Here is a 57,671-nt window from a genome sequence, read left to right as displayed (position 1 = left end):
CAACCGTTTGAGTAAATCGTGATTGGGAAGTGGGTTTTGTTGCTCGAAGGGATCACTGAGGATCTGAATGGCCAACGAGGTGCTATCGACTTGCGTTCCGTGTCCAAAAGCGGATTCCGTCTCGGCTCCTTCATACGCGGTTAACTCGATCCGCAATCCGCTATCGACTGCGTCTGTCATCTCGCTAAGCAGCAGATCAAGTCCATACCCATCGGCGGTCTTCCCACGAGTTAGCGGCAACTCTTCCCCCCAAGCAACATGCGAACCGACTTCGCCGCTTTCGCGAACGACGTTGTCAGGCCAAAGTACAGGGGAATAAAGGGAAAGATCATCGAGCGAATCAGGTTCGAGCATAGCCCACAACCGATATTTGGTGGACGGACGCGCGGCTTCATCAAACGCGGTTGCGAAGATCGATATGGTCTCGCCAGGACGATAAAACTGCTTGTCGGCGCTGGCAACCAAACGACGACGACCAGTCGAAGAACCCTCCGTCGCCCAATACACCAGGTTGCGCCATAACTTCGAAGCAACTCGCTCTGGCTGAGGACCCCAGCGGTCGGCTAGGTCGATCAGCGAACCTCCACCTAAGCTGGCCGTGGAAACGATCACTCGTCCGCGGCCCGCTCGGTGTGCCATTAACACGGCCGCTCCCGATTCGGATTCTTCCGCGAGCACATCCGCGGTCGACTTGACGCGGTAGCCCATTCCTTGAATGGACAAGGTTGGCAGCAGACCTAACAGTTGATCGTTGAGGGCCTTCTCAAGCCGCAATCGCCACACAGGATGATTGGGCCGCGTCGCGGTGACCGCGGCTGCCCGAAGGCCGATCGGACGAGCTTCTTCCAGCAGCACAGGTAACAGTGGAAGTAAGGGAGACTCGTTCCAAAGCTGTGGGTTGAGGGCCCCCCCACCGGTGACGATCAAACCGCCGCCTCGTCCTTCGATCCACTGCGCCATCCATTGATTCTGCTCTTCGGTCAGCATGTTCGGGCCAACATTGCTGAAGATCACGCAGTCGTAGGCGAACAGCTCCGCCCTTGTGCGGGGGAACACAACGTCTTGCGGATTGCTGCCCACAGCAACCGTTCGTGGGGTGCTGCCACCGCTGGAACTGAACGCGACGCACTCGATGTCAACATCTTCTTGCAGAGCAGCGCGAACATTCAACGCACTGGAGGTTGTCGAATTGGATTGAAAGAATCCGCCGAACAGATTATTCAAACTAGCCGATTGTTCCCCTTCGACGTAAAGCACGCGGACCTTTGTACGATCAATCTCGACGCGCGTCTTTACTTTATTGTTGCGATCGGTCAATTCTCCATCAATCGGGTCGATGACCACCTCCAGATCTTCGGGGCGGTCGTTCATGCGGAAGGTAATCGTCGCGGCTTGGGCTCCTCCGCTGAGAGTGATCGGTACAGTCGCCAGTGTTTTTGCTGCCGTACCGTTAAGAGTATCACGACTCAGCACACGCACCATCGTTCGTTCGCCCGTAAAGCCGTAGCTCCGGAGGAATACCTGAACCTGATTTTCGGTGAACTTGTTGACGCGCGGCGGAACCACCAACGAGACAATCGCAATATCGCCAGCCCCAGAAGAATGACCGATCGGTACCACATGAATCGGCACCTTGGCTTCGCCACAGATTTCTGCCAGCCTTTCGACCGCTTCCGATCCACGAACGCGACCATCGGAACAAAGGACGATCCCTGCGGCCGAGCGAGCTTGAACTTGAGGGAGTAATTGCCGCAGGGCATCTCCCAATCGGGAATCGCTCGCGGAAGGAGGAGCGATTCGATTGCCACCACCGTTTCCTTCGGGCAACGAAGCACGATCGATCAACGAAAGTGAGCTGTCCGCCGTTCTTACTGAATTATCGACCAGCGGCTGGAGACGATGCCCGAAGCGGAACGCTTGGAGATTACTCCGATTCGACTGGCCGGCGGCCGATTCCGCTTCGTCGAGAAATCGCAAACTCTCTTCCCAGCGAGTTTGCTCGTTGCCAAGCTGCATGCTTTGTGATCCATCGAGAAGATAGATCATGTTCGGCCGACTCACCTCGCCGGGCTCTTCATCGACGACCGTCGGCCCCATTAGAATCAAGAATATGATCGCCAGGGCGCAACCTCGCAGAATAAAAAGGCCAACCTGATCACGAACCTGGGAAGGACCTGAAACGAGTCGAAGCACAAGCCACATCGCTACACAAACGAGTACAATCGCCAATATGCCATAGCCCGACACAGCCGGCATCCAAGACAGGTATGTTTCGCCGACAAGTAGGAAGCGATCACATATCATGGTTGCCCTCCTTCGCTTTCCACAGCGCTCGCTTCCCCTGCCAAGACACGCAAATAGTTATCGACGGCTTGCTGATACTCTGGCGGAACGGAGATGTCGCGATCGGGAACGATGTCTTGCAGGATCATTTCCTGAATGCGTGCTTGAATCTCTTGTATCACCAGCAAAACCCGTCCCCGGGCATGTTGCGCTCTGGCAGGGTCAAATTGACTGGCCATCATCCCGCCCCCAGGTGCATCCCCTTCGCCGGAGCTGCCTTGTTGCTGTAACATCTCAGCCAGTTCCTGCAGGCCCTCGTCTTGTAACTGACGCTGCAGTTGAGCGACGCCCGCTTTGGCTTCTGGTGTCAACTCACTCTCCTGTTGTGCGTCTTCATTTTGTTGACCACCACCTTTTCCCTTCCCCATTTGCTGGGCCAAGGAAGATGCGTTTTGTTCCAGCTGGCGTAGCCGAGCCAAACGCGGTTCGACCATCTGACGGAACAACTGATCGAGTTGAATTGCCACTTCGGCGTATTGAACCGCCCGGTCGTAGGCCTCCTTAGAGCGTGGCTCTCTTTCATCAGCAGTAACTTCCTCGTCGAGTAGGTCACCACTTGCCTTTTGGCTGTCGGTCAACAATTGCGAAAATTCGTTCTCCTCAGCAAAACGTTGGAGCTGATCGTTCACTTCGCCTGTTTCGGCATCTCCAAGTTCGGCGGGCGCATTGAGGACATCCTCGATCGTTTCTACGCGACGTTGCAGTTGGCGGGCACGACTCGATACCTCATCACTCGGCTGACTGCCGTTCTGTGACTCACCATCCTCCGAATTACGTTGTTGCGGCGTGGGTTGAAGCTGATCGGAGAGGCCGTTCTCGAGATTGGCCAAAGAGGTCGTTAAATCGCGTATCGAGGCAATTCGGTTCACCGCCTCGTCTGCCGACAGGGCCTTCAGTTGCACGCCTATCTCAGCCAATTGCTGGCTCGCCTGTTCGGCTTCGCCTGGGTAGGAATCTAACTCAGCATCACGTGCTTGCGTTGCCAGACTATTCATACCGGATTGGGCTTCCTTCATGCGATCGGAAAACAACTTCGAGCTGTTCAACCGCTCAGAGAGCTCCTGTTCGATGGCCTTGACGCGTTCTAATAGGTCGATTTGGTCGGCGTAGAGTGACTCCAGCTGCTCTTCGCGTGTCGGTTCGGCGTCGGTTGAGGTACTCTTGGTTGCTTCCGTCGCGTCGGCGGTGCCACCGCCTGCTTGTTGAGTGGGTTGATTCAACTGCTTGGCACGGGTTGCCAATTGTGCTTGTTGTTGAGCTATCTTTTCCAACGTATCGGCGATTTCTCGTTCCGTTGTTGGGCGATCCCGACGCAGCTTCTGTCTTAGTTGTCGTGCGAACTGTTGCATGGCGGCCTGTTGGCTACGGGAGCGATTCTTCATGATAAGCAGCTCGACTGTACGTCGTGCTTCGGCGAGCGATCGCAGCGCGTCCTCCTGCTGAACCAAGGCCAAATCGAAATTGGCGGCAGCTAGGGAGTCGGAGGCTTGCAGCATAGTCGCTTCCGCTTGATTAAGAGCCTCGACGTCGTCGTTACCACGCGAAACAAGAAATTCGACGAGAAAGCGAGTTAAGCCAGCTAGTTCGCTTTGATTCTCTACCAAACGGTCAATTGTCCGCAGTTCGCTGGCCAGCTCTTGCCCCGTTGCTTTCGTCAGCCGCCGGGTTCGATTAATCATGAACCGCTGGCGCCGGATGATTTCATCCAGCTGAACGATTAGGCTACCACCGCCATTCTGCGCGGCGGGGTCTAGTTCGATCTCCGAGTAGAACTGTCGCAGAGGACGAATATCGATATAGCGAACATCGCTCTCAATCCGCATCGGATTCGGTTGTCGGTTGTCGATCGCGTAAGCATAGTAACTGATGTAGTCTCGTTCGGTCAGCCCAAGTGTTTCGAGGGGTAAGATCTCTTCCAGGCGTTGACGAGTGGTCGGAGGTGAACCCGCCTCTTCCGATTCGGACGACCAAAAAGCGAACTCGTATTCTTCTTCTCCACCAAGCTGGAACAGGATACCTGCCTCTCTGATTCCATAGTCATCGGACACCAGTAAATGCATGGGAACCTCCGCTAAGGTCGACACGCGGAGTTCTTGAGTTGGCTCACGCCAGACGAGCGTCGGGGGCTGATCGGCTCGTACGCGAAGTCGCCCTGAGACTGGCTTCATTGGCGTCTCGTCACTTCCGCTGCCCGAGAACTGCCAGGTCAGCGTTTTGCTACTGGGCAAAGTGAATGTCCATTGACGTCGATCGCCTGACACGCTAGTGGCATCGATAGATGGAGTCTCTTCGCTATTAATCAACAGCTTAGTAATCTGTAGCGGATGATTGGTTTCGATGACGACGTCAACTTGCGATTGTTCCAGTACGGTGGCGTCGCTGGCGGCGAATGTCCGAGACTCTAGCTGCGTATAAGCGGGAGGCTGAACGGTGGTTGTCACCCGAACGGCTTCAATTCGGGGGCGAACTTCGATCTGAAACACATCGGTCGCGCCGACGCTGGTGACGAACTGATATTCTGTCGGGCGGGATGCGGAACCGACATGCACGCTGAACAGAGCCGGGTCGTCTTCGGTGGGTGATAACTCCAATTCCGTCCAGGGTTGATCACCACTCTCCGCGGACGATTCGCCTGCGGCCTCGAAGGGGAGCGTGCGATAACGCAAAGCGACGTCACGATCGATACGACCTTTCAATCGAAGCGCGACCTCAAGCGGTAAACCTTCTAAGATGCTGTCGTTGCCAGGTATTACCTGGAACGTGGTGTAAGGGACATCCTTGCCAGCAGCGCGCAGCATGGCCGTATGCCACTGGTCACCGGCCACATACAAAAACGATGCAGCGACTGCCATCATAATGCAAAGGGCCAGGCTCAAGAGCAGTTTACGAATGGGAAGAATTCGATCTGGCGTCGAAGTCTCCCAGCGGCCAAGCGTCTGATGGCCAAGGGCGGCAAGCATTACCGACGGTCCGTCTACGCGTCCTTCAACCGTATCGAGCACAGTACGGATTCGTTGACCAAATTCTTCAAAAGATGTTTCCAGAAGCGTGGCGAATGTTCGCTTTCTCGTCTCACGTAGGACGCGATAGGTTTGCCAGACGAAGCCCAGCAAGACCATCGCAAGCGCTACTCCACCCACAATCTGCCGCGTTTGTAGCGACAGCTCCCACAGGTAGTCGCACCCCCCAAGCACCATCCAAGTCGCCAATAACACAGCGACCGTCACCAACAAGACGATGCCTAATCGCACCGACATATGGCGTCGACGGAGCGTATGAAAACGCTGCGATAACTTCATCAACACGGCAGGTGCGTTCATCGGATTAACATCCTATACCCAGAAACTGGCATCACGCGGAGGTTCGATTCGCTAAGGCAAACTCAAAGACCATCAGCACCAAACAAGCCGCAGCAAACCACGGCCACAATTCTTTTCGACTTTGTCCTTCCACTGCGGCATCCGCTTGGTCGTCGCTTTCATTCGCCAATACGAGACCGAAGTGCTTCGCAAATGTTTCTCGATCGATACGAGCCGGATCGGATTCTTTCGCAGTTGAATTAATGACGTACAACGCTTCGCCGCGCGACTCGAAGCCCGGCCGGGTGAACGAGGTAAGCAGCCGTTCACTCCCTTCCTGAGCGGTGCCGTTAGCCGGAACCGTAGGATCGTCGTCCCCAACTTGTCGTTCTCGGATGGTTCCTTCTCCGGTCAAATGGACCAGGTCCGCAGCCATTTGCTGAACGAGCGGAAGGTAAAGCGGACTGGTTGTCCAATTTCCCCAGCTCGAATCGGCACTCGAAAGAAACCAGGCGACCTCACCTTGCTCAAGCTGCTGTTTCGTGACGGCTGGATGACGACTATCAAATGAGGCAAGCACTTGAGTCTTTTCGTCGGCTTTGACCGACAGGAACTTTTCAAAGCGTAAGCGGCTTAGGTCGCTTCGCTGCGGGTCTTCAAACGGCTTGAGCATTGTCCCCGTACTTACCGAGGTGATTCGATACGGCATCGCGCCGCTGCGTTTCACGCTCTGGAACTTACCCGGAGCAAGGCCCTCATTTTCCCACGAGGCCCAGACCGGTCTTCCCCCGTCATCTCCGGCGAAGACTAGTAGTTGACCTCCGATGCGGACATAGGTTGCTAGTCGATTGATCGTGTCGCGCGAAACTTGCCCTGCATCGGCAACCACAATCAACGGATACTTCTCCGGATTGAAGCTTGGCGTGCCGCTATCTTCCAAATAGTGCACCTGGGTGCGAAAGCGTCCTTCGCTGATGTGGGGCTGGTCGGATTCGTCACTACTTACGTTTAGATTCTTTCCATCTTGCTCGAGCGCCGTCGCCAAGTAGTAGCTTTCTGCACCGGTACCGACTTTGTGCGTCCCGGAATCGAGAATTAATACGTTAACTCGATCGGCGACCTCGACGGCGGCAAATCGGCGGTTGTCAGCTGCCAGGTCGTCTTCGATATCCAACGAAAAAGTCCCACGCCAAACACCGGGATCGAGCTTGCCGAAAGAAAATGCGATCTCAGCTGCTTGTCCCGCTGGGACGCTGATTGATTTCCTGATCCGTGCGGTTCGTTCGCCGTTAGTAATCGCGGCCGTCAAAGGAACTTCCTCGAAGGGGAGGGCACCGTAGTTGAATAAGGTGACCACCATTTCAAGATCGCTCTCCGTGCCGATCCGATCGGATGGAGTTCGAATCGCATTAATTGCCAGGTTGTTTGCCGCGGGACGCCCGACGTCGATCAGATGAAACGGTACCGTTGCAGGCAGTACGTTCCCATCTAACGGGAAGCCCTCACTGACAAGCCCGCTCTGTTGGAGATCGGTTACTAGTAAAACTTCCGCTAAGGCATCCCGATCAAGACTGAGTCGGTCACGTGCCCAGTTCAATGCGGCCGCATAGTCGGTATCGCCGCTGAGAACCTGAGGGGAAGAAGGACGTGTCTCGCCTGGCTCCAGTGGCTCTACCTGGGAATCGAACCATGCCCACTCGACGGTTGCTTCAGCTTGGCGGTTGGCGGTCCATTGACTTGCCGCGCTGACTCCATCGTCGATTAACCTCCCGGCGTTCCCTTTCATCGCCATGCTCGCCGAGCGATCGACCAACACCAGTCGCAAACGTTCCCCTTGTTGTTGGCGGTTCTCCAAAAGGAATGGGCGAGCGAACAGAAATGCCAGCAACGCGACAAGTGCGCATCGCGTTAATAAAAGCAACCAACGTCGAATCTTGCGGCGTTGAGCCCCTTCACGAATGACTTCCTCCAGGAATCGCATGGTTCCTAGTTCGATTTGCCGAGCTTGCCAACGATTCAACAAGTGCAACAGCACGGGAATCGCGACGGCAGCCGTAGCAATCAGGAATGTGGTTTGGAAGAAGCTCATGTTTAAGTCGATCTTCGTACCAGGTAATCAAACAGGATCGCCGCAGGGGGCTGATCCGTCGTCAATTCGATTCGGTCGACCCCTTGCTGTACGCAAATATCGGCCAGTTCCGCGCACCATGTGTCGACGCGGCGGAGGTAAGCAGTGCGAATTCCTTCGACATCGGTAGTCAGCTGACCAGCACCTTCCATGTCGACCACTCGTAAGCGTCCTTTTTGCGTTAAACGACGCTCACACGGATCAAGCGTGTGAAACAGGACAACCTCGTGCCCACGATGCCGCAGTTGAACGAGTCCGCGTTCAACGGCAGACGTATCATCGACCAAATCGCTAAAGATCGCGACAATACCACGGTGTCGAGCCAAAGCGGACGCTTGTTCGAGTGACTTACCGAGGGCCGTCACCGGCTGTGCATTGGTTTGGGCGAGAAGTTTCAAGCATTCCTCCCACCGTCCCGGCTTGGCAGACGGGTCGAGGTAGTCGGTGATTCCGTCGTCCATCAGGCCGAGCGCCACGGCGTCGCGTTGCTTCATCGCCATCCAAGCCAGAGCAGCGGCCAAAGTCGAAGCGTACTCGTGCTTCGTCATCGCCCCGTCGACGCGACATTGCATCGATCGGCTCGCATCGACAAAAAGATACAAGTTTAAATTGGTCTCCGCATCGAATTCTTTCACGTACAACTTCCGTTGCCGCGCGAATACCTTCCAATTCACGTGCCGTAGGTCGTCACCAGGTCCATATCGCCGATGCGATGAGAACTCCACGCTGTATCCCACGAATGGACTTTGATGGAGACCTTGAAGGAAACCTTCAACCACTCCGCGAGCGCGTAGCTCCAACGAATTCAAGCGAGCCAGTTCTTCAGGCTGCAGCCAGCTTGCTTGCGGTTTCTCTTCTTGTGTTGTCGAGCGACGACTACTGATCATTCGTCTTCTTCCCGCACAGTGGCCAAGAGCTTGTCGATCACATCGTCCGAATCGACGTTGTCAGCGCGACCATGAAAGTTCAATACCAGACGATGACGTAATACGGGATGAGCGAGCGATTTCACATCCGCGAAATCAACGTGGTAGCGACCTTCGAGCACCGCTTTCGCCTTGCCGGCTAGTATGAGGGCCTGACCAGCACGCGGGCTGGCTCCATAAGTGACGTACTTCTCAATGGCCTCGATTGGTGCGCGATCGCCCTTGTCGGTTCGCAGCGGTCGAGTGGCGTTGACCAATCGAGCAGCGTAGTGCACGACATCGTCAGAAACTGGAACGCTCCGCACGATCTCTTGCAAACGCAACAAATCGTCCGACGACAGGACCGAATGAGGCTCGACGGTTTGGCTACCAGTTGTGCCCCGGATAATTGCCGCTTCCTCCGCCACGGTTGGGTAGCGGACACGAATGTTGAACATGAAGCGGTCGACCTGAGCTTCCGGCAACGGATAAGTCCCCTCCATTTCGATCGGGTTCTGGGTGGCCACAACAAAGAATGGGAGTTCGATCGGATACGTTGTGTTGCCAATCGAGACCTCGTGTTCCTGCATGGCTTGCAAGAGCGCGGCCTGTGTTTTCGGGGGAGTTCGGTTGACTTCGTCGGCAAGTAGAAAGTTGGTAAAGATTGGCCCAGGGACAAACTTCAAGCGATGCCCGCCGCCTCCTTCCTGTTCTTCAATTACATCTGTCCCGGTAATGTCCGACGGCATCAGATCCGGTGTGAACTGGACTCGTTTGAACTGTAGATCAAGCGTTTTGGCCAATGTCCGGGCCATCAACGTTTTGCCTAAGCCAGGCACCCCGTGTAGAAGAACATGTCCGCGACATAACAGGCCAAGCAGTAACAAGTCGACCACGTCTTGCTGACCGACAATGACTTTGCCGATCTCTACCCGCAGTTGCTCACGAGCCTCGCGGAGTCGCTCTACCTGTTCGAGCAGTTTGCCGTCGTGATTCATGGTTGATTCGATGGTATTGCTCATAGGGTCTTCTCGCTCGCTTGTTTCGCTTCCGCCGGATCGAGTAGACCGTCCCGGTCGGAATCTAATTGTTCAAATACTTCTCGTGGTCCTAAAAATTCATCCCAGGTCAAGTCGCCGTCTCCGTTGCGATCCATACGTTGAAACCAGATTGGGCCGCCGTTGCTTCGCAGGGGAACCGTGGGGGTCGCAGCATCCGTGCGATCAACTCGACCGAATAAGCTGACGCCACCGCGCTCGAACTCAATCCGAAACGATTTCGCCAACTGGGATGGATTGATCGCGTTATCTTGACTGGCATCGACCAATCGCTGCTCGCACCGTCGAAGCTCGCGAATCGAAATCCGCCCGTCGTCGTTGGCATCGAGCATCTGGAAGAAGCCGTTCCCAGCGTCGACCAAAGTTGCTTGGCACGAAGTCGAAGCGGCTTCCGCATAGTTGACGACGTACTTCATCATCTCGGCGGCGAAGACACGTTCGTCGTCGTCTTCATCCATGGCATCGAACAGGTAACGCTCAAAACGTTGGTGTTCGGCTATCTCTTCTCGATCAAGGTATCCGTTGGCATCGATATCGATCGCATTGAAGGCAGCTTCGGCATTTCGGCGTGCTTCCTCCACCGGATCACGATAACGGTAGCCAACGCTGAGCATGACATTACCGCGATTGAAACGGAGGGAAGCCGCGGACGCTTCGCCATCCTTCTGGTGTTGGTCGACAAGCTGCATTGCTTCGCTGGAAGCTTTTGCCAGGTCTACGGCCAGCTGAATATCTGGCTCGGCATTGGAAATCGAGCCTAGCTCTTGCATGCTCAGTCGGCCATCGTGGTCTGTGTCCAATTTGGCGATACGCTCTGGCCTCCAGCTGAGTTCCTGCTGCGACAAATGGGCATCGCGATCTTGATCGTACAAACGTACCATACGTGCCGCGAGAATCGGCTCGCTGGCGTCGCGTAACAATTCGGAATGAAGCGAGGTCGGAGGGGAATCGTTTACGGTCGTGATCACCACATCCGCCATCATCAACGCCGGCTGCTCGAGAAACTCGTTGAACGTGATGCACTGGTCAAAGTCGCTATCTCGTTCAGCGATCCGTGCCGGGGCCAGCCGCATTTCGGCGCGATCGATCAGGCCTGATTCATTCTGATCGAGCACTCGGAAGACGCTCAGGTCTTGTTCCGCAAACGCATTGTTTTGCCGAAATGCGACTGGTTGTCCGGCAACCCGATCGACCGCGAGTTCAATCTCACGGTCGGTATAGGGTCGGTTGCTGCGGAGCGAGTTTAGGAATTTATTGTTTTCGTACCGACGGCCGCTGACGAACAACGGATGCTTCATCGTTTCGTTGCGTCCCAGTTTGCCGTCGCGATCGGTATCGAGGGACGAGACTAGATCGTCGATATAGTTCCGACGAACTTGCTCGAGCGGTTGTCCGTTGTCGGTAATCCACGCCCGAACATGGATCGGTCCATCTGGCAACAGAAGCAGCATATCGTGCTGGCCTGGTCGTAAATCTTCGGCAGCTAGTTGGGGCGTGAAGTGCGCGACATACGACACGCTTCCCAACCAAGCTGCCCAAAGAATCCATGGAGCGACTTGTTTCGACCTTCGATCGAACTTCATCCCAGCAGCTCCTTAATTGGCTTGCCGCCATCGACGATGGGAATAGGACGATCCCCCATGTAGTTATCCGAGTCAGACGATACGCCGATCCCTTCTAGCACGGTTGCGAATAGATCCGCGGCACTGACAGGACGGTCATCGACACTCATTCCGTCGACCGTTGTCGAGCCAATGACACTGCCCCCTTGAATGCCGCCTCCCGACAAGGCAACGCTCCAAGCATCAGGAAAGTGATCGCGACCTGAGTTTTGATTGATGCGCGGTGTCCTACCGAATTCCCCCATCCAGACCACCAAGGTCGAGTCGAGCAATCCTCGTTGCTTCAAATCGTTAATCAGCGTCGACCAAGCCGGATCAAGTGTTTCGCACATAGTTTTTACTGTGCGGAAATTATTGAGATGCGAATCCCAGGTTGCGTCGGTGGAAGTATCTAACGTCACTTCCACAAATGGAACGTTGCGTTCCACTAAGCGACGGGCCAGCAAACAGCCTTGCCCGAAACGATTGCGACCATAGGCATCACGTAGTTCGGCAGGTTCCTGTTCGAGATCGAAAGCCCCCTCGCCGCGTGTTTCGACCATCCGCATTGCTTGATCGTAAACGGCCGCATGCTTCTTGGCCGCCGACGCATCCCCTGGCATACCAGTTCGCAGGACATCAAGCAGGAACTTGCGCTCGCTCAATTCGGAACGTTCGATGCCGGATGGGTCGAGGTTTTCGACTGTCAAATCAGCACGGGTATTTGGGTTGTTGCTGACGCCAGAGACCATCAACGGAGCATATCGAGGACCTAAGAAACCGGCGCCCAAATTGCCCGGTCGGAACGGGGAGATCGCCACGAAGCCGGGCAATTGGGCAGCGGTTGGTTTGAGTCGCTCTGCCACAAGCGAACCAAGGACCGGATACTCGATGTTGCCTCCCATCGGACGGTATCCGGTCATCATCAATTGCGTCGCCCGACCATGATCTCCTTCGCGGGTCTTCATGGAACGAACGAGCGCAACATGCTCCATTTGTTTTGCCAGCAACGGCAAATTCTCGCTAAGCTCGATGCCAGGGACCGAGGTCGAAATAGCTCGGGTCGGGCCACCGTTGGCGTGCTTTGGTTTTGGATCGAGCGTATCAATCTGGCTCGGTCCACCCGCCATCCAAAGCAGAATGCATGCTTTGGGAGGGCGTTGGCCTTCGGTAGCTTGGGCCAGTTTGGGCAACCAGCCGGAACAGCTCACGCCACCGAGCGAGGCAGCTGCGATCCGCATCAGATCACGGCGGGTAAACTTTTGGAACGAGCGATTTATCGACATAGCACAAACTCCGGACTGTTGAGCAGGGCCCACAAGATCTCTCCGTAGGCTTGCTTTTGGGATTTTTCCGCAGGCTTGTCGGCCACGAATTGAACGAGCGCCGTTCTCTCAGCTTCGGTCGGTTCACGCGTAAGTACGGCGAGAAACAGTGTTTCGATTCGGTCCCGATCGTTAAAGAACGGAGACTCCACGACCGCACGCAGCAGGCGGCTTCGATCGAGGTCGATTGCTTCGCTAGTAAGCTGCCCATTCATCAGCATTAATGCTTGCGGGATACCGGATGCATAATCTTCCGGTGTGGCTCCCACCGTTTCGCTGAGTCGATTCACGAGCTGCGATCGTTCGCCTGTCCAGCGGGCTGCTCCCGGATCGACGCGACCAACCGGCAGCAGCAAGGCTTGCTCCAAGGAATCAAAGACTTGCTCAGGGCTGAGTACCTTCAAGCGTCGTTGGAAATCCACTTCTTCCGTGGTCGCTTCAAGGCTTTCGGCCTGATACCAATCCGATTTGCAAATTGCTGCGATCAATCCTTGGACATCAAAACCATCGTGAGCAAACCGATGGCCGAGTTCGTCCAGAAACTTGCGATCTTCAGGGGAAGCCTGATCCAGATTGTCGACATCGGCGTAAAGTCCGCGACCGACGAGATATTGCCAGATACGGTTCGCAGCCGTGGCTGAGAACTGCGGATTTTCGCTGGATGTCAGCCATGCTGCCAAGCGAGCACGAGGTGAACTCGCCGTGTCGCGAAGTGGCTGATCGGTCCACAGGAACTTGGCAGGGTAGGTTTTACCTTCGTAGGTAATCGAACCTTCGCTGGACGTCGACGCTGCGGCATCATTCGGACCTCGCATGTTCCCATAGAACGCAGCGAGCCCCCAGAAGTCTTCCTGTTTCCAATCGACGAAGGGATGGTCGTGACACTGGGCACATTCAATTCGCACTCCCAGCGTGCTACGGGTAAGTTGGCTGGCGTAGTTTTCCGGTTGGGCACCTAGCAGTTGATAGTAACCACCAGCTTCCCCGGCCGAGCGAATCGCGGCTAAGTCCCGCATCATTTCGTCGTAGGGAGTACGCTCAGCGAAAGCATCTTTCAGCCACGCTTCCAGCGTAAGTGGAGAACCAACAACCGTTGTGCCGGGCGGGATTAACACGCGTCGCCAATGTCGGGCCAGATTCTCAGCACTCAACCGTTGGTAAGCTGACGCCCGTGGCCCCTCGCCGAAGATCAAACGTTCGACCAAAACATCTCGGCGATTCTCTCCTAAGTCTTGAAAGTCACGTAACTCTGAGACGCTTGGCGTACGGCCGACGATATCAAGGTACACACGCCGTGCAAAAGTCAGATCGTCGCACTTCGCTGGCGGCTCGCCCCAGGCGACACGACCTCGCTCGTTAATCCACTTGGAAAGGGATTCCCCGCGTGAGTCAGCCCACGAAATGCTTGATCCGCAAGGTGCATGCACAAGTAGCATCAGGAGAAGAGCTGTCAGCAATCGCATGTTCGGCTTCCCAGAAAGTGGTTCGGCCAACAGCGGTCAGGACACATTCCTAACCGCGACAAAAGAGAATATAGACATTGCGTCTATTTTGAGCAAGCATTTTTCAGAAAAAACGTGAATTGATTCCCTACACGTAAAAAGGTGGGGACTTAACTCAATCGAAAACCGCGTTTAGATACGCCTAGTCGGACGTCGCTTTACTCTCCGGGAATTACTTTGTAGGGCGTACTGTAGCTTTGATGAGCCCAGTCAACTTTCCAGACCGATTGATCTTTGTGTAGGACTTCCATCGGGACCATGCTCATGCGTGCGAGACCATAACGCCACGAAGTTTCTCCGTCGCTATCCGCCACTGCTTCAATCAAAAGCAACACCTCCGGATCGGTCCCTTGCACAAAGGTAAAGATCGTTCCGTCGATGATTTTAGGAGAGCGATCCGATGCGTACCGATACAAAGGGGATGGCAACATGCGGAGCGGAATTGTTTTGCCTGGCGGAATCAGTTGGGCCGTGAACTCGCGAGCCAGGTTTCGCATCTGACGTAGCCGTGCTGGTTTGCTCGACACCGGGGGCGCATCGGATTTAAGCGATTTCATCTCAACGCCTGGTTCTTTAGGGTTCCAAACGCTTAGTCCTTCTACGCGTGCTTGTAAGGAATGGAGTGAGAGGGATTGAAACTCTTGGTCGATCACGGCATTGTTTGGATACAGGGACATCGCGACTTCCGGTCGTCCATATAAAGTCCAAATGTAGACCGCACCGGCTGGCGTGCGTCGTTCTGGGTTCGACCAATTGAGCAGGGGCTGATCCACCAATTCCAAATTCTCGTCCCCGTTTGCTCCCCCCTTAAACGCAAATTTCAAAGGTGCGGCATCGAATGCCTCTTGCAGTTGCTCGGCGGTTCTTGTGGGTTCTTGGGTACTCGCATCATCAACGACAAACAGGGTTACCAAGATGGCGCCGACCCAGCGCAGAGCGAGTGAATTCATCGATGAGCCTTCCTCGAGAACAAGCGTTCATAGGGTGAATAGTCGAATCCAATGCGTTAACCTACGAGGACACTCACACGCAGGCAACCATCACGATGAGCGATTATCGACAAATATAGCGTGCTTGTCTATATTTTTTACACCCATCCATACGAATGCATCGATCGTGCTTAGAACTTGCGATAGATTTCGTGGCCGGCGTCCGACCCCAAGGCGACACCGTTGTAGAAAGTGAAGTCCCCCGACATGTCACTGAAAGAGATCCGGACTTTGTCGCCAGATTTTGACCAGCTACCGGAGCGGATTCCGCCAGAGGCGGTTCTGGCACTGATCGAACCGCCGGAGGTTAATTCCAAGACTTGCAGCTCAGGTTTCAAGCGAACCCAAGTCCCAGCAACGCCAGGCGTTTTGTCGAGAAACGCGAAAGCGTTGGAGTCCGCTTCCGTAGCGGCAGCGGTCACTCCGCGTGCGATCACGATCTCGCCACTGGGTGTTTTCGCGAAGACTCGAAATTGAATCAAGCTGTCGCCATCGAGTTTCCGGCCGAGTCGAGCCGCTTCGATGATCTTGTGCATGGCCTGATACGAACCTGGCATGGTCCGCGTCTTGGCGCGGATGGTCGACTGGCACTTGTTGATGAAGCCCTGCATTTGGATAAGGGCACGCGACTTCGCCCCATATTCGTCGTTATTCCGCGGAGTCGTCGCTTGTAGCTTCTTCATGTTCGCCAAGTGATTCGGCAAACTGGCATAGGCGGAAGCCAAATCTCTCGCATCGTCCGAAAGCAACCGTTGCAAGCGATTCAATTGGCTGACGAGCTTGTCATCAGTTAACTCAGAGAGTCGCCCGTCATCCGTTTGCCGGTACTTTGGGAGCACGGTAACTTCCAATTCACCATTTGAGTTACGTTTCGTGACCACACGAATCTCGCCCTGAACAACGTCGTCGGAATCTCCCAGGGTGAGAATTACATTGTCGCCCACGGGCGTGGTTTGATCGACAGGCTTTGCAACCATGGTCACGGGGATGGATTGCTTGAAGTTGACCGCCACGTGTAACGTTTCCTCCAAAGGAGGCGCCGTCAGAGAAACGGTGGAAATCAGGCTCTTACCGTCCAGATTCATTGCGATTGCGGGAAGCGTTTCCGGCACACGCAGGGCCATCGCGTGCTGATGACTTTCAAAAGCGCACACCAGCATCGTGTTCTGCAATTGCTCCGCTTCGGCCGGCAGGGTGTTGGCATTCCAATGGAACTTCAGCGTCCCTGATTCGTCCGTATGTAAATGGCCAACTGGTTTGCTCTGCTCCGGTTGATCGGCACCATTGGTTACCACATTGACATCCCAGTTCCGCGTGCCAGATCCGGTTGTGGAGTTCGAAGTCACATCGAAGCGTTTTCCACTTAAGTCAACCGCGGCGCTTTCAATCGCTATTTCCATCTCAGCCGCAACGTCCGCCACGAGGCTTCCGATGGCGGTCGCTCCTTCTAGCGTCGAGAACTCTGGTTTCAATTCAGGTAGCCCGACGAATGGTTCCAGTTGCGAAAACGGCCTCGGTTTGGACGGCGTCGGGACAACCTTTTCAATTTGATCCGCCAAGCTCGGGCCGGACGGCGTCGCGATCGACCCAAACGGATCAGAAGAGGGTGGCAGCGGCGTCGACGATGCTACCGACGTCGCACTCGAATTCGGTGTCTTTGGAGGAGTTGTCGGCTGCGGTGAAGAGGGAGTATTAAGTGATGGGGCGGTTGGTTTCGGCGTTGTCGCGACGACTTCGTTCTTTTCAGAACGATTAGGAACACCCGTGTTGTTCGCTTGAGCTTCTCTCTCCAGCGTCGTGGTGGGTGTCGTCGACGGACGATTCATGTAGTCGTACGCGTACCAGTAAATCGCGCCGTGGGCAGCGACAAACATGGCAGTGATCAAGACGCGCGCCCATATCGGAACGTAAACGCGCGAACGTTTCAGCCCTGGGTGCTTCTTTCTAGGTCGAGCCGTCGCGGTCGGAGCCTGCATCGCAGGTCCCGTCCTGGCAACGGCTGGCGGCGCATAGTTACCCGCTGGCGGAGGTGGAGAAGGGGCAGGAGGGGCCGGCGGAGCTGGCCGCAGGCGATAGTCATCGGCCGCTGCTGCTGGTGCTGCGGCAGACGGATTCATTGTTTGTTGTAGAAGGATGCCGTCGTACGATTCCTTGAGATGCGGAGTCAGTAGCAGATTTCCGACCTCGCGTAGATGGCGGATCATCTCATCCCCCATCGCTCCGCGCTGGGCCTGCTGAACCAAACCTACTCGCGAGTTGATGGCCTGTTGGATGATCGCAGGATCGCGCTCGAAGTTGTTGAGCCCCAACAACCGGTAATGACTCGGTGGGCACTCGTGGCGTGGGATGCCGAGGATTTCCGTGTAAAGGAGATCTTTAGAAATGGGAACAGCCATTTTCGGCTTTCACAATCTGGCTAATGGAACGCTGGCTGAAGAACCACCGTAGCCGGAAGCAACATCACACCACCTTGCCTGGTTTTTCGTGATGCATCGGTGTGCGCTATCGAGCCGCCGAACCGAACGATTCGATGGCTATTATTGAAGTCTGCAACAGCAATCTAATAGGGGCGACCAACGGAAGCCCCGGATTCGTGGCCAATCGGCCCATTGCCACGTTGGATTACGGGCGCAGACATCAATAATCGCCCGAGCAAACGACACACACCACTCCAGCGAGCGGTATCCTATGAACTAAAAATGTAATCAACATCCACCTATGGGTGCAAGCTGCATTGCCAATAAAAGGGTCAATCGAAGTTAGTATGGCATGCCCAGTCTGAAATCTGATCTGGCTTCCGAGATATTCATCGTGTGATTTGGAACGACCGATCCAAAACGCTTATCCTTGCGAGGCAAACGCTTCCAAACCATCTCAGGCTTCAGAAAAATCGATTTCCAAGTCAGAAGATGGACAAAAGAGGCGACGTCCAATGGTCCGAACATGATGATGTCTGTTCACGCTCGCTTTACACCATGAAAACCCGGAGTCATACGGCATGTTCCTTGAAAAACTGGAAAGGGCACAAGCACTTCCGAGATCACTCAGTCAAGACAGTCTGAAACCACGCGGACAGGCAAAGGCAAGGTGGGCTGATTTTTTCGAGAGACTTCGAAAACCGAGAAGACTCGATAACCACTTCTTTCTGATCGTTGAGATCGACTCGCAGATCATCTACTTGGATCAAGTTAGTTGGTTCGATTCTAAAATCGCCGGACGTGACGCGCTGGAGCCAGTGTATCGTTCCTTTCCCGAGGAATATGTTAGAGAGAACGTTATCTATTTCGGGTACCTCGAGAATGGCTTAGTCGAGGAAAGCCATTGGCTCACGGCCGTCTATTTTTCGAAGTACGATCCGGACGACATTTGTGACGATTTCGTATTGCCGGCTCAGTTGGAGCTTTCGTCCGAACTCTACAAACATTACTTGGCCATAGCGCAGCACGACAATTCTGCAATCGAACGAATGGCAGAGTTTTCACTCGACGAAATACAAAGTGTGCCGTTTAAAATGACCCATTACTATCTGGACGAGTTTTGTCCTTTGGGATATGCCGTGGCTTGTGAGAACATTGCCTACGTTAATGCGGCGCATGGCCAGGTTCAATTTTCAGACTGCAAATCGTACCTCGAATTCGGCCAGGGACACCTCGCTACGATTTATGGTAGCTGTGCGATGCTGCAGTCTGTGCTTGCCGCCGGGGGGATGATCAATGACCTGAACGAAGACGGATACACACCTCTTGAATTGGCCGTGGGGCACCAAAAGCTTGGGCATGTGGACTGCTTGCTTTCACATGGCGCAGATCCAAATTTTGGAATCGTCCCCTCTGTAATTGAAGTAAATCATGCCCTAACGCTTACCGAGATGACACCGGTCTTTTATCAACGCCTAAGGGATGCAGGAGCACGATTTGATCTTCGCAAAAGCCACTATCTTTGGACACCTTTGCACTACAATGCCAGGCGGTTTCGGCGGGATACTTTCATTGAAATGGTGAAGGATGGCCTGAATCCGCACGCCGAAGATTATGAAGGCAAGACGCCGCTCGACGACTTGAGGAAGGATCTTCCCGAGGAAATCTTCCAAGAGGTTTACAGCAGTTGCATGGGCAAATGACCCTTTACGTTAAGACCACCGCAAAGCGCTGTGGTCGAACTTGTCATGAACAACATTTTTGTGTGCGAGATTTACTCGTGCAACTTTTTTTCAATTTACGGACGAAGTTGGCGACATGAGTTTGAATTGGATGGAAGTGTGGGCCGACCTCAGCCTATCACCCCCGTACGTTCTCATCGTTAAATCAACGCCCCACATGCAGGGCCGATGTATCGTCTTGGACCCACACGAGGACGGAAAGCAGGTCTCCAATGCGGAATCCTACGAAGCCGCGAAACTTTGGCTACTAGAAGATGAATACGAGCGACTAGGTACTCGCGTGGATGAATAGAAGTACCGAGGTCAATAAGCAGCGCCAGCAAGGTCCACGATGGCCTAGGACTTGTCCCTAAAAGATGGACAACGAGCAGCTGACAGCCCACCCTACATTATCGCCTGCCCAAAACGATGCCTGGCAACTTGACTCGCACACCCCGGAGCCCATCTCATCCGATGGATAATTCACGACAATCGTCGTCAAACCACGACAACATCAAAGCACCCCGAGGAGACACATTTCACTCTATCATTTTCCGTCGAAAATGCTTCTGGCGCGTTTAGTTTACTGTTCGATTGCTTTCATGGGGAACTTGGCAGCCCGTGGATGGTCGCCGGTGCTAATATCTTGAGCTGTACCATCATCCCGAACTAAGCGTTGATTATTCAGTTGATGAAAACCAATTGAACTCACCGACCCATTGTGGCCCGGTTGACTTCCCAGCGGACAGGACACCCGTCAAGTCTAGGCGTCAGGTCATCTATTTATTGTTTCCAGTTGCATGAACAAATTGACGACGTCCAGGAAACTTTCACCTTCGTCATGTTGGCCAATAGGCGTCATATGTGTGGGAATCTTCGCACAGTATTGGGCGCAAAGATGGAGACGCGCCGCAACTTTGACCTTCTAACAGCAGACCATCTCGCTCAATAAATAGGCACAACAGATATCCGACAGGGGTTATCTCTACCGCCATAGGCAGTACGATTTCGCACAATTCTTCAAGTCCTACTTGGCCGTCGGCGTAAGCATCCACTCTCGGCAGGTCGGGCGTGCTCTTCGCCGAAGCACATCGTAAACAACTACTGGGCTTAAGGTTACGCGACCTGAAAGCCGGCCTGGATTCTGTGTCAGATCGGGTATGACGACCGGGCAGGCATAACAGCTGGTACAGACGTTGCTGAGATATTTCTTGACTCCAGGATCCACCGTACAAACCAAACGCGAAGATCAATCATTCTGCCTTCCATTATGTCACGACCAGATAAGCAATCTCGCGCCATTCACGTCCAAGAGATTACGCAGCGTACGGAAAACCACACCACGGTCGAATCCAAGCCGGACAGTGCTTCAGTCACAATAGAAGTTTGAAAGACAGGCCGGAACCACGGCAGGTTTCCATTTATGAGGAACTGTTTCCGTGACAGCGCGGGAAGCCTGGAGAAGATTTGATGTGAGGAGATACCAAGTTATTCATAACTTCCGCAACTTTCATGACGTCGGTGGTCAACACGAATCAGAAGCGTTTCTGCATGATCGCCTCCGATCCGATCTCCACCCTGTTCCGAAATCTCTTCCCTTGATTTGAAACGCGAAAAACTGATAGGGCCCCGTATGGCAGACACTTTCGACACACTGCAGAGAGCCGAAGTAACCAACTACATTGAACAAGTCCGGCAGCGGATCGGTACTGTAGTCGTCGGACAAGACATTGTTGTAGAGCGATTGCTGATCGCCTTGCTTTCGTCCGGCCACATCCTATTGCAGGGGGTACCTGGGCTGGCGAAAACATTACTTGTTTCCGTTCTCGCAAAATCAATCTCGTTACATTTTTCGCGCGTCCAGTTCACAATCGATTTACTCCCCTCCGATATTCTCGGATCCGAAGTACTCGATCCGCACACTCAAAAGTTTGTCGTCAACAAAGGATCGATCTTTACCAACTTAATGTTGGCCGATGAGATCAATCGGGCTGCCCCCAAAGTGCAATCGGCGTTACTAGAGGCGATGCAGGAACGGAAGGTCACTTTGGGAGGGACGACGTTTCCTTTGCATGCGCCATTTCTCGTTATCGCAACGCAAAATCCGGTCGAACAAGCTGGGACATTCGAACTTCCGGAGGCTCAGCTAGATCGGTTTATGCTTTGCCATCGGCTTCGTTATCCCACGCAAGAGGAAGAAATCACCGTGCTACGCCGAAACGCGAGTCTCGGTATCCAAAGAGAAGGATCTGGCGCGATCGCGAAGACGGAGTTTGACGTTCTGGATAACGAACCGGTGGGAGACCTGGAAGACTTAGTCAACGCAATGCGAGCCGTTCACGAAGTGCACGTCAGCGATGCGTTCGTAGAACATGTGGCGATAATCCTGGGAAAGACACGTCGCCATCCCGCATTGGAACTGGGAGCAAGCCCTCGCGCCGGCATCTCAATGATTAAGGCTTCTCGCGCCCGGGCATTGATCCATGGTCGAGATTACGTCGTGCCGGAGGATTTGTATTCGCTAGCCGAGGACGTCCTCTTGCATCGGATTCGGTTAACGTACGAAGCATTGGCGGAAGGGTTTACCGGGAAGATGGTTCTGGAAGAGATCTTGTCGGAAGTCGCCAGTCCGAACGTGAGTCAATCGAGTCCCGTCGCCGTCTAACCTCACCTTGGCGAGCAACAGTCTTTCCAAGCGAAAGAGGCCGTGCCGATCAGGATCCAATGAGCTTCCATTCTCAACTACCCGACCAAGAGTTTCTCGATTCGAGCCGCTTTCTCATCGCAGCGAAGCGACTGGCAAATGATCTTGCGTACGGCACGATGCCATCCTCATTTCTTGGGACTGGGATTGATTACGTTCAGTCGCGCCCCTACCAGCCAGGCGACCCCGTACGTTCGATTGACTGGAGAGTCACCGCTCGAACAGGCAAGCCGTATGTCAAGGAATTTGAGTCCACAAAGTCGTTGCCCTGCTATTTGTTGGTTGATACTTCCGCGTCGATGACCGTGAGTTCGCTTCCACGTAGCAAGTACGGGCATGCCGTTTTGGTTGCCACGGGGCTGGCCCTGGCCAGCCTGGACCATGTCAGTCCCGTGGGGCTTTTGACCGTTGGTAGTCGTGACCTTCGAGTTCGCCCTTCATTGTCACGCGATCAAGTCCTGACATGGGCGTATGAATTGCGGAAGTACAGGTACGACGAGAAGACAAGTCTCTCAACTAAAATCAAACAGCTTGCTCCGATGCTTGTATCAACTTCGCTCGTAATTGTACTGAGCGATCTTCATGATGTTGACTGCGTTGGCGCGATCCGCCTGCTGGCCCAAAAACACGATGTTTGTGTTCTTCAGTTTCACGATACAGCGGAGCTAGGCGTCACCAAGGCTGGCTTCTTACGAGCTCGAGAAGCAGAGACTGGAAGCACCTACTTCTCGAAAGGGAAACATGTTTCCCAGCGTCAGATTGATATCGAACAAAGCTTCAAGAGATCAGGGATCGACTTCTTCGTAATAAATACGGAAAGGCCATACGAGCACGACCTGATCCATTTCTTCTCCTCGCGGAATATTCTGGGACGGAGAATGAAATGAAGATGTTTTCCTTTGCTGAATGGCTTTTTGCCATGTTATGGCTGATTCCGTGCGGCATCGTATCTGCAGACCAGGGCGAGGATGTGCTACCTTCACCTTCGGTCGGACAAGCACGAACTGTCAGCGACGTTTTCATTCCCGGGGAAAGGATCGTTGCATCTCGGAAAAGGGATCGACGCGCTCCAGTCGTCGTGCGAATCGTTCGAGATCATCCACTAAGAAATGGATTTGAATACGATATCGAATATTACGGCCTCGAACCTGGTCCGCATGACTTAGCCAAATACTTGGAGTTCTCCGATGGCTCCACACAAGCATCCATTCCTTCGATTCCGGTCCATGTCTCCTCGGAACTCCCCAGCGAACATCCCTTGGAAATGCAAGGGATTGTTATGCACAATGCATCGGGATTCCGTCTATATATTTGGCTCACGAGAGTTCTCGTTGTTATTTGGATTATTGGCTTAGTTGCGATCTTGAGCTATCGAACAAAACGAGACTCTCACGCGGCTTCTACCACATCACATCGGACCGCAAGGGACGAATTGCAATCCAAACTAGAACAGGTCCACAACCAAGAACTAACGATTCAAGACAAGGTAGAAATCGAACGACTTGTCTACATCGTTCTGTGCCAACGATATGTCGCTGGAATGGACATGTCCGAGGCGGTTCTGCATCTCCGCCACCTTCCCGAAACACGAACACTTCTTCTGGAGCTCGAACACTGGTTGCATGCTCCTGGCAATGAAGCATTCGACCTGGATTCCATGTTCGTGACACTTTCCTCGCTAACGATCTCGAAAGATCACGACGAGTCTGACGGAGACTACCTTACGCATGCAAAAGCAGGAGGCAGCGAATGATTGGATTTGCTAGTCCCTGGTGGCTGACGCTTCAAGTGATCCCCTTGCTGCTTGTCTTCTGGGTATGGACTCGCCGCTCTGGCCACATAGCCTTGCCGCTCGACCATGGTGATCATCAACACACGGCATTCTGGCCGGTGGTATTAAAGATCGCCGAATCGCTTCCCGCGGTCCTGCTGTCGGTAGTGCTATTCATTTTGGCAGTGCCTCAGCAAATGGGCGTTCCAAACGAGGTAAGGTCCGTTACGAACATCCAATTTTGCGTGGATGTATCCCTCAGCATGAACGATGACTTTGGTGATAAGTCTCGCTATGAACATGCCATGTCGGAGATCAACAAGTTTGTCGAATATCGAACCGGCGATGCGTTTGGTCTGAGCTTTTTTGGCAACGTAGTGATTCACTGGGTCCCCTTAACGACCGATCCTTCAGCACTCAAATGCTCGACGCCCTTCATGAATCCGAAACGGCCAAACCATCCTCGTTGGTTACATGGGACCAAGGTCGGTAATGCCTTGCTCGCCTGTCGCGATGTCCTTAAGTCTCGAGCAGAGGGGGACCGGCTGATCGTCTTAATTTCTGACGGAGTTAGCTCTGATCTCCAGGAGGGCAGGGCGGAGGAGGTGGCAGCGTTACTACGTGACGAAAACATCACCGTGATCGATGTCCACGTGGCCGCTGAGGAGGTCCCGCCAGAGATCGGTACGATTGCCATGTTAACCGGCGGCGAGGTATTCAACCCCAGTGATCCTGAAACACTCGAACGAGTATTCGAACGAATTGACGAATTGATGAAGGTGGAAATAGAGCGAACCGTTGGCCAACCGATGGACTATTTCGGACCATTCTGCATCGCCGGATTGAGTCTGCTCGGCGTCTATTTGGTCTCGCTCATGGGGTTGAGGTACACGCCATGGTAGCTTTCGCAGTTGCGTTTGCGGTCGGGTGCTTTGCGACGGCCGCCGAACTCATCCATCGTCGCCGCACGCAAACGATTCGGCACTTGGCATTTGGTCCGACAGGGACGCCCTCGCGCTGGGCAGAGGCTTCTCCATTCCTGCGGATACTGGGAATCACGCTGGGAACGTGGGGAATCATTTCGTTGGCCTTGCTCCCGGATGGCAGCGGCAATTCGGCTTCCGAAGATACGGACTTATCCACACGACATCTTATCCTCCTTTGGGACGTATCACCCAGTATGGACCTTCAAGATGCCGGCCAAGACGGTCAGCTAACCCGTAAGGCACGTGGCAGGGAACTTCTGGAGTCGATATTTCAAAGAGGTGCGATCTATGGCCATCGAACAAGCGTGTTTGCTTTCTACACCGAGGCATTACCTGTCGTCGAAGAAACCACCGATCCCGAAGTAATACGAAATATCCTGAACGATTTGCCTATGTACGATGTGTTCAAAGAAGGAAGGACAAATCTGTTCGCTGCGCTGGACCAAGCTGCACATCTTGCCCGAAATTGGAAGCCAGATAGTACGTCGATCATCGTAGTCAGCGACGGCGACACGGTGCCTGCCGACGGCATGCCCAAGATGCCATCGTCGGTTGCGCAAGTTCTCGTACTGGGTGTCGGTGATGCGGGTGCAGGCACGTTTATCGACGGACATCAGTCGAGGCAGGATACTTCTATGCTAGGGCAAACGGCAACGCGGTTGGGTGGTCATTACCACGATGGCAACCAGTTTCATCTTGAGACGTCCATTGCTCGCCGCTTGCTTGCCATGCCAGATCGTCCAACGAAGTTGAGTTGGAATCTGCGCGAGGCCGCCTTGGCTGCCGTAGGGTTAGGCGCCTTCATATTGGCCATCTTGCCGTGGTTGCTTGCGAAGTACGGAACCCTTTGGAATCCCGGTTTATCTGGCAAACGTGCGACGGCTGGAAAGTCGTCGGATCAACAGAGATACGCCGGCAGTTACCAATCGGCTACCCTTTTGGATCGTGCAAACAGCAAGGAGCGACGCTCATGAGATCGCTACTATTGGTTTGCTGGGTGCTTGCCGCAATCGGAGGGATTGTCTTCCATCTTGGTCCAGGCCAGGGTCTCGCAGCAACCGACCAGCTTTCGAGCATGTTGGATCACGCCTACCACGATGCTCTCGCAGGAGATCATCAAGAAGCGTTTGAGTTATACGATCAAGTACTCCAGGTCCTGCCTCCCGAGGAGCCCCTGACAGTTGCGCGTGTTCGCCTGGAGAAAGCGAAAGTGCTCCTCGAATCAGGATCGATTGCCCAAGCATATCTTGAACTTTCGGAACTGAATCACATCATCGACGTTGAGAAAGACGTTCCTGTTCCTTTTCGGTACGAGGTCCAATCGGCTCTCGCAGCTACCGAGTTTTATGGAACTTGGGCGATGCGTCTGGAAGGCGTTCCCAAAGATTCTTGGCTACCGTTTGTCGAGTCAGCTCGGCAACGGTTTCGCTACCTCAGCGAAGTTCCCGACCCTGAAGCCGTTCGCCCGGCACCGCTATTGGACAGGCAGAATTTAGAAGTAACCATTCGATTAGAACGGATGACCGAAGACGAGCTGCAAGGCATGCCACTGCCACCTCCGGTGCAGTTCGCCTTGTTCGGATCGAAAACCGGAGCAATTCCGGGTGTGAACGGAATGGCAGGTCCAACGGATAAGGCAACAGGGCGTGGCGAGAATGACATGCCAGGGGATGCCCGTAACGGAATGGGAGCCGGCAATGGAACGCAAGTCGAACGCACAGGTTCCTAAGATCAAACTATTCGGAATAGAAACAAGGTAATGTCCTCAGGAATTCTCGAAGTGATACCCAGCCCTCTCCAAGCCATGGTTTCGTCGTGCGTGCTGCTGCTGATCCTATTCAGTGGGAGCGCGAAGGCCCAGCAACCAACAGTTCCTTCATCGAGTAAGCCATCTCCGAGTACTTCTTCTAATTCCCTAGCAGAGCAAATACGCAAACTCCAGATAGATCGCAGACCAGCCAATATTCTGCGTACCTGGGAGAGCTACCATTTGCAGCCGTCCACCAATGCGACACCGACGACGAACGAACCATCTGTCGACGCGACGACGAAACTTGATGGATTGGTCCGGGAGCTAACACTATCGCGTTGGGAGGAAGTTGCAGCTTTCCTAAAGGACCTTCCTCCGGAAGATTCGGCAGAAGTGTATCATGCGATATTGGAGTGTTTGCGCAACGCACACATCGAGAATCGTCCGCCCAACCAACAACAGATCGCGAACAACCCGAACTACAAGAAGTATACGGCGGTCAATACCTTTTCGCTAACGGATCTATTCGGCATTATTCAGGCCTCACCGACCGACTTCAGCCCAGATACCACCGAAAAGCTGGCTCCAATCGTTCAACTCTCCTTGGATCAAGGGCACTCCATTGAGGCGTTCGTTTCTCAATTCGCTGAGCGGTCTAAGGATGACGACCAGTTTCCTATGCCCCGCAAAGAAATCGCTCGCCTCTTCCTCTTAGTTGGCCATGCGGATCAATCAGCTTCATTTTTGCCATCACTCGAACAGACCCTGGCAAGTGAAGATGACGCTCTTCAACTGCTAATGGTCAAAACATTACTTGCCTCCGACAAGCCCTCGTCAGAGGAAGCTTGGGATCTTCTTCAGGCGATTCTGAAAGATACGAACACCTCAGAAGAGGTCGAAGAATCGGCGATCACTCATAGCCTTGACCTGTTAGACGAGTTGCCCCCAGATGAGCGTCGTTTGTGGCTGGAAGAAAGCTTTCGCGAGAAGCCGGAGCGAGGGCTGGCAATCTTGACGACACTCGGAACGCTCGTATCGGATAGCTTCATCCGAAATGCAGACGACATAGAAACACGAGCGGGATACCTTCAACTTCAGAGCGAAGTTGTCGAGGTTATGGTGAATGAGTTCGCCAATCAAGACGATGCCCAAATGACACAATGGAAGCCGATTGCGAACTTGCTTGCTAAGAACTGGATGCAAGAGGCGAGAATTGGTGTCGATCTTGAAGGAAATGGTGCCGGCGGACCTCAGCTTCATCGAGACCGCTATGGTAACGCTTACTTTGTCGATCATGCTCCGAACAATTCCCATAACGGTCAATCATCGGCACCTGGTCAGCTCAAGCCAATTCCGCTCGCTCAACTCTTGTCGTCGGCACCTAACGAGAAGTGGCAATCGATCGTCTCAGCAAGCCTCCGCCCCAGCCTTCTCTTGTTGATGGCCAAACTGCATCTCAAGTCGGAGAATGAAGACGGCGCTATCACAATCATTGACCAGCTTGCCGACTTACAACCGGAGGCCGCCAAACAGTTGGCAGAGGAGTCGATGCGAGTCTGGATCACTAACCACGATCTCAACCGGCGAAATACCGCATCGCAAAACTACATGCCGTACGGTTACCGACCGCAATCCGCTGCAATTCCCCTAACCCGTTCACAGCAAGAGAGGAACTTGCGTGAACTCGCCAACTGGCTCAAACGAATCGATTCCTTGTCGATCGGCCCGATCGACGAGAGCCTCGTCGCTGAGGCGTTTATTAAGTCTCATTCCATTGCAGAAGTCTATCAGGTCAATGCCATCGAAGAGGTGATGGGACAAATCGAGAGTCTTCAACCAGAGACAATTGGGCAGCTGGCGCAAACCATGCGCACAAATCTTTCCGGGGTCTGGCGAGATCCAGAAACCCAACAGCAGTTGAAGACTAATCGAAAAGTCGATGACCTGGAATTGGAGGTCAAACGCGGATACCAGGTCGCTCACGAGGTCATCGAACGCGGCCTGAAAGTCTATCCCACCAGCTGGCGTTTACTTCTAGCATTAGCTGCGATTGATCATGACGAAAACGACTACCTTCGCCAGGTGAATGAAAACCACAACTACGAGCAACAGAGACATATCGCCTTCTACGAGTTTCAAAAAGCAGCGGAATGTTATGAGGACAGTCTGAACACATTAACAGCTGAGGAGTATTCAAGCGACGCGTATCAGCTCTGGTTCTTCGCTGCACTCGGTTCATGCAGCATTGGTAACATTAATGAAACAAACCAGCTGGCTCCAGAGCAGATCACCTTGATCACCGCCGCTCTCAAAGCGCTACCGGCCAAGGTAAGAATGCAGCACGAAGAAATGCTCGCTAATGACCTAACGTTGATGCTTATGGCGGTTAAGCCAAATGCGAAATTCCGTTACCTCAATGCCGGCTTAGAGATCGTTGGTGACCACCCCTTGGCTAACGATGCCCATGCGGCGATTGATTACTATCGAGACTTGGTCACAGAAATTCAACTGGAAGCCAAGCTGGATGGAAATGACGAAGTCGGCCACAAGCAACCGTTTGGAGTTTTTGTCAACATTCGTCACACCATTGAAATCGAACGCGAGTCAGGTGGATTCGGAAAGTATCTGCAGAATCAAAATCAGATCACTAACGCGTATAACTATGGACGCCCACCGGACAACTATCGGGAGAAGTTTGAGCAATCGGTTCTCACAGCTTTGGGAGAACAGTTCGAAGTCCTGTCGATCACTTTTCAAAAGGAAACGGCCAGGTCGATGGCCTCGAATGACGTCGGGTGGCGAATTACCCCGTACGCATATCTACTTCTTCAAGCTAAAGGCCCGCACGTCGACAAGATTCCCTCGTTTTCATTGGACATGGATTTCGTTGAAAAATCAGGATTTGTTGTCTTGCCCATGGAGACATCCATCGTTCCGATCGATGCGAAATTAGATCGCTATGTCCCGAGACCCACTGACAATATTCAAGTCGTTCAAACCTTGAATGACAATGAACTGGAACAAGGCACGGTGGATGTCGAGGTAAAAATCACTGGGCATGGCGTTCTCCCCCCTGTAGATCAATTACTCGATTTATCTTACCCAGGTTTTGTTGTCCGGGAGATCGATGCCATGCCCTTATCGGTCTTGGAATTCGATCTCGAATCGGACGAAAACGTTGTTTCGAGCGAGCGTCTTGCCAGAGTTTCGCTCAACGCCGGCGAGCTGGACTCGGTTCATCCAAAATTCCATTTCGCAAATCAACTCCCAATGACGAAGCCGAGTGAAATGGTGTTTCGCAGGTTTGAGGATGCCGACATCGTGATGACTTCTTCTGTGGTGGACCTGGAAGACATCAAACAAACTCTGCCAACAAACGCTTACTGGATTGTGATCGGACTCGGCACAGCTGTTTTCGTTGTCGCCGCGGCAGGCTACTCAGCGATGCGTAGAAAGCCACAGGAAAACATCATCGTAGTACCCAAAGTCGCAGCTCCTTCCGTTGTGTCCCCGTTTTCAACCTTGGAGTACCTTCAAAGCTTGTGGCAGAAGATTGATTTTTCTGACACCGAGCGCTGCGAACTTCGGAACGAAATCGCAGCGATTGAAGACGCCTACTTTCGGCAAAAGACCAATAACGGAAAGCCCGATTTAGCTGCATCTGTCGAGAAGTGGTACGCGAGGTCGCAGCCTGACGCGAGGCGCTTCCCACACTAAAGCCCTGCCGCAGATGGGTACTTGGCAGCAGTAGAGCAGGGCACAGATGAGTAAACTGTGGAAACCCGAGTAAGATTCGGACTTGCTGGATTTTTCCCTTGGTTCGGTCTACCATAGGATCGAACAGAGCGGGACTCGTTCAAGTCCGCAGCGCTAGTCCGGTTTACGATTGCCATACCCTGTCGATGCCTCGGTCAGTACCTTGATCGTTCGTATCGATCGGCATCCGAGATTCGTCGAGTAGTCATTTCTCCTTGTGCCGACTAGTCACGAATCATTCCAAGTTTAGACAACTTGGAAGCACCGTTTGGCGTTGTTCCGAAAGGATTCGTGATTCGTAGCGAATGTTGCCCGCAGAAGCCAGTAAGGATGATTTTCTGCGGTGGCAACATGAGCGTTCTGGACAATATCTTGACTCGGCGAGATCAGCTGAGAATGAGCTTAGACGATTGGGATCGTTACAACTCATTCCCTAGGCCCACTTCGGAAAGCCTGCTTGCAATCGAGTATTTTCGGTCGATCGATACCCCCTTTGAGATCATTGAAGTAATCGCAAGTGAGGCAATTAGTTCCAATCATACGTCTAACGAGTTCGTACTCTCGATGCTCGTTCAGTCGGCCTCTCATTCCCCGCTTGAAGTTGACTTTGGTCATGGAAAATTCCTACGCGGTAATGCTCCCGGCTTGTTCGTCTTTGGCGATTTACGCCAGCCCCACTCCCTGCAAGGTATTGGTCCATTTAACTCGATTCAACTATCTCTGGACGTGGATGTCCTTCAAGATCGAATTCGCGAGCTGACAGGCCATACAAACATTAGTCTAGATCGGCTTCACGCTCAGGCATTCGAAGACGATATACTCAAAGCCATGGTCGGGCAGCTAATGGGTCTTTGCCGATCTGGGTATCATCGGGAGCAGACGGCCGGTCCCAGCAGAGTCGATAAGGCACTCGATCAGATTGGCATTCGTCTCGCGAATCTTGCCAAATTGGATGTTCCAGAATTGACTGATTCGGATAAGCTGCAGCCAATCTCGATCAGACGCGTTCTTGAATACATCCATACGTACTTCGACCAGAAACTCAGTCGAAATCAACTCGCGGCAATTGCTCAAGTTACTCCCAGCCATTTCTCTCGGCTTTTTCACTCGTCGGTAGGAGTAGCCCCGAAACAGTACATTCTTAGGCTAAGGATTCGCGAAGCGAGAAGGCTTTTGAAAGATTGTCCCGACTTGGCAATCACTGACATTTCACAGCGACTTGGGTTTATTGACACTCCCCACTTCAGCCGCGAGTTTCAGCGTCAGACGGGCGTTTCTCCTGCAGCCTATCGCCGGCACGTCTAGCCATGCTCAATTCAACGGCAGCAATGCACGCGTGATGGGCAATTGTCTTGTGTGGCTTAAACTCGCCAGATTTCACCGCGTCACAATTCTTCAAGTCACGCACTCGCGATCCTGTTTGCACGGTACCTAAAAACGACATCCAAGGATTCGAGGCAATCACCCTAATGCGATTCTACCCTTGGGTTTAGAGTACGTGTTGCCCCTCGTTTTTCAATTTTCGTCAGGAAGAAAGAAAAGCTGTTGGCACATCGCTTGCCTAAGAAAACCTCCAGCTTATTTCTTTATCATGTATTGGGGTACTCTTTATGAACCGTCGCGGTTTTACCTTGGTCGAATTACTCGTTGTGATTGCCATCATTGGCGTATTGGTCGCACTCCTCTTGCCTGCGGTCCAGCAGGCAAGAGAGGCAGCACGGCGAATACAATGCACGAATAACCTCAAGCAGATTGGACTGGCGATACACAACTACCACGATACTTTTCGTACCGCGCCGGGAATTGTGTCGGGGACCCGAAACACGCTTGTTTCGATTCTGCCGTTCCTTGAACAGGACAATCTTGCGGAACTCTGGGATGACTCCGAAGGGTTTTATGATTACGCCAACAATGGTCCCTCCGTCAACCAGTTGCTCGCGGATAAGATGCCAGAAGCCTATGTTTGCCCTTCCTCGCCGGGCGGAGGCTCGGTGGAGTCTAACTATGGATTCCAGACGAGCGACTATTGTCCTTCGGTAGGCGTGTATAACGACTCCTGGCAACAGAAAAACGGATTCTTTTCAGGGCCGGGATATAAATTCAGAGATACAACGGACGGCTTGAGTAATACGATGCTGTTTTACGAGTCTGCAGGCAGAACACACACGTGGGTTGACGGAAAGCAATCGCCGACAACTGGTTATTCTAACTGGGGACTGGATGCTGAAGCATGGACATCCGGCAACGTCGGCACTCCTCTTATTCGTATTAACGCCTCCATCAACTCTAGCGGCGGGATAGACAAAGCCTTTAATGCTGGTGGCTTCATTAATGACTGGAATGGTTGGAACGGTATGTACTCGTTCCATCCTGGGGGCATGGAGTGTTCGTACGCTGACGGATCGGTTCGCTTTCTGCAAGAGCAAATTCCAACGTCGGAATTAACCGCAATCGTCACGAAGGCTGGCGGAGAGGTCATAGGAGCGTATTAATGCCCCAGCGATACACTTACTTGACGATCCTTGGACTTCTCATTTTCCTCACATGTTCAAACTTAGGATGTGGAGGCAAAAAAGCGTGGCACGCCGACCTTCACACCACGAAGGGAACGATGTTCGTCAATGGCGTCCCAGCAGAGTATGCGACATTGTATTTTCACTCACTCGGCGATACGACAGTCGACGTCCGAGAAACAATTCCATACGCCATAGTGAGAGCGGATGGGTCATTCATCGTGTCAACGTATGCCCCAGATGATGGCGTCCCAGTTGGTGAATATGCCGTGACGGCTAGATGGCCCTTGGATCCCGATAAAATGATGTCTCCAGACCGTCTCCGTGGCAAGTATTTGCAAAAGACTTCACCAGTCACAACCGTCATGATTCAAGAAGGTGACAACCAATTGCCACCCATTGAATTGAACGGAGTGAAACTAGCAAAAGTACCCTAGGCCGTGTCACTTGGCTGCAATTCACTTTTTTGCTATGCCTGCGACCTATCGGATTGGTCGCAGGCATTTTTCCGTAACTGAATAAGGTCTCGACGCGACTAACCAGTATGGCTGAGGTTTCCATGCTCGACCGGAGGACGACGATAGCCAGCAATGCATATTACATCTTTTAGTGTTCGCATCGATTTCGCGCTTGTTCAGGTCCGAGAGTTCTTTAACGGTGTAACATGCCTTGGCATGGCAGCCGTTGTTCTCGTTGCTGGACTTGCTTGTCCTACGTTCGCCGAAGAAGAACAACCGGCGAGTGTGACGGAACCTCCTGATTTATTCTTTGAAATCGTCGCTCCTCGACATCGGGAGGCCGCCCGGGCGTTCTATCACAAGTACCTTTCCGTAGACGGCCTGCCGGTGGTCGCATCGGGAGAGGTCGCGGATGAGGCATTGGAACGCACTCAAGTCATTGTGCGAAATATGTTGTCTGGACGACCGGATGTCCTAGAACGAATGGTCGAAGATCAGATGTATCTGATCATCATTGGCAAGGATCAAAAATACACGGATATGCCTGAGTTTCGTCATATCCGCAATAAGGAATACATGAATGAACGCGTTCGTGGAACGGGTGGAAAACCGACGAGTTTCGGTGAAGAGAATCTCTTGTCATTGGCAATAGATCGATACGACGACGAGAGCATCGGAGTCCATGAGTTCGCTCATACGATCGACGGAACGCTCCATTCGATGGATTCGACTTGGGGACATCGACTCCGTTCGGTTTTTCTGGATGCCGTGCAGAGTGGCAAGTACAAGGGTGCGTATGCGTCATCGAATCCGATCGAATACTGGGGAGAAATCGTCCAATCCTATTTCGACTGCAATCGAATCAACAATTGGAACCACGGTCCGATTGGCGATCGAGATAGCTTGCGACAGTACGATCCAAAAGGCTTTGATCTAGTCGAATCGACTCTCAAGATTCCGCCTGATAACCATTGGCGTTACGAGTACCTCACGCATCATCCAACCGTCATTGCCCCGCCTAAAAAATTCGCCATTGATCCCTATTATGGGAAGTTTTCGTGGGCGCGTGAGTTCGTAATTGTTTCCCACAGCGCGACCGATGATCAGCTTGTCGACACCAATCAGATTATCCGCCACCTCTTTGCCTACCGACACGACGTCCTCAAGTCCCTGATCAACCGAGATGCCAAGTTGGTCGTGCTCGGCCACGATGAAAAGCTAGTCGACTTGCCGGAGTGGGAATCCCTCAAGAATGCCGGTATTGATCCTGACGCCAGATTTGTTGAATTCGACCCAGCCACGAACCTAATCGTCGTGGACGGAGCTGAAGTCACGCGGACTTCCGATACCGTCAATCGATTAGGAAACCCGGTCATTGCTTCAATGACGGATGCGTTCTTTAAGTTGACCGCCGATCGCGAGATCGATCCTAATTGGGAAAACCGTGGCCAAGAAGTGCAACAGTACGAGCTTAACGTCACGCGGCTTGATAAACGCTTCGGCGAAAAAGTTCGAAACGCTTTGAAGGCAAGCAGGCAGGATGGTCTTTGGGATGGAGTTCCCATTTTGGAGGACGAAAGCGACTACCTCTGTACCGGCGTGTTGGCCTATTTTGACGCTGCCAGCGCGACTCTCATTCCGAAAGGGAGTTCAAAGCCAGTGAATAATCGACAAGCTCTGCAGCAGTACGATCCCAATCTGTACGAGATTGTCCATGAACTCATGGCCTACCAGGATCGGACCGACTGGCGAATTACTGAGCAACATTCGGGTAATTGAAACCTAGATCGTTTCCCATAATGCGGGTTAACACCTGGTAGAGTATTCCGACTTAGCCGAACCCATGTTCTCCTAAGAACCTGTCTGAAAAGGTCTTGATCGGAACCGGCGTTTGTTTGTAAACCTTGGTTCCGTGAATGATCTGTGATCGATTGTCTCTTGCGGAGTAGCGGCATGGAAGCCCGATATCCGACCGATTTGACCGACGCTCAGTGGAAGCGAATTTCCTCGCTCATTCCCGCCGCCAAGACAGGCGGGCGACCTCGTTCGACGTCGACTCGCCAGGTGCTCAATGCGATCTTGTATCTCACCAAGAGCGGCTGCCAGTGGCGGATGCTGCCTCGGGATTTTCCTTCGTGGAAGACGGTCTACTGGTATTTCACCGAGTGGAAGAACAATGGCACGCTCGAGCGGATTCATGATTCACTTCGCCAGCGAGTGCGTGAAAAGGATCGCCGCAACCGCCAGCCGTCGGTGGCGATCATCGATAGCCAATCGGTGAAAACGCCGGAAAAAGGGGGCGTGGCTTCGACGGCGGCAAGCTCGTAAAGGGGCGCAAGCGTCACATCTTGGTCGATTCTCTCGGCCTGCTGCTGACAGTCCTGGTCACTCCGGCCAACGTACAAGACCGAGACGGAGGTCAAAGCCTGATCGAGCAAACCAAGGTCGTGCTCTCTCGCCTGCGAACGATCTTCGCCGATGGTGTCTACAACGGAACGTTTGAGTCGTTCTGTTACAATGTCGGTTGGAACTTGCAGATTGTTCGACGTTCAGACAAACCAGGCTTCCATGTGCTGCCGAAACGATGGATCGTTGAGCGAACCTTCGCCTGGCTTACCCGCAACCGCCGCTTGACCGCTGATTACGAAACCAATACCAGCTCCAGCGAAGCCTTCATTCAACTGGCGATGATTCGATTGATGGTGAGAAGACTCGTGAACTAACGGCTTTTCAGACAGGTTATAAGTCTCGACCGCTGAACAATGCACGGACTATCATTCCAAAGGATGATGACATCCTGGCTCAGCTCCCAGATTCTCAGGCGTCCCGCTGCCACTTGACCGGGGTATTCGACCTAGAATAGGAGCCGTGGGTTCGGCATGTCCCGTCGAATGTGGTGAGTGTGGTCGACAGTCTACAGACGGCCCGCTCTCAAACAACTCACTGGCCTGCCTCTTATCTTCGCTTCGCCCAAGTTATTCAACTACCAATCGATCTTGAGGCGGCAAATTTGGCGGATCCTAGCGAAACCAAATCTTGTTCGCCCGATGAATTCAATTTCCCTAAAGATACGATCGGGTTTTCTGCGGATCCGTCCAAATGATAGACGTAAGACAACCACGTATTGGGAACACGAATGCCCAGAAAAAGAAATTGAATTTGACACAAACCGCTAACAAATAGAGCCTTGCAGCAGTGTAAAGGCCTAAAGAAATGATCAAATTGAAAAAATAGGCCAGGCAGGACTTTAAGTGATTCAGGTAACCTATTTACAGAACAGCACTTAGAGCATATCGAGGGTGTGTCTGACGCAGATCAACGCGCAGTGCAGCCTTCATCCGCTCCCATGAGCGCCGTCGTCGAGGAACTCCTCTCTCTGATACCTCAGCTCTCAGATAATCACCTTCGTGAGTTGCTAGATCTCGCCAAGCAGTGTTCCAGCCAAGAGTCACCTTCAGCCTGACAGAGTGACTAATCTTTGTCATGGTGGAGTCGTGAACCACGTTGTCGTGCGATCCGAATCTGCACCAGCAAAGCCAATAGTGGATAGGACTCCCTGAATAAAACATACGTGGAGAGCTAAGCCGAAAACACTACGGAAGTCGCCGACGAAGACTTCTACTCTCCCGACGGGGCCCGGGTGGCGCCCCAATATCTGACGTCATCCTTCTAGTACCTGGATCGCGGAATTTTTTTGGAATCACGTACCGTCGAGGACGGCAAGAATTTGGGGAATCGAAACTAATCCCTATTTAGCAAATGTCAGTGCGTAGCGACTTCCCTCTTGGCTACATAAAAGAAAGGAAGAAAGCCTTCTCTAATGCCAAGTGAGTGTGATGGGGTGACTTGTTGCGTCGGACTTTGCAATCAGCCCGGGTGGATGCCTTATTATGCAACTATGCCAAATAGGACCAGGACGCAGTCGCTATGACGGATCATACTACCGTCGCGTTGCCTGGATTTCAGCATCCAACGCCAACCAAGGTTTATACTGGGTTCCTTTTTTTCGCCGGTCGGGTAAGCTTCCCAGGAAGATAACGACCTCACCAAAAGAGTGAACCCCATCACGATCGAATTTTCTATCGCGTCGTTCACCCATTGGTTCGGCTGAAACCTCAAGCGTTTTTAGGCAATCCAATGAAATTCTAAGTCAGATCGAGAAAGGAGCCCAAACGCGTCGCCACGGATTACACGAAGAGTGAGCTCAAATAGCAATGTTGACGTTCGATCAGCTATCCCGCCTTGGCCCGTTCGCGCAGCTTCTCATAAAGACCGAGCTTTTCCAGCAAGATCCGCTGCAGGCCCGCTTGGATGGCAGGTGAGCCCAGCGCTCTCTTGCTCAGCTCTTCTTGAACCTCCATGCTTTCCATGATGGCTTCCATGATCTCGGAGCCCAGGTCCGGCGAGTTGGCGAATTGTTCTTTTGAGTTGTTGGCGGCCTGCTTCTGCAAGGTCTCCGATTCCAGGGCCTTCTCGGCGACTGTGTTGGCGTAGGAGAGTTGGTCCCCGTCGGTCGTATCACCGCCGAAAAGGTCATTCAACTTCTCAATGATCTCGCTAAGGAGGGCCTTTTCCTTCTCTTGAACCGATCCGCTGCCCGCTTCGGTGAGTGGGTCCAGCTTCGGTGCATCTTGACCTGAAAGGGTCAGGTTTCGTTTTCCCTTATTCCACAGCCGGTGGTGGGTCATGGTGACCTCGGACAGGTCGACCCCTTCACGCTCGCGGCCGAACTTCAATAGCCTGACCAAGTGCTTGAAGAAGATGGCCCGCTTTTCAAAGTCCGTGTTTCCGTAGTCAAAGATCTGCGAGAGGAAGGTATAGGCCCGGACGTAGGTCCCGATGTCGCCCCGGAACATCAGGAGGGCCTCCATCGTGTCTTTCGCTTCGTCTGCGGTCTTGTCGTCCTTTTCCTCGACTGCCAGCTTGTAGGCCTGCTTGGCTGCGTTGTAGCGTTTCAGCAAGCGATCCGCGACCGGGGTGATGGCTGCTTCCAACTGTTTCTGCTTCGCCTTGGGGTCGAGGACCACTTTCACAACACGTTCAATCTCGTTCTCATCGTAATAACCGAGCGCGTCCAGCTTGGCACGCAGGGTTAAGATCAACTCAGGGTCCGTCACACCTGAGAGCTCGGCGGTGGCGTAATACGTCTTGAAGGCGGCTAAGATGTCGTCTGGCTCGTTCACGAAGTCGAGGATGAACGTATCCTCCTTGCCGGGGTGGCATCGATTCAACCGGGAAAGGGTCTGCACCGCTTGAATGCCGGCCAGGCGTTTGTCGATGTACATGCCACATAGCAGCGGCTGATCAAAGCCTGTTTGGAACTTGCTGGCCACCAGCAAAATCTGGTAGATATCTTCCCTAAACGCTTCACGAATGTCACGACCTTTAAGGTCTGGGTTCAGCAGTGAACTATTTTCCTTCAGTGGTTCCGGAGCCGATTCTTTGTCGTCAACTTCGCCTGAAAAAGCCACCAGCGTCCGCATGGGATAGCCTTGCTCTTGGATGTAGCCATTGATGGCCAGTTGCCAGCGCACGGCCTCCAGGCGGCTTCCAACGACGACCATTGCCTTGGCCTTGCCTCCAAGCAGCGGTTGAACCGTCTCGCGGAAGTGTTCCACAACGATCTGGACCTTCCGCGAAATATTGTGCGGATGGAGCCGTACCCAGTTCATCAGCTCGCGGGTGGCTGTGCTGCGTTCGACTTCCGAATCGGCGAACTCCTTGCCGGCGTTGGCCAGCTTGAAAGCAACCTTGTACGACGTGTAGTTCTTCAGCACGTCGAGAATGAAGCCTTCTTCGATGGCCTGCTGCATCGAGTAAACATGAAACGGCTGAGGCAGGTTACCTTCACCAGCTGGCTTAATCGGATCAGGCAAGCGGCCGAACAGCTCCAGCGTTTTCGCTTTGGGGGTCGCGGTGAAGGCGATGTAGGTGATGCCCTTGTCACTCGCGCGGGATGCCATCTCCGCGGCCAGCACGTCTTCGCTGCTGATCGTGCCCGTCTCTTCGATCTCCTGCTGTTCTTCGGCGGAGAGAACCTGTTTGAGCTTCGAGGCTGCCTCGCCCGTTTGGCTGCTGTGGGCTTCGTCGGCGATGACTGCGAACCGCTTACCCTCAGAGGCCGATAGTCGGCGGACCTCTTCCAGGGCGAAAGGGAACGTCTGGATGGTGCAGACCACCACCTTCTTGCTACCCGATAGCGCCTCGGCCAGTTCACCACTCTTGCTACCTTTGTCCCCTTTAATCGTCGCCACGATTCCCTTGGTCCGCTCGAAGCTATCGATCACGTCTTGCAGTTGCCCGTCAATCACCTTTCGATCAGAAACCACAATCACCGTATCGAATACCTTCTTATTGTCCGCATCATGCAAGTCGGCTAGGAAGTGGGCACTCCACGCAATCGAGTTCGTCTTGCCCGAGCCGGCCGAGTGCTGAATCAGATACTTGTGCCCGGGGCCTTCTTCCAGCACGGCTTCCTTTAGCTTCCGCGTGACGGCCAGTTGGTGATAGCGGGGGAAGATCAGCTTGGCGATCTGCTTCTTCTTATCAAGCTCGGCCACCATGTAACGGCCTAGAATCTCCAGCAGACTATCGCGCTGCCATACCTCCTCCCACAGGTACGCTGTGAGGTGCCCGTTGGGGTTCAGTGGATTTCCAGCACCACCTTCATCCCCCAGGTCAAACGGCAGGAAGAAAGTCTTCAGGCCATCGAGCTTGGTGGTCATCTTCACGCGGCTGCTGCTTATGGCGAAATGAACCAACGCCCCGGAAGGGAACTTCAGCAGCGGTTCCGCTGGCTTCCCTTTGGGGGCCGGATCGCGGTCTTTCTTATACTGATAGACCGCATCTTCCAGGCTTTGCGTGTTGTCGGTTTTCAGCTCTGCCGTGGCAATCGGGATGCCGTTTAAGAACAACACCAGGTCGATGCTGTTCTCATTGCTCAACGAGTACCGCACCTGCCGTACCACGCGCAGGCGATTCGCCTCGTACCGCTTTACGATTTCTGGATTCATCGCCAGGGCCGGCTTGAATTGGGCCATCTTCAGGGGCTGCGGTAACCCCAGCACATCGAAACCAAACCGCAGCACATCCAGCGTCCCGCTCTGGTCGAGTGCCCCCCGCAAACGCTTGAGCAGGTTCGCTTCAGCCGCAACGCCGTGGTTATTCTCCAACCGCTCCCAGGCCTCCGGCTGTGTCTCCTTCACCCACGCAATGACATCGGCGGGGAAGAGGGCCAACTGCCGATCGTACCCGGCTGCGTCCTTGGCCTCGTAAAGCCAACCGCTTGCGGCCAGGTGTTCGCAGATCTCGTCTTCGAGTTTGATTTCGGTATGGAGACTCATTCGCCGTACTTCTGACGGGTGGTTTTCACCACAGTTGTAACTTAGGGACTCGTCTGTGAGTCACCATGATGGCTAGTGGCTTGGGAAAGCAATTTTCCGAGTCGATAAGCTCAGATCTGTCACGCAAAACTTTCGCTCTGAAGCGCCCACAATACCTGTAACCCATTGCTAATTCAACACTTGCATCGCAAAGTCATTTTTGTGTACAGCGAAATACACCCTAGCCAGTTTGAGTGTAACAAAACAGGCATTCGATACACACAAACGACTTTGTGTGTATCAGATTGGACTCAAAGAACCTCGCGCCCTTCCGCACAATTCAATAGCTCTCGAAATGCATAAATTGCCGAAGTCCTTCCACCGATTGCCCTTCCAACTGGGTCACGTGCTGGCCATCGGTGCGGAATAGTTTGATGTCACTCATAGAGATAGCTTGTAAAGTAGGGGTAGCGTCCGTCCGAATTGAACGTGGCCATTCGGAGCAGGCATTACCACGACAAGCGAGTGACGATTCTTACTGACTTAACAGCCTGCTGTCGCTTGACCTTCGGAACTGCTGTTGTTCGACGAAGTTTTGACTTGAGAAGTCGCTGCTTTTTCAGCCGCTAAGAGAAGCTCTCGTTTCCATCCAGTCCAAGTTTCTTCAAGCGGTTTTACGCTCTTGATGTATGTCAGGAAGGCTTGACGTTGGGCAGATCGGCGTTTAGCGCGGGCACTCATTCGTGATTCTCCCTGCCTTGGAGTTCATGTATCTGAATTTGTTTAAGGGCGAGTTGCTCAAGCTCTAGATAGCTGAAAGGAGACATCTGCAGTTTAAGCGATGCTTCAGATTCGTTCCAGGTCAGAGCATACCCATCCTGCTGCCGTTCGACGTCCCTGCCCGAACCGTGACGGTACGAGAATAGGTCGAAAAAACGTCGGGGGCCAACACCTACGAAAGGCTCGAAGTTTACTTTTTTCTCGACTTTTTGGAACCCGAAATGGACCGAATCGTCATGAAACTCCAATGCTTTACTCTTCGGGTAGGGTTCAATGTAAACAACACGCTCGATTCCTGCGGCAATAATGTGTTTTGCGCAGTTATGACAAGGGAACGTCGTTGAATACAGGGTACCCCCTAATGGTGATACGCCAGCCCTGCCGCACGATAGCAATGCTTCCATCTCCGCGTGAACCACTCTGCCGTATTCTGTTAAATCGGCGATCTGGCTCCGTTTCAGCAGTTCTCGCAGTTGCGACCGGTCGCTTTCGGGAACCTTCGATACGATTCCTTCAATGATCCGATCCCTTTCAATCCGATTGGAATCATAACCGGTATGCTCTCCAGAAGGGGTAGCAATAGTTCGATTATAATCCCGCCCATTGTCCGGCTCGCAAACCTTTCCCTCTTCGACGATCGGCCAATAGAGCCCACCACCATACGCTGGGCTGTCATTCGCACCATGCGATAAAACTTGAGAGTTCTTCGCGATCACCGCACCGACCTGCCGCGAAAGATCGGCGGACCGTAACGCGGCAGCAAATGCAAAATACATTGCATACTCGTCAAAGGTCGGGGTCGTGAAAGGGTGACCAAACATGATATTCGTCAACCGCAGAACTTCCTGCTTGATCGTTTCCTCTTCCGCCTGATCTACGGCATCAATGCGAATAAAAAAATCAGCCAGCGAAAAGGTCTTGTTCAAACGCTGGCCATACTGCTCCTTATCGTCAAAATCGCGCTCGATCAAATCTTGGGCCTGCTCGGACGACATATCATAGTAGCCCGTTAGTCTGCCTTCGCGTCTTCCCGGGTCGCAGTGAGCAGCAATCAAGTAAAAACCGGTTCCATAGATTTCGCGTAGCCGCTTGACTTCTTCTGGTCGTTTGAGCGAACGGACAATGTAAGCCATCCGTTTCTTGGGCGCGGGTCTTCCATCTTCTTGGTTACGCAGCCGATGAATGCGGGTTGCAATTCCGAGTGCGAGCAGAGAGTTATCGAGTGCCTTCTGGCGCGCCTCGTTACCTGCCTGCATCAACTGGCTTATCCGTTCATACCCCCGACTCTCTGGAATATCGGAGGTGTCGACAAACAGTGGGATCACTTCAGAAGAAACGTGAATCTCACGTACCGAATACCCGAGTGCTCTTAAGCGGTTCGTCAAAAAGACGGAGGTTTCATCCAGCTTGGCCCCCACCGCACCGACCAACCCCAAAACGAGTTCCGAGTCTTTGAAATTGCTAAATAAATCGGCAGCCATGAGACAATCACCACAAGCGTATATCAATCACATCGATGCGATCATACTAATACTGCCTAGCACGAACGTCAATTTTGCCAGTCACAGCGGCGGAGATGAGGGCGGTGCGGCGTTCTTGGAGAAGCGTGATGGCTTGCTCGGCTTCTGCCAACAGGCTGTCAAACTGCTTTGTACTCTTGTCGATGAAATCTAGGATCTCGAACTGCTCAGATTCGGGAGGCAAGACCACGGGAAGCTTCATCAAATTGGTAGAGGAGATTGAGGCAAGATTTGTACTCTGTTTCGATCGTGTCATGAAGTAGAACTGCGCGTACTCAGAGCTAGTAATTCGATTCAGCCAATGTGCAGTTACACCAGTAGGACGCACTGCGAACACATGGTTCTGTGTAATACATGGGTCAATTTGTCCTTCCCAAACGTGGCCGCGTCCTAGCTTATCGAAATCCCCACCCTCATTCATCAATACGTCGCCCGCAGCAAGGCGATACCGCTCCAGTTCATGCTCTAAGATTTCAATTTTGGCAACCTGAGTCAGGTCAAAAAATCCATCTTGGACATTAGCAACACGAAGATAAGGGACTTCGATTGTTTCTTTGCCGGAATGATCTTTCCCTTTCGCAACCCCAGTTCTAACGATCGCAATTCGCTTGAGAAGAGTCACCTCCCAATGCTCAGGCACATCCCCCAGCCATTCGATTCCGGAAGGTTTCATCCGCACGTTGGGGTCGAGGCCTTTGGTGACGGCGTGGCTGATGACCGCCTGACGCTTTTCGGCGAGCAGCTCAATCAGCCGCCGCTGCTCGGCCACCAACGCGTCGATCTTGGAGGTCTCGGCGTCGAGGAACTTGGCGATGGCTTTTTGTTCTTCGAGGGGAGGAACGGCGACTACAATTTGCCGAAGGTGGGTTGGCCCGAAATGTTGTATTGTGGCTCCCGCTTTAAGTACATCGATTTGCTTTCCAAAGAGGTCTGAGACGACGAGTGCTCTGATGAAGTCAGAAATACAACCACCCGGCTTTGGCCATAATCTGATGAGACCTGTGTACGGAACGCTTCCGACCGACGCATCGTCGACCTCGGATACAGTTCCCATGCTCGCACTTGCACTTATTAAAAGGTCGCCTTGGTTGACTCGAAAATGATTCCACTGCCTTTCTACTTTTTCCTGACTTAGATAGTTACATCCATCAAGCGAAACAAATCGCCCTCCCATTCCCGAAACTCGAATCAGCGGAATCCCTTCATCATGGAAATCTGCTGCCATGATCCCTGGTCCTTCCTGGAATTCAATGGCGTAGTGAAATCGGCAAACTTTCCAATGCGTTGGAATTGAACCAAGAGCTTTACAGCCGCTATCTTTATACGCGTCGTACTTGGGAAAACTCACTGCGAAAGCCCCCCAATCATCTCCACAATCCGGTCGGTCACCTCTTTCAACTCCGCGTCAATCTCGGCCAGTTCGCGCGGTGGCTTGAAGACGTAGAAGTGGCGGTTGAAGGGGATTTCGTAGCCGATTTTGGTCTTTTCTTCGTCGATCCAGGCATCGGGCACATGGGGCAGGACTTCCCGTTGGAAGTAGGCCTCGATGTCCTGGCCCAGGGGGACTTCTTCGGTATCGCGGAGGCTGCTGTCGGGCTTCGGCTGGCCTTTCTTTTTGCCGCGGGTTTCCTTCACGATGTTGCCGGCCTCGTCCCGTTCGGGGCGTTCGACCGTGATGGTGTGGTAGCCGAACTCTTCGTTCTTAAAGATGCGGCTGATGGGGATGGTGTGCCCGTCGGCGTCCTGGGTACTGTGCGGCTTCGCTTTGCCGAACAGGCGGGTGATCTCGTCGATATGGTCGTCGGAAAGCTCCTTCCGCTTGCTCCCCAGGCTCTTCCGCATCTTCTGCCACATGCCGCTGGCGTCGATCAGTTGGACCTTTCCTTGACGGTGCTTCGGCTTGCGGTTGGTGACAATCCAGACGTAGGTGCTGATGCCGGTGTTGTAGAACATGTCGGTCGGCAGCCCGATGATTGCTTCCAGCAGGTCGTTTTCCAGCACGTGACGGCGGATCTCGCTTTCGCCACTGCCAGCCCCACCGGTGAACAGGGGAGACCCATTGAGCACAATGCCAAACCGGCTTCCCCCATCCTTGGCCGGCCGCATTTTGGAGATGAGGTGCATGAGGAACAACAGCGAGCCGTCGCTAACCCGCGGCAAGCCAGGACCGAAGCGGCCGTTGTAGCCTTGCTGCTGGTGCTCTTTCTTGATTTCCTTTTGAATCTTCTTCCATTCGACGCCGAAGGGAGGATTGGAAAGCATGTAGTCGAACAGCTGCCCCGGCAGACCGTCGTCGGACAAAGTGTTGCCGTGTTTGATGTGGCTGACATCTTGCCCCTTGATCAGCATGTCGGCCTTGCAGATGGCGTACGACTCGGCGTTGAGCTCTTGCCCGTACATCACCAGGCGAGCCTCCGGGTTTTGCTCGGCCAGGTGATCTTGAGCGGTCGAAAGCATTCCCCCGGTGCCGGCAGTGGGGTCGTAGATGCTGCGGACGATGCCAGGCTTGGTGAGGGCCTGATCGTCTTCGATGAAGAGAAGATTGACCATCAAACGAATCACTTCGCGGGGCGTGAAGTGCTCCCCCGCGGTCTCGTTGGAGATTTCAGCGAACTTGCGGATCAACTCCTCGAAGACGTGCCCCATCTGCTCGTTGGGGACCACTTCCGGGTGGAGATCGATGTTGGCGAATTTCTCGGTAACAAGGTACAGCAGGTTCGCCTTCTCCAGACGCTGGGCCTGGGTGTGGAAGTCGAAGCACTCGAAGATATCGCGCACGGCGGGCGAGAAGGCATCGACGTACGCAATAAGGTTTTCCAAGATGTTGTCCTGGTCCCCCATCAGCTTCTTCAGATCGAGCGGCGACGTGTTGTAGAAGAGCTGCTTGGCTTTCTTGAGCAAGAAGGGCTCCGGGTTGATGCCAGCCGCTTCGCGCTTGGCCTTCTCAGCCAGCACGGCCTCCTTGGTCTTCTCCAGCACACAATCCAACCGCCGCAGCACGGTGAAGGGAAGAATAACGCGGCCATATTCCGACTGCTTGTAATCACCCCGCAGCAAATCGGCCACGGACCAAATAAAGGAAGAGAGATTCGGATTCATTGGGTGCGAAGATTTCGTTTTCGAGAGAGCAGCCAAGCAGGGGATAGGGCCAGGCTGGTGGTTAAGGTTGTATGAGGAGGGAGTTTAGCAGAGTGGCTGGAGGGGGGGTAGATGTTTTGGATGGCTCCGGAATCCAGGAATGTCTATCTGGAACCGGTTCCAGATAGACTTCCTTAAACTCATCGTAATCGTCACTCTCAATGATCGGCAATTGGCAATCATCACAAACTACCCCACTTACCCAAGGGGAGATTCTATCTGGATCACGATCCAGATAGACGCCACCGGATGACAGGCCCCGAATTGAAAAAAACACAAACACATTTTCATCACGCACGTGATAGGAATGCGTATCTCTGGGACGTGAGGAGACTTACGAATTGTTGGGTACGCAATTCCGAAATTCCGTCAATATTCTGTTCGCAATCTATCCGCGAGTAAGATCTCGCATCCTTCGGCAAATGGCTCTCGATTCCGGCCGAGCCTCGCAAAATCTCGTTGACAATCGCAGCTAACGTGGGTCTACCCTTTCGAGACAAGCTATCCATTCTCGAAAGGAAAACTCATGGATCCAACTCTACTTTCAACGCGGCAGCTCGCCAAGCGATGGGGAGTTAGTGAGCGCTGGCTGTGGCGTGCCACCCATGAAGTGAAACCCGGTATTCCGGTTTTACGACTGATGGGGCTCAAGCGATACCGCTTGGCAGATATCGAACGCATCGAGAAGGAGGGGCAACATGTCACACGCGGCGAATGAGACCACCGATCGAGCCTTGAAGCTTCGTCAAGTATTGAATGAATTCAAGCAAAGCGATCGGCCGAACAAGGCAATCGCCGACCGACAACTGAAGGAATTCGGACTGAAGCTCGGTACGCGGTTCCAGAATCCACACCCACGACACAAGACTTGGTAACTATCCAACAGTCAAGGAAGATGGCATGGCAATCAATCAAGGTTATCAACCTATCGTTCTCTCGTTAGCCCAAGTGGCAGAGATGTGGAGTGTATCGCCAAGGACGGTAGAAAGGTGGATCTCGTCTAACGAGTTTCCTAAGCCGGCGAAACAGGGAAGCGGTAGCTTCTGGCATTATGAGACCCTCAATCTTTGGGCTCGTCTCCAGTTACTCCAGGCCAACCCAGACCTCGCTTCCGAGGTCGCACAGATGGACAAGACGCCATTGCATCCACAGCCTGAGAGTTCATTGGTGAAGAAGGACCGACGACGACGAAGTACACCTTCCGATCCCGATCAGAAACCATTTCAACCAGTTACGGTAACACGTCGCAAAGGTGACACGGTATGAGCGATCACTCCGTTGCCACTTGATTCCATGAGACGATTACTTGCATAATTGCAACGTTTTCCTAAAATCATCCCTGAACTAGTTTCACCATGTCTATCGCTGAACAGCTTCGAGAACAAATCGAGACTTCAGACAAGTCTCGTTATGAAATTGCTCGCCAGAGTGGTATCGCACAAAGTGTTCTGGCCCGGTTCGTTGCTGGTGAAACATCCTTGAGTATGGCTAACGTCGAAAAGTTGGTTAGCTATTTCGAACTTGAACTAACGGAACGCCCGAAAGGAAAGAAGCACCGTGGCAAGACTGATTCCCGATAGCCGTAAGAAGCACGGCTGGCGATACGAACCAGTAATTTCAGGCAAGCGATTACGTTTTTCCTTCACGTGTCGGCTAAAGAGAACGGCAGAGCGTACCGTGTTGCGAATCGATGACCTGATTGAATCTGCGGTGCATCGCACGCCACTTGATGGCGAATTACTACGCTGGTTAGAAGAGATCGACGAGCGGCTATTCAAGCAACTGGTGAGAGCTGGTTTGGCCAAGGAGAGAGCCGGACATACGGTGCAGAGCTTGACGAATGCGATACTCGAATCGAAAGAGGCAAGCGTCAAGCCACGTACGATCGTCAGTATGAAACAGACGCAGACGAGCTTGATCGACTTCTTTGGGGCGGATTGCGACATCACAACGATCACTCCCGGGGATGCCGATGAGTTTAAGAGCTTTCTGCAATCGCCACGTAAGATTTCCAAGAGGCGGAAATCGGGTGAGACCTACGAGAAGGAGCAACCAGGGCTTGCGGCCGAGACGGTTCAACGTCGCCTTCGCAATGCTAAGTCGTTCTTCAACTTCGCAGTGAGAAAGAAGTTCATCAAGGACAACCCATTCGCGGACATGCGAACTGGGCAACGTGGTAATCGTGCTCGGATGTTCCATGTCGACACGGCTTTGGCATATCGAGTTTTGGATGCTTTGCCGAATGCCCGCTGGCGTTTGCTGTTCTCGCTATACCGTTGGGGCGGCCTCCGCTTCAATGAGGCTCTCTTGTTGACGTGGGACGATGTCGTGGCCGATCAGCGTGTGATGATGGTGCCAGACGAGAAGGGTGCGACACACGGTAGGCCGGTCCGAAAAGTACCGCTCTTCGATGAAATCGAGCCCTACCTTCTGGAGGTATGGGAAGACCTATCGAGTAAGACACCTGGCAACACGCCTATCTTCGTCGAGTTGCTCAAAGGGGCCAATCCCAATCAGTACCTCCGCAACTACTTCATCCGGTACCTAGAACGCGCCGGCATCACCCCTTGGCCCAGGATTTTCCAGAACCTGCGTTCGACTAGGGCCACAGAATTAAGCCGGATCTACGCCTCACACGTCGTACGGGCCATCCTGGGACATACCGAGGAAGTCGCCCAGACAAATTACTTGCAGCCCCTGGAAGAGGACTACGACGCCATCCGCCAGGTGAGCAGCCGATCAACAGATGAGGCCCGCAAAAAACCGGCCGAAGATGCCCGAGGGAAGTCTGACGCATTTGCACGCAGATTTACGCGCACACGTCATCCGATGTATAATTCGCGACAATCGCCGTCAAACCACGACAGCATTAAAAAACCCCGGGAAAACAAGCCCGGGGTGTCGTTCGTTGACGGGAATTGTGATGGTTCTGACGCACGTCAAAACCCGTCGAGTAGGCCAGGCAGGACTCGAACCCGCGACCAAGGGATTATGAGGACCTAGCCAGATAATTGAGGATATCTCCAGTTTTCAGAGACCCTGGTTTTTACGGGGTTTTTGAATCTGGAGGTATCTATCGTTGTCCCACCGAAACCGCTTTTGGTTTGGTTTTGGTTTGGCAAAGCACCGATCGAGGACAGACGACTACTCTCGCTCACCATTCCACGCTCGAATCTTTTGACATAATTCACGAACACGCGTCTCTAGATCTAAGACCTTCCAGTTATTCATGTCGAGGGACTCGGCAATTCTCTTTGCGAACTCAGGCTTTCGACGTCTTTCACGCGTTCCTGTACCTTTCTTAATACGATCCAATCGATCATAAACCTCCTGAAAACGTGTAATCTTTGGGAGTTCGTCGAGTTCGAGAACGCCTTGCATCACCGAGGGACTCACATAGTTTTCAACTTCGCGGCCTTCTGTAATCCACGCTATGCCTTTTTGTTCTTCAACCTCTTGCTGGATTCTAAGTTTTGTGCGGCCTATCTGTGCATTCTTAGTCTTTTTGTCACTGTCCATTACAACACAAGCCTTTCGATTCAGCGTCAAAATCTTCACTACATCGTCGTCACTCATGTCAGGTGCATCAGCGGACAAATGGGATAACAATCGCCCACCATAGAACACACATTGGTAGTGGATACCCTCTTTTAGCATCCCTTCCGACGCAATCTCAATCCAGCGATTGATAAGAATTCGATCAGAAGGACCTTCCACCCAAATCACGCAATTTGATTGAAGGATATCACTAGCTCGAACATCTAAATCGTCGAGTAAATCCCCATGATCAATAAATGAGGTGAGCGTCCGACACTCTGCCACATTTCCATCGTGCGTGACATGAACGATTTGTGCTGCTTCGTCGCTTCGAAAAAAATCGATCGCGGTTTGAGAGTGCGTCGTGATGAATATCGTAGCGCCTTTTTCAACAGCACATGAACGAATATAGACTAACAAACGACGTAGCAATGAGGGGTGTAGATTGTTCTCTAGCTCTTCAAATGCAAAAACATGTCTATTGAGATTTCCCGATTTGCGAGTAAGTAAAATTGTGTGTACCAGCACTAAAATAATAGTCTGAAGACCGTGTCCAGAATTCGATAATGGCACCAAATTCTTGTTCTCTTCATCGAGAAAGATCTCCCATTCATCGCTATCGCCAAGTTGCTGAGCGAGAATGTCCTTAAAGCTCGCATCGGGACGTACGATGTCATTGAGTTGTTCACGCAGGTTCTTCGTCACCATCTCGCGAGGAAGTCTATCTTTGTTTAGAAATCTTTGTATCTCCGTCGTCGCTCCCGTTCCATCACCTTTAACGATGTAGTCACGATCAACCTCCGGCAGTAGTCGACGCTCCGGATTCATTCGATGAAACGTACAATCCCTAAATGGGTTCGTAAGGCACCTTACTAAGTCGTTTCGAAACTGATTTGTTGCATCTCGGGGAAACGTCATGTCAACACGTTTAGCATCATCCAAGGATACGAACGTATATCGGTCTAACTGACTAAGATTGGTCTCCACCGTAAGCCTTTTGCCTTCAAGATGTATTGCAGCGAAATCCGCCAAGTTATGGAATGCCCTGTAGATGCCCCCGCTAGTAGTTTTTTTGAAAACGCGTTCCAGAATTGATGGTACAAGCTTCGCAGATATTTCAATTCCAGGAATTCTGTCAAGATCACGATAAAGCTTTTTTGATCTTTCAACATTTCCTTCCATGAGGAATGGAAGACAATCCAGCAATGTTGACTTTCCAGAATTATTTCTACCAACAATTAGGTTGATAGGCTTGATCGTTTCGAATCCTTCAGGGTTCTCGCCAAAGCACTTAAGATCCTTGAATTTGATTGAGTAGTTTTCGAAGTCCGTCATATCATGTTGCTTTGCTGGAAAATTTGGCTAGTTCAAACGCAATCATGATTTCAAAAACCTCGATTGTCATCCCCCTTGTGCGGAAAGAAATCCAGATAGAACTCCGCACTGGCAGTTAATTCTTTCCTCAGCCGGTAGTCTATGATCGCCTGGAAAGCGGCACGAATAGCCGCCAACGGTGAATTCCCCAGAAACGGGAACTTCTTGGCCGTCTACCTCGGAATGTGTTTCCCGGGTGGTTGAGCCGTGGACTGATAACCATTCTTTGGTCATGCCCAGCCCTGACTCTGCTTCGATTTGCTGAATCCCAGCGACCTGCCCCCCGTTTAATGCCCCAGAAACCTCGGTTCGGGCAATTCGGATAGCGCGGGTGCGAGACAAGTTCGTCATCGAGTTTTGAATTGCTCGGGCGGTTTTTACGATCGAAAGGCCATCACTCACGCTGGAATCAATAATCGCTTGAAGATCCTGGACAACGACGCCTTGAATATCGGGCCAGTAGGGGGCGTTCAGGTTTTCTTCCAGGGCTGCTCGAATATTCAAAAGCAATTCCCGGGGAATTTCTAATTCAATTTCCAGGGCGTCAATTTCGTATTCGATGCTGGCCAAAGTAGCCGTAGAGACTTTTTCCCGGTGGAGGTGGGCAGCCGAGATGGCCCGTCTTAACGGTGCAACGTCGGTCAGGGCTAATTGAGCGCCAGCGACCCAGGTCGCAAGCAGCGGCGAAACCAATTCCCCCTGAAGTCGCTCATTTTCGTCTTCCGCATTCATCAATTCTGAAGCGAGTAAAACGCCGCCATTCGCTTTGAATTTATTCGCCAGCCGCTCAGCCTGGGATTTGAAAAAATCACGCGCTGTTTTCGTAACTTTTCGAGCCGCTTTTTGAGAGGCGGTAATTCGGGCCAAAGTCCGGCTCTGCCGATTCGATTTCGTGCGAATCATTTTATCCGCCCCCGCCAATTAATCCCTCAAGGCCACTGCCGCCACTTTCCGGTGGCACGTCTCCCCAATCGACATCAGGTAAATTACCCACGGCCCGGCGAATTTCGTTAATTGTCACACATCGATTTTTGGCGAGCATGTCCCATTTTTTTAGACGTAGTTCAGGGTCGTTCGCTATGGCAGGATCGAACCACATCACCAACCGAGGATCGGCCAATTTTGCGACGTGGTTGGTCAGGCATTCGCCTGCGATCGTGAGAAGCGGATTTACCGCCATTTCCACGAAAGCTTGATCTGCGACGGCTGCCGATGCTCGGTTAGCTCCTTCAACACGTCCAACGATGATTGGATTGACGCTGAAAGACTCGAATATTTGCTGGCGGGTCCACTCTCCCGACTTAATAAAATCCATTTCCTGGGGAGTGGTCGTCAGGCGAATTAATTCTTCGATCAGGCCGTCCAAAATAAATGTGCGTCGATTTTGGTGAGACCCTTCATGCTTTTGACCCAGGATCGATTCAATTTGACGGCGCTGCATTGGGGATAATTCGGGACGCTTGCCGCCTTCCCCCTCAATCTTGGCCAATTTGACCGCCCAACCTGGCATCATTCCATTGGAATACCCTGATTCCTGAGCCAGTTGCAGCGACTCTTCGATTCGTACATTCCGAGAAATGGCACTGACCGGGGAAAGTGGCGCCAATGGGTTTGCGGGATCGGGCAAATAACAATGAGCGATTTCCTCAGCAGGAATTGGAATTGGTTCAGCAAAACCCGGGGGCTGAAAATTGAAATACGCGAAAAGATTCTCTTTGGTATGCGCCGGCCAAGTCCAATGGCTGGGCAAATAATCGATCGCTTTTTCTCGGACCCAAAGCGTGCCCCGTCCGGTCAATAAAATCGACTCGAAAAACACCCTCAGTAATTGCGAGCCCGGAATATAAGAATTCGGTTCAGAAAACCAATCTAGTAGAAAATGCGATTCGAGCGGTTCGAGTTGGTCGATATTCGGTTGCTTCGCGCCGGGCGATTTAATTCGAGAGACGTTGAGCGGCTGTTTGCAGGCCCGCTTAGAAATTGCGCTGACGGCGGTGTAAACGGTGGACTGAAAAGCCCGATATTGCGAAATAGCCCCGGTGTAGTCCCGCTGGCCTTGACCAAAAGTGTCAACCGTCGAGACAAGCGATCGTTCCAACGCGGATTGCCCGCCTGCCTTTCCATCTTCGGGATAAAGAAATCGCATCCTGCTGCCCCCTAATTAATTTGCGATCGGCAATCGATTGGATTGGATTAGCCGCTGAATGTCGGTCAGCGTTTTTTGTTGCCCCTCGCCCGTCTTGCCGATTTTTTTCAATTCGCCAAGCTGCTGTTCGGACGTGTCGTCTTTGCCCTTGATCATCGTTTCTTGCAGCTTTTTACTGATCGCATCAAAGGCATAGAATCCGCTGTCGAGGCCACTTTTTTCCACGGTGGGAATTTGCTTTTGCTGCCCTTGCTTTTTCTCTTCCTCGGTAGGCTTTTTCGCGCGTGAACGGTACGACTCGTCCAGGTCGCGTTTCGCATCGACCAGCGTTTGAGAATTGGCGGCGATTTCTGCCCGCAATTGCTTGAGCCTGGGATTCTCGGGGAGCTTCTCCAAGAGGATCTTTCCAAGCGCACCACGGAATTTATTGCCCGCCTCGAAAATCTGCTTGGCCGCATCCATGGGGTCAATTTGTAAGGTAATTGCCTTGCCGATGACGCCAAAGATTTCAGCCATGGAATCCGCAAAACTCGTTGCCGCCAATTTGATTTTCTGGAATGCACTGAAGAAAAAATCGACGAATTCGAGCGCGTGCATTTCGACGATATTCGACATTAGGGACCACGTCGTTCCCCAGTTCTCGACTAGGACGCGAATCCACTTGGCTCCTTCTAAGGCAAAAAAGGAAACGTAATCGATCGCTCGGGCAAACGCGCTTACGATCGTTTCCCCGAGTTGGTCAAAGCTTGGCAGGATTTGCCCGAAAACGACTTGAGCAACGGAATCGAGCACGCCCCATAAAGCCCTTCCAACAACCTCGGCAGTGGCTTTGAGATGTTCCCAGGCTTCAGCGAATTCGTCGGTTGCCGTTGAAAGGGAATTTTGCACGGTCTCGAAATTCACCAGCCAGCCGATAAGTCGTTGAACGCTGACTACAGCAGCCCCAAGGGCGATGGCGATTAAACCAATCCCAGTTCCAGCAAGCAGGATCTTTCCAAGACCCATCCAGGTAATGCCCAGCACTTTCAGGGCTGTGTTAACGCCCATGATCGCCTGGGTCATTCCAAGTAATCCGCCAGTTGTCATGGTGACTTGCGCTAAGAAGCCACCGGTTGCCGCATCCACCGCAACAAATGCGTTGGCGATGCCGATTCCCAGCCCGATAATTTCCTTCGCAACGGGAAGCAATTGCATTCCGATCGACCGGGCAATCTCTTGTACCATGCCGGTGACCGTCGACATCAAGCCGTTGAACGTCTTGGACTGCTTCACCATCATCTGAAAGAATTGTCCGCCAGCCCCGGTTGCCGATCGAAAAGCTTCCTCGACCATCTCGAACGAGATATTCCCGGCTTCCATGTCCTTTTTTAATTGCGACATGCTTTTGCCGGTATTTTTGGACATCTCTTGGAGCGGGTTGAAACCGGCATTAATTAGCTGAAGCAGATCCTGCCCCATCAGTCGGCCAGCGCCGCGGATTTGCCCATAAATGACGGCCAGTTGATCCAGAGGCTTGCCGGTTGCTGATGAGACCTCGCCCAACGTTTTCAGCGTTCCGATCACTTCTTCCCCAGCAAAACCGAAAGCCAATAGCTTTTGGGCGGCGTTGTTGACTTGCGTCGGGGTGAAAGGCGTTTCGAGGGAAAACTTATTCAGGTCGGTAAGCATGGCCTTGGCTTTTTCCGCCGATCCCAGCATGACCTCCATGGCCGTTGCTGCGGTCTCGTAATTGGCAGCCGCTTTGAGGACGCCAACCCCCGTTGCCGCAAGACCGAGACCGGCCAACGCTTGGCTTGCCAATTGGGCCATCTGACCGGCATTGTCGACGACTTGCTTTTTGACCGCGTTAAGACCCGGCCCAAGTTTTCGGTCATCGACTTGCACCGATAGGTAAGCTCTCGCGATTTCTGAAGCGGCTGCAATGGCCATGATTCATCCCCTGAAAATTAGTTGCCGTTATCCAGAAAATTAAGCAAGCTCTTCGAGGCTGGCCCCGAGTTTTTCGAGCAATGCTTCAAGCAGACGATCGGCCAATTCCCGCCGTTTGATTTTCTCGGGCGGTTGACCAATGCCCGAATAAATCGGTTCGCCGAATCGATCTTTCACGGCTTGAGGACTGGGAAGCTCGAATGAGCTTGCCAACGGAACGGCCAGTCCGTCTTCCACTAGCCGGGCCATCCAGAACAGCCAGGTGCCAGCGTCAACGTCGGCTAGATCAGCCTGAGTTTCCAAGCGAGCCGGAAGCCGTTCGATCCAGTCCTTCGTTCGGGCATGTTCAGGCAGATGCAATGGTTCCAGAATTCGACCTTGCCCAGGAATTCGACCAGGGCCAAGCGGGTCGAGATCTTGGATAATTAGCTCAATCCGTTGCCCGGCAATGACCCCCGGTAGAAGTCCCATGCGTTCATGGGAGGCCGCATCTCTCAGCCGAATTTCGTTCGGTGAAAACTCAGCCCGAAGCATGCGCTGCAGGGGAGGGAATTGCACTGGCGAACAAGTGTCGTTTTTCAACTCGACAACGAAATATTCTTTTTCCAGTGCATCGGCTTTCTTGGCCATGGTATAAGTCCATTTATGATGTTGTTGGGAAATACGTTAACAGTGTCAGGAGGCCTTCCCGGGGCTTGATGCACGGTTTATGTGCGAGCACCCGGGGAGGCTATCCCAACGTCGACCAGCAACCGATCGTTGCCTGTATTTGATATTACGCTTGAGCGCTCGTGGTTTTAGTAAATGCGTTTGCATCCATGACGCGACCGCCTAAGCGTTGGCGAGCGACCATCAAGGTCAAATTCTTTCGCATCAACTCTTTGCCCTCGCTGGAAAAGCGAACGCCCGTTCCACTGCGGCGATAGAGCCGATATTTTCGGAAATCCCCGAAGCCGATTTGCGAATTCGGGATGTCGTTTTGAACGCTGACCGGACGACCCAAAAGCGAGTAGCTTTCGTGGGCGTTCGTTTCCATCCCAAACACGCGACGTTGATCGCCAGAGCCAACCGAAATGCTACGCGCTCGGCCATAGCTGACGTCGTTCATCAGCCAACGCACGCTTCCCGAACCAGCTTGTCGGTATTGCTTGGGAACGCCGAAAAGCATTGCTTCGTAATCGCTAACCACTGCCGGCCCACCGGTCCCATTCACCGAGGCGATGACCGAAACACCAGCCGCTTGTAGAATCCCACCGGGGCGATCGGCACCGCTTCCAATCGCGACGACTTTGTCTAGTTCTTCTCCGAATCGTTGGCCGATATTTTGGGTCAAAATCGCCCCAATATTCGCGGGACTATCAGCCAGGAAATCATTTCCGATTTCGATGGCGACTGAGACCGGATGAATTGACGTATCCAACGCGGAAACTAAATCAGCCGTGTTGAACAACCCGATTTCGGTTCCTTCGCCAACCCCCCAAGCGACCGATGGATTTCCAACACTCGCACCTTCAACGCGTCGCCCCCGAGGCAAAACGACCTGATCGACGAAGGAGGAAATTTCGGCGAACAACAGCGGAAACCTGATGAGCATTTCGTCGAAAACGATCGGGGCAATTTCGAGGCCCCCGGAAACGCCGTCATCCAGCAACGCTTTCACGCGCGGACCTTTAATTTCCAAAGCCTGATCGCCGCTTTCTTCGACCCACGAATGATCGGTCGTTAATTCGGTCAGTAGTTCGTTTTCGAATTCGTTCAAGCCGCCCGGAATCAGTCCCGATTTTTGGGCAGCACGCTTCGCAAAAACACCGATGAACGCCATGTCTTGCTCACTCGGATGTTCAACCGCTCGCCCCTGGCAAAGCACAGGTTGGCCTGTCTTCGAGTGCTTGCCTTCCCAGCGCTTAGTCGAAAATCGTGCCGATGGTTTTTTGACGTCGATATGAGGGTCTTTAGTAGCTGTATCAGCCATAATATGATCTCCCGAAAAAGGATTTTTGCAATCAATACGGCTGCCCCCGCGACGTTGCGTAAGCTGCCAAAGTTCGTTTTTCTGCTGCTCAAGCTCTAGTTCCTCATCCACCTCTTGCTCAAGCTGCTTCCATTGGGCGTCAGAGTAGAAATGTTTGACCCACTCAAGCTCGGTGATTTTTTCGTCCTTCATCGCACGAAAAATGCCGACTTCTACCCTCGTAGTTTCCGCCTCTAAATTCTTGCCTTCGAGCGAATAATCCTTGGGGAAATATTCAAGCTGTTTCAGCAAGGAAATTGCCGCATTCAGCTTTGAAGGAACAATGTTTCTTTCCAATTCTTCGGCCATGCTCAGATCACCGTTATGAGTTGAGTGTCAGATGCGATCGTTGGCATGCAACTCGACGGGGAAAATCGTGCTGCCGAAAGAGCCAGGGAAAATGCGGTCAAGCAGTCACCGTGCCCCTCACCCGAAATTCGAGGGCTCACTAACCGGACCTTCGTTTGGCGTGCAAGAATTTCCGCCTTTTCCAGGTCAGCAATTAACGAAGGCAACTCGCTAATTTTGGGAAGCTCCACCATGCCCTCTCGGAACGCATCCAAGGTTGCTAAGCACTGCTCATGCAGCGCCGGCAATGTTTGATCGCGTGCCTCGACTGGAACGCCTTGTTTGCGAAGCCGCTGCCCCAAATATTCGGCTTGGCTTGGATCGGCCCAGATCGCATTCA

At 52.8% G+C, this 57,671-nt stretch carries 39 protein-coding genes and 1 pseudogene (2 of these 40 running past the window's edge); 18 read left to right on the top strand and 22 right to left on the bottom strand.

Features of this window, described 5'->3' with window-relative positions:
* From C5Y83_RS06640 to C5Y83_RS06595, 10 genes are all read right to left on the bottom strand, one after another.
* Nucleotides 1-2,304 carry the 5' portion of a vWA domain-containing protein gene (locus tag C5Y83_RS06640; RefSeq protein ID WP_105328867.1) on the bottom strand. The gene continues 192 nt to the left of window position 1, outside the view, so the window shows 2,304 of its 2,496 coding nt (coding positions 1-2,304); it begins with the start codon at nt 2,302-2,304; its stop codon lies beyond the left edge, outside the window.
* Entirely contained in the window at nt 2,301-5,663 is a 3,363-nt protein-coding gene (locus C5Y83_RS06635) for a DUF4175 family protein (RefSeq protein WP_105328866.1), read from the bottom strand. Before C5Y83_RS06635 ends, C5Y83_RS06640 begins: the two co-directional genes overlap by 4 nt.
* A gap of 31 nt (nt 5,664-5,694) precedes the next feature.
* Nucleotides 5,695-7,731 (bottom strand): BatA domain-containing protein, encoded by a 2,037-nt coding sequence (locus C5Y83_RS06630; protein ID WP_105328865.1) that lies wholly within the window; start codon nt 7,729-7,731, stop codon nt 5,695-5,697.
* A 2-nt stretch (nt 7,732-7,733) separates the two neighbouring features.
* Nucleotides 7,734-8,657, bottom strand: a complete 924-nt coding sequence (locus C5Y83_RS06625; protein ID WP_105328864.1) for a DUF58 domain-containing protein — start codon at nt 8,655-8,657, stop codon at nt 7,734-7,736.
* A complete protein-coding gene (locus C5Y83_RS06620) occupies nt 8,654-9,697 on the bottom strand; it encodes an AAA family ATPase (protein WP_199194996.1) in 1,044 nt (347 codons plus the stop codon). Before C5Y83_RS06620 ends, C5Y83_RS06625 begins: the two co-directional genes overlap by 4 nt.
* Nucleotides 9,694-11,316: an EF-hand domain-containing protein gene (locus C5Y83_RS06615; protein WP_105328863.1), complete on the bottom strand. Its 1,623-nt coding sequence runs from the start codon at nt 11,314-11,316 to the stop codon at nt 9,694-9,696. Before C5Y83_RS06615 ends, C5Y83_RS06620 begins: the two co-directional genes overlap by 4 nt.
* Nucleotides 11,313-12,620 (bottom strand): DUF1501 domain-containing protein, encoded by a 1,308-nt coding sequence (locus C5Y83_RS06610; protein ID WP_105328862.1) that lies wholly within the window; start codon nt 12,618-12,620, stop codon nt 11,313-11,315. Before C5Y83_RS06610 ends, C5Y83_RS06615 begins: the two co-directional genes overlap by 4 nt.
* Nucleotides 12,611-14,122, bottom strand: coding sequence for a DUF1553 domain-containing protein (locus tag C5Y83_RS06605; protein ID WP_105328861.1), 1,512 nt, complete (start codon nt 14,120-14,122; stop codon nt 12,611-12,613). The genes C5Y83_RS06610 and C5Y83_RS06605 overlap by 10 nt, the downstream gene beginning before the upstream one ends.
* 197 nt (nt 14,123-14,319) lie before the next feature.
* The gene (locus C5Y83_RS06600; protein ID WP_105328860.1) at nt 14,320-15,111 is read right to left on the bottom strand and encodes a hypothetical protein; all 792 of its coding nucleotides are present in this window, start codon (nt 15,109-15,111) and stop codon (nt 14,320-14,322) included.
* A gap of 170 nt (nt 15,112-15,281) precedes the next feature.
* Nucleotides 15,282-17,546 carry a hypothetical protein gene (locus C5Y83_RS06595; protein ID WP_105328859.1) on the bottom strand — a complete coding sequence of 755 codons (2,265 nt, stop codon included), beginning with the start codon at nt 17,544-17,546 and terminating at the stop codon, nt 15,282-15,284.
* A gap of 839 nt (nt 17,547-18,385) precedes the next feature.
* Between C5Y83_RS06595 and C5Y83_RS06585 the strand changes: the two genes are divergently transcribed.
* The 13 genes and pseudogenes from C5Y83_RS06585 (at nt 18,386) to C5Y83_RS06520 (ending at nt 35,949) form a co-directional block, all read left to right on the top strand.
* A complete protein-coding gene (locus tag C5Y83_RS06585) occupies nt 18,386-19,270 on the top strand; it encodes an ankyrin repeat domain-containing protein (protein WP_158262262.1) in 885 nt (294 codons plus the stop codon).
* Between the two features lie 115 nt (nt 19,271-19,385).
* On the top strand, nt 19,386-19,601 hold the full coding sequence (locus C5Y83_RS06580) for a hypothetical protein (protein WP_105328856.1): 216 nt from the start codon (nt 19,386-19,388) through the stop codon (nt 19,599-19,601).
* A gap of 1,320 nt (nt 19,602-20,921) precedes the next feature.
* Nucleotides 20,922-21,953, top strand: coding sequence for an AAA family ATPase (locus tag C5Y83_RS06575; RefSeq protein ID WP_105328855.1), 1,032 nt, complete (start codon nt 20,922-20,924; stop codon nt 21,951-21,953).
* Nucleotides 21,954-22,012: 59 nt separating this feature from the next.
* A complete protein-coding gene (locus C5Y83_RS06570) occupies nt 22,013-22,879 on the top strand; it encodes a DUF58 domain-containing protein (protein ID WP_105328854.1) in 867 nt (288 codons plus the stop codon).
* Nucleotides 22,880-23,424: 545 nt separating this feature from the next.
* Nucleotides 23,425-23,745 (top strand): hypothetical protein, encoded by a 321-nt coding sequence (locus tag C5Y83_RS29095; protein WP_146117672.1) that lies wholly within the window; start codon nt 23,425-23,427, stop codon nt 23,743-23,745.
* Nucleotides 23,742-24,665 carry a vWA domain-containing protein gene (locus C5Y83_RS06560; RefSeq protein WP_105328852.1) on the top strand — a complete coding sequence of 308 codons (924 nt, stop codon included), beginning with the start codon at nt 23,742-23,744 and terminating at the stop codon, nt 24,663-24,665. Before C5Y83_RS29095 ends, C5Y83_RS06560 begins: the two co-directional genes overlap by 4 nt.
* Complete coding sequence (locus C5Y83_RS06555) at nt 24,659-25,723, top strand: VWA domain-containing protein (RefSeq protein ID WP_105328851.1); 1,065 nt, start codon at nt 24,659-24,661, stop codon at nt 25,721-25,723. Before C5Y83_RS06560 ends, C5Y83_RS06555 begins: the two co-directional genes overlap by 7 nt.
* The gene (locus C5Y83_RS06550; RefSeq protein WP_105328850.1) at nt 25,720-26,478 is read left to right on the top strand and encodes a tetratricopeptide repeat protein; all 759 of its coding nucleotides are present in this window, start codon (nt 25,720-25,722) and stop codon (nt 26,476-26,478) included. Before C5Y83_RS06555 ends, C5Y83_RS06550 begins: the two co-directional genes overlap by 4 nt.
* 30 nt (nt 26,479-26,508) lie before the next feature.
* Nucleotides 26,509-30,216, top strand: a complete 3,708-nt coding sequence (locus tag C5Y83_RS06545; protein ID WP_146117671.1) for a hypothetical protein — start codon at nt 26,509-26,511, stop codon at nt 30,214-30,216.
* A gap of 369 nt (nt 30,217-30,585) precedes the next feature.
* On the top strand, nt 30,586-31,560 hold the full coding sequence (locus tag C5Y83_RS06540) for a helix-turn-helix domain-containing protein (RefSeq protein WP_105328848.1): 975 nt from the start codon (nt 30,586-30,588) through the stop codon (nt 31,558-31,560).
* Nucleotides 31,561-31,865: 305 nt separating this feature from the next.
* Nucleotides 31,866-32,747, top strand: coding sequence for a DUF1559 domain-containing protein (locus tag C5Y83_RS06535; RefSeq protein ID WP_105328847.1), 882 nt, complete (start codon nt 31,866-31,868; stop codon nt 32,745-32,747).
* Between the two features lie 611 nt (nt 32,748-33,358).
* Entirely contained in the window at nt 33,359-35,005 is a 1,647-nt protein-coding gene (locus C5Y83_RS06525) for a hypothetical protein (protein ID WP_105328845.1), read from the top strand.
* A 174-nt stretch (nt 35,006-35,179) separates the two neighbouring features.
* Nucleotides 35,180-35,949, top strand: a pseudogene (locus C5Y83_RS06520) (IS5 family transposase).
* Between the two features lie 1,509 nt (nt 35,950-37,458).
* Here C5Y83_RS06520 and C5Y83_RS06510 read toward each other — a convergent pair.
* From C5Y83_RS06510 to C5Y83_RS06490, 5 genes are all read right to left on the bottom strand, one after another.
* Entirely contained in the window at nt 37,459-40,569 is a 3,111-nt protein-coding gene (locus tag C5Y83_RS06510; RefSeq protein ID WP_105328843.1) for a type I restriction endonuclease subunit R, read from the bottom strand.
* Nucleotides 40,570-41,091: 522 nt separating this feature from the next.
* Nucleotides 41,092-41,289, bottom strand: a complete 198-nt coding sequence (locus tag C5Y83_RS06505) for a hypothetical protein (RefSeq protein ID WP_105328842.1) — start codon at nt 41,287-41,289, stop codon at nt 41,092-41,094.
* A complete protein-coding gene (locus tag C5Y83_RS06500) occupies nt 41,286-42,809 on the bottom strand; it encodes an anti-phage dCTP deaminase (protein WP_105328841.1) in 1,524 nt (507 codons plus the stop codon). The genes C5Y83_RS06505 and C5Y83_RS06500 overlap by 4 nt, the downstream gene beginning before the upstream one ends.
* A gap of 46 nt (nt 42,810-42,855) precedes the next feature.
* Nucleotides 42,856-44,073 (bottom strand): restriction endonuclease subunit S, encoded by a 1,218-nt coding sequence (locus C5Y83_RS06495; protein ID WP_199194995.1) that lies wholly within the window; start codon nt 44,071-44,073, stop codon nt 42,856-42,858.
* A gap of 119 nt (nt 44,074-44,192) precedes the next feature.
* Nucleotides 44,193-45,947, bottom strand: a complete 1,755-nt coding sequence (locus C5Y83_RS06490; protein ID WP_105328839.1) for a class I SAM-dependent DNA methyltransferase — start codon at nt 45,945-45,947, stop codon at nt 44,193-44,195.
* 565 nt (nt 45,948-46,512) lie between these two features.
* On the opposite strand from C5Y83_RS06490, the gene C5Y83_RS06485 reads away from it, so the two are divergent.
* From C5Y83_RS06485 to C5Y83_RS06470, 5 genes are all read left to right on the top strand, one after another.
* Nucleotides 46,513-46,704 (top strand): terminase, encoded by a 192-nt coding sequence (locus C5Y83_RS06485; RefSeq protein ID WP_105328838.1) that lies wholly within the window; start codon nt 46,513-46,515, stop codon nt 46,702-46,704.
* The gene (locus C5Y83_RS29330; RefSeq protein ID WP_158262261.1) at nt 46,685-46,861 is read left to right on the top strand and encodes a hypothetical protein; all 177 of its coding nucleotides are present in this window, start codon (nt 46,685-46,687) and stop codon (nt 46,859-46,861) included. Before C5Y83_RS06485 ends, C5Y83_RS29330 begins: the two co-directional genes overlap by 20 nt.
* Nucleotides 46,862-46,886: 25 nt before the next feature.
* Complete coding sequence (locus tag C5Y83_RS06480; RefSeq protein WP_105328837.1) at nt 46,887-47,252, top strand: helix-turn-helix transcriptional regulator; 366 nt, start codon at nt 46,887-46,889, stop codon at nt 47,250-47,252.
* 89 nt (nt 47,253-47,341) lie between these two features.
* Complete coding sequence (locus tag C5Y83_RS06475; protein ID WP_105328836.1) at nt 47,342-47,566, top strand: helix-turn-helix domain-containing protein; 225 nt, start codon at nt 47,342-47,344, stop codon at nt 47,564-47,566.
* The gene (locus tag C5Y83_RS06470) at nt 47,544-48,989 is read left to right on the top strand and encodes a tyrosine-type recombinase/integrase (protein WP_105328835.1); all 1,446 of its coding nucleotides are present in this window, start codon (nt 47,544-47,546) and stop codon (nt 48,987-48,989) included. The genes C5Y83_RS06475 and C5Y83_RS06470 overlap by 23 nt, the downstream gene beginning before the upstream one ends.
* Nucleotides 48,990-49,130: 141 nt before the next feature.
* Here the strand turns inward: C5Y83_RS06470 and C5Y83_RS06465 are convergent, their stop codons facing one another.
* The 7 genes from C5Y83_RS06465 to C5Y83_RS06435 form a co-directional block, all read right to left on the bottom strand.
* Nucleotides 49,131-50,858 carry an ATP-dependent nuclease gene (locus tag C5Y83_RS06465; protein ID WP_105328834.1) on the bottom strand — a complete coding sequence of 576 codons (1,728 nt, stop codon included), beginning with the start codon at nt 50,856-50,858 and terminating at the stop codon, nt 49,131-49,133.
* Between the two features lie 66 nt (nt 50,859-50,924).
* Entirely contained in the window at nt 50,925-51,629 is a 705-nt protein-coding gene (locus C5Y83_RS06460; RefSeq protein WP_158262260.1) for a phage minor head protein, read from the bottom strand.
* A 172-nt stretch (nt 51,630-51,801) separates the two neighbouring features.
* Nucleotides 51,802-53,043: a phage portal protein gene (locus C5Y83_RS06455; protein ID WP_105328832.1), complete on the bottom strand. Its 1,242-nt coding sequence runs from the start codon at nt 53,041-53,043 to the stop codon at nt 51,802-51,804.
* A gap of 15 nt (nt 53,044-53,058) precedes the next feature.
* On the bottom strand, nt 53,059-54,972 hold the full coding sequence (locus C5Y83_RS06450) for a tape measure protein (RefSeq protein WP_105328831.1): 1,914 nt from the start codon (nt 54,970-54,972) through the stop codon (nt 53,059-53,061).
* Nucleotides 54,973-55,011: 39 nt separating this feature from the next.
* Nucleotides 55,012-55,602: a hypothetical protein gene (locus tag C5Y83_RS06445; RefSeq protein WP_105328830.1), complete on the bottom strand. Its 591-nt coding sequence runs from the start codon at nt 55,600-55,602 to the stop codon at nt 55,012-55,014.
* Between the two features lie 145 nt (nt 55,603-55,747).
* Nucleotides 55,748-57,292, bottom strand: coding sequence for a phage major capsid protein (locus tag C5Y83_RS06440; RefSeq protein ID WP_105328829.1), 1,545 nt, complete (start codon nt 57,290-57,292; stop codon nt 55,748-55,750).
* 2 nt (nt 57,293-57,294) lie between these two features.
* Nucleotides 57,295-57,671, bottom strand: partial view of a terminase large subunit domain-containing protein gene (locus C5Y83_RS06435; protein WP_146117670.1) — the end only. It continues 1,192 nt past the right edge of the window; 377 of the gene's 1,569 nt are visible here — the last part of the coding sequence; its start codon lies off the right edge, out of view; its stop codon occupies nt 57,295-57,297.

Source organism: Blastopirellula marina (assembly GCF_002967765.1).
GTDB classification, from domain to species: domain Bacteria; phylum Planctomycetota; class Planctomycetia; order Pirellulales; family Pirellulaceae; genus Bremerella; species Bremerella marina_A.
The sequence above is the reverse complement of the archived record's forward strand: the minus strand, read 5'-3'. Positions and strand labels throughout refer to the sequence as shown.

Excerpts from the sequence above, each read along its gene's own strand:
- C5Y83_RS06635 (WP_105328866.1), bottom strand. The coding sequence starts at position 5,663 with ATGAACGCACCTGCCGTGTTGATGAAGTTATCGCAGCGTTTTCATACG.
- C5Y83_RS06630 (WP_105328865.1), bottom strand. The coding sequence starts at position 7,731 with ATGAGCTTCTTCCAAACCACATTCCTGATTGCTACGGCTGCCGTCGCG.
- C5Y83_RS06625 (WP_105328864.1), bottom strand. The coding sequence starts at position 8,657 with ATGATCAGTAGTCGTCGCTCGACAACACAAGAAGAGAAACCGCAAGCA.
- C5Y83_RS06620 (WP_199194996.1), bottom strand. The coding sequence starts at position 9,697 with ATGAGCAATACCATCGAATCAACCATGAATCACGACGGCAAACTGCTC.
- C5Y83_RS06615 (WP_105328863.1), bottom strand. The coding sequence starts at position 11,316 with ATGAAGTTCGATCGAAGGTCGAAACAAGTCGCTCCATGGATTCTTTGG.
- C5Y83_RS06610 (WP_105328862.1), bottom strand. The coding sequence starts at position 12,620 with ATGTCGATAAATCGCTCGTTCCAAAAGTTTACCCGCCGTGATCTGATG.
- C5Y83_RS06605 (WP_105328861.1), bottom strand. The coding sequence starts at position 14,122 with ATGCGATTGCTGACAGCTCTTCTCCTGATGCTACTTGTGCATGCACCT.
- C5Y83_RS06600 (WP_105328860.1), bottom strand. The coding sequence starts at position 15,111 with ATGAATTCACTCGCTCTGCGCTGGGTCGGCGCCATCTTGGTAACCCTG.
- C5Y83_RS06595 (WP_105328859.1), bottom strand. The coding sequence starts at position 17,546 with ATGGCTGTTCCCATTTCTAAAGATCTCCTTTACACGGAAATCCTCGGC.
- C5Y83_RS06580 (WP_105328856.1), top strand. The coding sequence starts at position 19,386 with ATGAGTTTGAATTGGATGGAAGTGTGGGCCGACCTCAGCCTATCACCC.
- C5Y83_RS06575 (WP_105328855.1), top strand. The coding sequence starts at position 20,922 with ATGGCAGACACTTTCGACACACTGCAGAGAGCCGAAGTAACCAACTAC.
- C5Y83_RS06570 (WP_105328854.1), top strand. The coding sequence starts at position 22,013 with ATGAGCTTCCATTCTCAACTACCCGACCAAGAGTTTCTCGATTCGAGC.
- C5Y83_RS06560 (WP_105328852.1), top strand. The coding sequence starts at position 23,742 with ATGATTGGATTTGCTAGTCCCTGGTGGCTGACGCTTCAAGTGATCCCC.
- C5Y83_RS06555 (WP_105328851.1), top strand. The coding sequence starts at position 24,659 with ATGGTAGCTTTCGCAGTTGCGTTTGCGGTCGGGTGCTTTGCGACGGCC.
- C5Y83_RS06550 (WP_105328850.1), top strand. The coding sequence starts at position 25,720 with ATGAGATCGCTACTATTGGTTTGCTGGGTGCTTGCCGCAATCGGAGGG.
- C5Y83_RS06545 (WP_146117671.1), top strand. The coding sequence starts at position 26,509 with ATGTCCTCAGGAATTCTCGAAGTGATACCCAGCCCTCTCCAAGCCATG.
- C5Y83_RS06540 (WP_105328848.1), top strand. The coding sequence starts at position 30,586 with ATGATTTTCTGCGGTGGCAACATGAGCGTTCTGGACAATATCTTGACT.
- C5Y83_RS06535 (WP_105328847.1), top strand. The coding sequence starts at position 31,866 with ATGAACCGTCGCGGTTTTACCTTGGTCGAATTACTCGTTGTGATTGCC.
- C5Y83_RS06525 (WP_105328845.1), top strand. The coding sequence starts at position 33,359 with ATGCATATTACATCTTTTAGTGTTCGCATCGATTTCGCGCTTGTTCAG.
- C5Y83_RS06510 (WP_105328843.1), bottom strand. The coding sequence starts at position 40,569 with ATGAGTCTCCATACCGAAATCAAACTCGAAGACGAGATCTGCGAACAC.
- C5Y83_RS06505 (WP_105328842.1), bottom strand. The coding sequence starts at position 41,289 with ATGAGTGCCCGCGCTAAACGCCGATCTGCCCAACGTCAAGCCTTCCTG.
- C5Y83_RS06500 (WP_105328841.1), bottom strand. The coding sequence starts at position 42,809 with ATGGCTGCCGATTTATTTAGCAATTTCAAAGACTCGGAACTCGTTTTG.
- C5Y83_RS06495 (WP_199194995.1), bottom strand. The coding sequence starts at position 44,073 with ATGGCAGCAGATTTCCATGATGAAGGGATTCCGCTGATTCGAGTTTCG.
- C5Y83_RS06490 (WP_105328839.1), bottom strand. The coding sequence starts at position 45,947 with ATGAATCCGAATCTCTCTTCCTTTATTTGGTCCGTGGCCGATTTGCTG.
- C5Y83_RS06485 (WP_105328838.1), top strand. The coding sequence starts at position 46,513 with ATGGATCCAACTCTACTTTCAACGCGGCAGCTCGCCAAGCGATGGGGA.
- C5Y83_RS29330 (WP_158262261.1), top strand. The coding sequence starts at position 46,685 with ATGTCACACGCGGCGAATGAGACCACCGATCGAGCCTTGAAGCTTCGT.
- C5Y83_RS06480 (WP_105328837.1), top strand. The coding sequence starts at position 46,887 with ATGGCAATCAATCAAGGTTATCAACCTATCGTTCTCTCGTTAGCCCAA.
- C5Y83_RS06475 (WP_105328836.1), top strand. The coding sequence starts at position 47,342 with ATGTCTATCGCTGAACAGCTTCGAGAACAAATCGAGACTTCAGACAAG.
- C5Y83_RS06465 (WP_105328834.1), bottom strand. The coding sequence starts at position 50,858 with ATGACGGACTTCGAAAACTACTCAATCAAATTCAAGGATCTTAAGTGC.
- C5Y83_RS06460 (WP_158262260.1), bottom strand. The coding sequence starts at position 51,629 with ATGAATGCGGAAGACGAAAATGAGCGACTTCAGGGGGAATTGGTTTCG.
- C5Y83_RS06455 (WP_105328832.1), bottom strand. The coding sequence starts at position 53,043 with ATGCGATTTCTTTATCCCGAAGATGGAAAGGCAGGCGGGCAATCCGCG.
- C5Y83_RS06450 (WP_105328831.1), bottom strand. The coding sequence starts at position 54,972 with ATGGCCATTGCAGCCGCTTCAGAAATCGCGAGAGCTTACCTATCGGTG.
- C5Y83_RS06445 (WP_105328830.1), bottom strand. The coding sequence starts at position 55,602 with ATGGCCAAGAAAGCCGATGCACTGGAAAAAGAATATTTCGTTGTCGAG.
- C5Y83_RS06440 (WP_105328829.1), bottom strand. The coding sequence starts at position 57,292 with ATGGCCGAAGAATTGGAAAGAAACATTGTTCCTTCAAAGCTGAATGCG.